Origin of the sequence: Salmonella sp. SAL4457 (assembly GCF_046548235.1) — a bacterium.
In the GTDB taxonomy this organism is placed as follows: domain Bacteria; phylum Pseudomonadota; class Gammaproteobacteria; order Enterobacterales; family Enterobacteriaceae; genus Salmonella; species Salmonella enterica.
In genome coordinates, this window is the sequence record NZ_JBGDZO010000002.1 from 639007 (window position 1) to 696353 (window position 57347).

General features: G+C 51.3%; 55 protein-coding genes, 1 other RNA gene and 2 pseudogenes (1 of these 58 running past the window's edge). 38 read left to right on the top strand and 20 right to left on the bottom strand.

The window, feature by feature from the left end; translation table 11 throughout:
• Positions 1 to 613 precede the first annotated feature (613 nt).
• The 5 genes from ACLJNW_RS10695 to ACLJNW_RS10715 are packed head-to-tail and all read right to left on the bottom strand — an operon-like array spanning position 614 to position 4317.
• Positions 614 to 2947, bottom strand: a complete 2334-nt coding sequence (locus ACLJNW_RS10695) for a primase-helicase zinc-binding domain-containing protein (protein ID WP_024154763.1) — start codon at positions 2945 to 2947, stop codon at positions 614 to 616.
• 14 nt (positions 2948 to 2961) lie between these two features.
• Entirely contained in the window at positions 2962 to 3282 is a 321-nt protein-coding gene (locus ACLJNW_RS10700; RefSeq protein ID WP_024154762.1) for a DUF5375 domain-containing protein, read from the bottom strand.
• A complete protein-coding gene (locus ACLJNW_RS10705; RefSeq protein ID WP_024154761.1) occupies positions 3279 to 3506 on the bottom strand; it encodes a hypothetical protein in 228 nt (75 codons plus the stop codon). The genes ACLJNW_RS10700 and ACLJNW_RS10705 overlap by 4 nt, the downstream gene beginning before the upstream one ends.
• Complete coding sequence (locus ACLJNW_RS10710; protein WP_038804021.1) at positions 3503 to 4054, bottom strand: host cell division inhibitor Icd-like protein; 552 nt, start codon at positions 4052 to 4054, stop codon at positions 3503 to 3505. Before ACLJNW_RS10710 ends, ACLJNW_RS10705 begins: the two co-directional genes overlap by 4 nt.
• Positions 4051 to 4317, bottom strand: coding sequence for a helix-turn-helix transcriptional regulator (locus tag ACLJNW_RS10715; RefSeq protein WP_000556587.1), 267 nt, complete (start codon positions 4315 to 4317; stop codon positions 4051 to 4053). The genes ACLJNW_RS10710 and ACLJNW_RS10715 overlap by 4 nt, the downstream gene beginning before the upstream one ends.
• Positions 4318 to 4857: 540 nt before the next feature.
• On the opposite strand from ACLJNW_RS10715, the gene ACLJNW_RS10720 reads away from it, so the two are divergent.
• From ACLJNW_RS10720 to ACLJNW_RS10740, 5 genes are all read left to right on the top strand, one after another.
• Positions 4858 to 5601 carry a hypothetical protein gene (locus ACLJNW_RS10720; RefSeq protein ID WP_024154759.1) on the top strand — a complete coding sequence of 248 codons (744 nt, stop codon included), beginning with the start codon at positions 4858 to 4860 and terminating at the stop codon, positions 5599 to 5601.
• Positions 5602 to 5604: 3 nt separating this feature from the next.
• A complete protein-coding gene (locus ACLJNW_RS10725; protein ID WP_024154758.1) occupies positions 5605 to 5844 on the top strand; it encodes a bacteriophage gene regulatory protein in 240 nt (79 codons plus the stop codon).
• Between the two features lie 13 nt (positions 5845 to 5857).
• Positions 5858 to 6412, top strand: a complete 555-nt coding sequence (locus ACLJNW_RS10730) for a phage polarity suppression protein (RefSeq protein ID WP_024154757.1) — start codon at positions 5858 to 5860, stop codon at positions 6410 to 6412.
• A gap of 272 nt (positions 6413 to 6684) precedes the next feature.
• Positions 6685 to 7629: a DUF1837 domain-containing protein gene (locus ACLJNW_RS10735; protein WP_024154755.1), complete on the top strand. Its 945-nt coding sequence runs from the start codon at positions 6685 to 6687 to the stop codon at positions 7627 to 7629.
• 1 nt (position 7630) lies between these two features.
• Positions 7631 to 10210 (top strand): DEAD/DEAH box helicase, encoded by a 2580-nt coding sequence (locus ACLJNW_RS10740; protein ID WP_024154754.1) that lies wholly within the window; start codon positions 7631 to 7633, stop codon positions 10208 to 10210.
• Positions 10211 to 10232: 22 nt separating this feature from the next.
• Here ACLJNW_RS10740 and ACLJNW_RS10745 read toward each other — a convergent pair whose 3' ends face one another.
• The 4 genes from ACLJNW_RS10745 to ACLJNW_RS10760 all read right to left on the bottom strand — a co-directional run bounded on the left by ACLJNW_RS10745 (position 10233) and on the right by ACLJNW_RS10760 (position 14380).
• On the bottom strand, positions 10233 to 11420 hold the full coding sequence (locus ACLJNW_RS10745) for an integrase domain-containing protein (protein WP_024154753.1): 1188 nt from the start codon (positions 11418 to 11420) through the stop codon (positions 10233 to 10235).
• 339 nt (positions 11421 to 11759) lie between these two features.
• Complete coding sequence (locus ACLJNW_RS10750; protein WP_024154752.1) at positions 11760 to 12794, bottom strand: hypothetical protein; 1035 nt, start codon at positions 12792 to 12794, stop codon at positions 11760 to 11762.
• A 3-nt stretch (positions 12795 to 12797) separates the two neighbouring features.
• Entirely contained in the window at positions 12798 to 13814 is a 1017-nt protein-coding gene (locus ACLJNW_RS10755; protein ID WP_024154751.1) for a tyrosine-type recombinase/integrase, read from the bottom strand.
• The gene (locus ACLJNW_RS10760) at positions 13814 to 14380 is read right to left on the bottom strand and encodes a phage repressor protein CI (RefSeq protein ID WP_038804019.1); all 567 of its coding nucleotides are present in this window, start codon (positions 14378 to 14380) and stop codon (positions 13814 to 13816) included. Before ACLJNW_RS10760 ends, ACLJNW_RS10755 begins: the two co-directional genes overlap by 1 nt.
• A gap of 154 nt (positions 14381 to 14534) precedes the next feature.
• Here ACLJNW_RS10760 and ACLJNW_RS10765 point away from each other — a divergent pair, with 154 nt between their 5' ends.
• Complete coding sequence (locus ACLJNW_RS10765) at positions 14535 to 14732, top strand: MerR family transcriptional regulator (protein WP_024154749.1); 198 nt, start codon at positions 14535 to 14537, stop codon at positions 14730 to 14732.
• A gap of 46 nt (positions 14733 to 14778) precedes the next feature.
• Positions 14779 to 15282, top strand: a complete 504-nt coding sequence (locus ACLJNW_RS10770) for a phage regulatory CII family protein (protein ID WP_024154748.1) — start codon at positions 14779 to 14781, stop codon at positions 15280 to 15282.
• Between the two features lie 48 nt (positions 15283 to 15330).
• Here ACLJNW_RS10770 and ACLJNW_RS10775 read toward each other — a convergent pair whose 3' ends face one another.
• Positions 15331 to 15792: a hypothetical protein gene (locus ACLJNW_RS10775; RefSeq protein ID WP_000070842.1), complete on the bottom strand. Its 462-nt coding sequence runs from the start codon at positions 15790 to 15792 to the stop codon at positions 15331 to 15333.
• Positions 15793 to 16031: 239 nt separating this feature from the next.
• Here ACLJNW_RS10775 and ACLJNW_RS10780 point away from each other — a divergent pair, with 239 nt between their 5' ends.
• The 7 genes from ACLJNW_RS10780 to ACLJNW_RS10810 all read left to right on the top strand — a co-directional run bounded on the left by ACLJNW_RS10780 (position 16032) and on the right by ACLJNW_RS10810 (position 20576).
• The gene (locus ACLJNW_RS10780) at positions 16032 to 16259 is read left to right on the top strand and encodes a phage filamentation protein Fil family protein (protein WP_000643375.1); all 228 of its coding nucleotides are present in this window, start codon (positions 16032 to 16034) and stop codon (positions 16257 to 16259) included.
• The gene (locus ACLJNW_RS10785; protein WP_000996837.1) at positions 16249 to 16674 is read left to right on the top strand and encodes a hypothetical protein; all 426 of its coding nucleotides are present in this window, start codon (positions 16249 to 16251) and stop codon (positions 16672 to 16674) included. Before ACLJNW_RS10780 ends, ACLJNW_RS10785 begins: the two co-directional genes overlap by 11 nt.
• Positions 16674 to 17075 carry a hypothetical protein gene (locus ACLJNW_RS10790; protein ID WP_024154747.1) on the top strand — a complete coding sequence of 134 codons (402 nt, stop codon included), beginning with the start codon at positions 16674 to 16676 and terminating at the stop codon, positions 17073 to 17075. The genes ACLJNW_RS10785 and ACLJNW_RS10790 overlap by 1 nt, the downstream gene beginning before the upstream one ends.
• A 67-nt stretch (positions 17076 to 17142) precedes the next feature.
• Positions 17143 to 17376 (top strand): DUF2732 family protein, encoded by a 234-nt coding sequence (locus tag ACLJNW_RS10795; protein WP_024154746.1) that lies wholly within the window; start codon positions 17143 to 17145, stop codon positions 17374 to 17376.
• On the top strand, positions 17367 to 18227 hold the full coding sequence (locus ACLJNW_RS10800) for a DNA adenine methylase (RefSeq protein WP_024154745.1): 861 nt from the start codon (positions 17367 to 17369) through the stop codon (positions 18225 to 18227). The genes ACLJNW_RS10795 and ACLJNW_RS10800 overlap by 10 nt, the downstream gene beginning before the upstream one ends.
• On the top strand, positions 18224 to 20245 hold the full coding sequence (locus tag ACLJNW_RS10805; RefSeq protein WP_024154744.1) for a replication endonuclease: 2022 nt from the start codon (positions 18224 to 18226) through the stop codon (positions 20243 to 20245). The genes ACLJNW_RS10800 and ACLJNW_RS10805 overlap by 4 nt, the downstream gene beginning before the upstream one ends.
• Positions 20246 to 20357: 112 nt before the next feature.
• Entirely contained in the window at positions 20358 to 20576 is a 219-nt protein-coding gene (locus ACLJNW_RS10810; protein WP_000960960.1) for a hypothetical protein, read from the top strand.
• Here ACLJNW_RS10810 and ACLJNW_RS10815 read toward each other — a convergent pair.
• Genes ACLJNW_RS10815 through ACLJNW_RS10825 form a run of 3 tightly spaced genes read right to left on the bottom strand, consistent with a single transcriptional unit; the run spans position 20550 to position 23703 of the window.
• Positions 20550 to 20873: an ogr/Delta-like zinc finger family protein gene (locus tag ACLJNW_RS10815; RefSeq protein ID WP_001552031.1), complete on the bottom strand. Its 324-nt coding sequence runs from the start codon at positions 20871 to 20873 to the stop codon at positions 20550 to 20552. The genes ACLJNW_RS10810 and ACLJNW_RS10815 overlap by 27 nt on opposite strands.
• Complete coding sequence (locus tag ACLJNW_RS10820) at positions 20870 to 21931, bottom strand: phage portal protein (RefSeq protein ID WP_024154743.1); 1062 nt, start codon at positions 21929 to 21931, stop codon at positions 20870 to 20872. The genes ACLJNW_RS10815 and ACLJNW_RS10820 overlap by 4 nt, the downstream gene beginning before the upstream one ends.
• Entirely contained in the window at positions 21928 to 23703 is a 1776-nt protein-coding gene (locus tag ACLJNW_RS10825; RefSeq protein WP_001151942.1) for a terminase large subunit domain-containing protein, read from the bottom strand. The genes ACLJNW_RS10820 and ACLJNW_RS10825 overlap by 4 nt, the downstream gene beginning before the upstream one ends.
• A 160-nt stretch (positions 23704 to 23863) precedes the next feature.
• Between ACLJNW_RS10825 and ACLJNW_RS10830 the strand changes: the two genes are divergently transcribed.
• The 24 genes and pseudogenes from ACLJNW_RS10830 to ACLJNW_RS10945 all read left to right on the top strand — a co-directional run bounded on the left by ACLJNW_RS10830 (position 23864) and on the right by ACLJNW_RS10945 (position 40900).
• A complete protein-coding gene (locus tag ACLJNW_RS10830; RefSeq protein ID WP_024154742.1) occupies positions 23864 to 24667 on the top strand; it encodes a GPO family capsid scaffolding protein in 804 nt (267 codons plus the stop codon).
• A gap of 61 nt (positions 24668 to 24728) precedes the next feature.
• Positions 24729 to 25751: a phage major capsid protein, P2 family gene (locus ACLJNW_RS10835; RefSeq protein ID WP_024154741.1), complete on the top strand. Its 1023-nt coding sequence runs from the start codon at positions 24729 to 24731 to the stop codon at positions 25749 to 25751.
• Positions 25752 to 25754: 3 nt separating this feature from the next.
• On the top strand, positions 25755 to 26456 hold the full coding sequence (gpM, locus tag ACLJNW_RS10840) for a phage terminase small subunit (RefSeq protein ID WP_024154740.1): 702 nt from the start codon (positions 25755 to 25757) through the stop codon (positions 26454 to 26456).
• A 96-nt stretch (positions 26457 to 26552) separates the two neighbouring features.
• Entirely contained in the window at positions 26553 to 27005 is a 453-nt protein-coding gene (locus ACLJNW_RS10845; RefSeq protein WP_024154739.1) for a head completion/stabilization protein, read from the top strand.
• Positions 27002 to 27508: a phage tail protein gene (locus ACLJNW_RS10850; RefSeq protein WP_000084221.1), complete on the top strand. Its 507-nt coding sequence runs from the start codon at positions 27002 to 27004 to the stop codon at positions 27506 to 27508. The genes ACLJNW_RS10845 and ACLJNW_RS10850 overlap by 4 nt, the downstream gene beginning before the upstream one ends.
• Positions 27505 to 28212 (top strand): hypothetical protein, encoded by a 708-nt coding sequence (locus ACLJNW_RS10855; protein WP_024154738.1) that lies wholly within the window; start codon positions 27505 to 27507, stop codon positions 28210 to 28212. Before ACLJNW_RS10850 ends, ACLJNW_RS10855 begins: the two co-directional genes overlap by 4 nt.
• Positions 28209 to 29336 (top strand): DUF2586 domain-containing protein, encoded by a 1128-nt coding sequence (locus tag ACLJNW_RS10860; RefSeq protein WP_000220203.1) that lies wholly within the window; start codon positions 28209 to 28211, stop codon positions 29334 to 29336. The genes ACLJNW_RS10855 and ACLJNW_RS10860 overlap by 4 nt, the downstream gene beginning before the upstream one ends.
• Positions 29333 to 29788 carry a phage protein gene (locus ACLJNW_RS10865; protein ID WP_000166743.1) on the top strand — a complete coding sequence of 152 codons (456 nt, stop codon included), beginning with the start codon at positions 29333 to 29335 and terminating at the stop codon, positions 29786 to 29788. Before ACLJNW_RS10860 ends, ACLJNW_RS10865 begins: the two co-directional genes overlap by 4 nt.
• Positions 29789 to 29797: 9 nt before the next feature.
• A complete protein-coding gene (locus ACLJNW_RS10870) occupies positions 29798 to 30091 on the top strand; it encodes a phage holin family protein (RefSeq protein WP_001154425.1) in 294 nt (97 codons plus the stop codon).
• A complete protein-coding gene (locus ACLJNW_RS10875) occupies positions 30088 to 30429 on the top strand; it encodes a M15 family metallopeptidase (RefSeq protein WP_000175560.1) in 342 nt (113 codons plus the stop codon). The genes ACLJNW_RS10870 and ACLJNW_RS10875 overlap by 4 nt, the downstream gene beginning before the upstream one ends.
• Positions 30429 to 30761 (top strand): hypothetical protein, encoded by a 333-nt coding sequence (locus tag ACLJNW_RS10880; RefSeq protein WP_024154737.1) that lies wholly within the window; start codon positions 30429 to 30431, stop codon positions 30759 to 30761. The genes ACLJNW_RS10875 and ACLJNW_RS10880 overlap by 1 nt, the downstream gene beginning before the upstream one ends.
• Positions 30733 to 30921 (top strand): hypothetical protein, encoded by a 189-nt coding sequence (locus ACLJNW_RS10885; RefSeq protein WP_001270303.1) that lies wholly within the window; start codon positions 30733 to 30735, stop codon positions 30919 to 30921. The genes ACLJNW_RS10880 and ACLJNW_RS10885 overlap by 29 nt, the downstream gene beginning before the upstream one ends.
• Positions 30908 to 31165 (top strand): putative phage tail assembly chaperone, encoded by a 258-nt coding sequence (locus ACLJNW_RS10890; RefSeq protein ID WP_024154736.1) that lies wholly within the window; start codon positions 30908 to 30910, stop codon positions 31163 to 31165. Before ACLJNW_RS10885 ends, ACLJNW_RS10890 begins: the two co-directional genes overlap by 14 nt.
• A 47-nt stretch (positions 31166 to 31212) precedes the next feature.
• Positions 31213 to 31356, top strand: a complete 144-nt coding sequence (locus ACLJNW_RS10895) for a DUF6890 family protein (RefSeq protein WP_370922079.1) — start codon at positions 31213 to 31215, stop codon at positions 31354 to 31356.
• Positions 31353 to 33323: a phage tail tape measure protein gene (locus tag ACLJNW_RS10900; protein ID WP_024154735.1), complete on the top strand. Its 1971-nt coding sequence runs from the start codon at positions 31353 to 31355 to the stop codon at positions 33321 to 33323. The genes ACLJNW_RS10895 and ACLJNW_RS10900 overlap by 4 nt, the downstream gene beginning before the upstream one ends.
• Entirely contained in the window at positions 33320 to 33649 is a 330-nt protein-coding gene (locus ACLJNW_RS10905) for a DUF2590 family protein (RefSeq protein WP_001002797.1), read from the top strand. The genes ACLJNW_RS10900 and ACLJNW_RS10905 overlap by 4 nt, the downstream gene beginning before the upstream one ends.
• Positions 33646 to 34830 (top strand): baseplate J/gp47 family protein, encoded by a 1185-nt coding sequence (locus tag ACLJNW_RS10910; RefSeq protein WP_024154734.1) that lies wholly within the window; start codon positions 33646 to 33648, stop codon positions 34828 to 34830. Before ACLJNW_RS10905 ends, ACLJNW_RS10910 begins: the two co-directional genes overlap by 4 nt.
• Positions 34823 to 35410, top strand: a complete 588-nt coding sequence (locus ACLJNW_RS10915; RefSeq protein ID WP_001001824.1) for a phage tail protein — start codon at positions 34823 to 34825, stop codon at positions 35408 to 35410. The genes ACLJNW_RS10910 and ACLJNW_RS10915 overlap by 8 nt, the downstream gene beginning before the upstream one ends.
• 9 nt (positions 35411 to 35419) lie before the next feature.
• A pseudogene (locus ACLJNW_RS10920) lies at positions 35420 to 36385 on the top strand (phage tail protein); the annotation flags it as partial.
• Between the two features lie 45 nt (positions 36386 to 36430).
• Positions 36431 to 37432 (top strand): annotated as a pseudogene (locus ACLJNW_RS10925) (phage tail protein); the annotation flags it as partial.
• Positions 37433 to 37434: 2 nt separating this feature from the next.
• On the top strand, positions 37435 to 37965 hold the full coding sequence (locus ACLJNW_RS10930) for a tail fiber assembly protein (RefSeq protein ID WP_024154438.1): 531 nt from the start codon (positions 37435 to 37437) through the stop codon (positions 37963 to 37965).
• Positions 37955 to 38680: a hypothetical protein gene (locus ACLJNW_RS10935; protein WP_024154437.1), complete on the top strand. Its 726-nt coding sequence runs from the start codon at positions 37955 to 37957 to the stop codon at positions 38678 to 38680. Before ACLJNW_RS10930 ends, ACLJNW_RS10935 begins: the two co-directional genes overlap by 11 nt.
• Positions 38652 to 39197: a hypothetical protein gene (locus tag ACLJNW_RS10940; RefSeq protein ID WP_000200789.1), complete on the top strand. Its 546-nt coding sequence runs from the start codon at positions 38652 to 38654 to the stop codon at positions 39195 to 39197. Before ACLJNW_RS10935 ends, ACLJNW_RS10940 begins: the two co-directional genes overlap by 29 nt.
• On the top strand, positions 39197 to 40900 hold the full coding sequence (locus ACLJNW_RS10945; RefSeq protein ID WP_176208169.1) for a hypothetical protein: 1704 nt from the start codon (positions 39197 to 39199) through the stop codon (positions 40898 to 40900). The genes ACLJNW_RS10940 and ACLJNW_RS10945 overlap by 1 nt, the downstream gene beginning before the upstream one ends.
• 575 nt (positions 40901 to 41475) lie before the next feature.
• Here the strand turns inward: ACLJNW_RS10945 and ACLJNW_RS10950 are convergent.
• The 7 genes from ACLJNW_RS10950 to bapA all read right to left on the bottom strand — a co-directional run.
• Entirely contained in the window at positions 41476 to 42534 is a 1059-nt protein-coding gene (locus ACLJNW_RS10950) for a hypothetical protein (protein WP_001738744.1), read from the bottom strand.
• A 153-nt stretch (positions 42535 to 42687) separates the two neighbouring features.
• Complete coding sequence (locus ACLJNW_RS10955) at positions 42688 to 43497, bottom strand: abortive infection family protein (RefSeq protein ID WP_001738745.1); 810 nt, start codon at positions 43495 to 43497, stop codon at positions 42688 to 42690.
• Between the two features lie 98 nt (positions 43498 to 43595).
• Positions 43596 to 43958, bottom strand: a transfer-messenger RNA (tmRNA) gene (gene ssrA / locus ACLJNW_RS10960).
• 71 nt (positions 43959 to 44029) lie between these two features.
• Complete coding sequence (locus tag ACLJNW_RS10965) at positions 44030 to 45193, bottom strand: HlyD family type I secretion periplasmic adaptor subunit (protein WP_072102794.1); 1164 nt, start codon at positions 45191 to 45193, stop codon at positions 44030 to 44032.
• Positions 45194 to 45200: 7 nt separating this feature from the next.
• Positions 45201 to 47381 carry a type I secretion system permease/ATPase gene (locus tag ACLJNW_RS10970; protein ID WP_024154434.1) on the bottom strand — a complete coding sequence of 727 codons (2181 nt, stop codon included), beginning with the start codon at positions 47379 to 47381 and terminating at the stop codon, positions 45201 to 45203.
• A complete protein-coding gene (locus ACLJNW_RS10975; protein ID WP_024154433.1) occupies positions 47378 to 48787 on the bottom strand; it encodes a TolC family outer membrane protein in 1410 nt (469 codons plus the stop codon). Before ACLJNW_RS10975 ends, ACLJNW_RS10970 begins: the two co-directional genes overlap by 4 nt.
• A gap of 64 nt (positions 48788 to 48851) precedes the next feature.
• Positions 48852 to 57347, bottom strand: the 3' portion of a protein-coding gene (gene bapA / locus ACLJNW_RS10980) for a biofilm-associated protein BapA (RefSeq protein WP_024154432.1). 2979 nt of this gene lie beyond the right edge of the window; only the last 8496 of its 11475 coding nucleotides appear in the window; the start codon falls outside the window, past its right edge; its stop codon occupies positions 48852 to 48854.

A 57347-nucleotide genomic window follows, 5' to 3' on the forward strand; every position in this document is an offset into this window, starting at 1 on the left:
ATCCTCACCAGGCGGCAATGGACGTAAAAAAGCCCGCAGAGCTTGTGCTATACGGGCTTAGTAGACTTTACTGAACTTCAGTACATCAATATTTGGTGGGCTGGCGGAGTCTGAATAAATTTCTTAATGTATTAAATGTAAAGGATTTTTCCGTATTCAACTTTCAGTTGTGTACCTAAACGTGTACCAATTATGAAATGTCATAGTAATACGATCCCTCTTTAGAAATGTGCCACCTTTTTCATGTGGTCTTTTTTTCTTAAACAATGAGCATTGAAAAAAAGTTTTTTTGCATTTAACTGTTCACACTGTTCACCTCGTTATTTTTCTTTTTAATATCATAGTGATAAGTGGTGAATGGTTGGTGAAGAGTGAACAGTCGACTCTTCACCTTTGTGATTTTTTCTCGCTCTGGATGCGCACGGTCAGGCGATGTGGTGGGGGGATAAAAAGTTTTTTTAGGTTTTACTGTTCACACTGTTCACCTTTTGTTTTTTTTCAATTATTTCATGGTGATAACGGGTGAATATACGGTGAAGGGTGAACAGTGGATTGTTCACCTTGCGGTAATAGTCAGAAAGAAAAAGACCGGCTTTTGCCGGTCTGAGGTTGGTTATGTCGCTGCGGGTTCGTCGCACTTCGGCAGCCAGTCGCCGTTGCTTTCATCCTTAAGCGTCAGGTTGGTCTGTGTACCCTGCTTGGTATGCCGCTTCTCATAATTCATCCCGTACTCTTTGAGCATCATCGGCAGCCCCAGCCCGAACATTTTCAGGCTGAGTACGTTCCTGTATCCGTTGGCCTCCATATAGACCAGATAGGCATGATAGAGATAGTTACGGGGCTGGCGCGGAATAATATTGGCATTCCCCATAAACATCCCGTTGGTATGCGGCAGCGCCTCCAGATAGCCACAAAAATCAAATGCCGGGTCAGCGTCGCGTTTGATGCTGAGTGCTTCGTCGGAGTTCTGCTGCGACTGGAGCAGTGCGCGGGCGCTCATTGGATCGCTGAACTTCTGCATAAGCTGACGCACAATGACGGCCAGTTCGCGCGCAATTTTATCCCTGAGCTGCGGGTCGCGTTCCTCCGGCGCAATCTGCTCCGGGAAGTGAATAATCACCCGGCGACGTGACACACCACCGCTGCGGTCGGTGAAGCGCATCGGGTTATTGTTCACGGCCAGAATCACCGCCGGAATATGCGTTGAATACGGGTTCTGATATTTCGGGTCAACCGATACCGCATCGCCGCCGGTGATGGCTTTAAGCCCGGCACCGTCGCCGCTCCATTTCTCCTGGTCAGGCAGGCGTATCAACGAGAAGCCAATCAGGGATGCACGTTTGCGGGGGTCTTCCAGCGTGTCGATGTCGGCCGACGTGGCGTTATCCTCCCCAGCGAGCAGGGTCGCAATTTCGGCGAGAATACTTTTCCCGCTGCCACCCGGCCCGGTCACTTCGAGAAAGAGCTGCCAGTCGTAACGGTTCGCCAGCACCATAAACAGGGCGGCCAGAATCACGTCGCGCTTTTCGGCATTACCGCTGGCTGCCCGGTCGAGCCAGCGCCAGAAGTTTGGCGCGTGTGTCTCCAGCGTTTCCCCCTCCACCGGTGGTGTAAAGTCGACATCGCACAGCGTACGCAACCAGTACGATTTATGGTGTGGACTGAATATGCCGGTGCTGGTATCAAGCACACCGTTACGGAAGCCAATCAGACGCCGCGCCGGTGCATCCTGCTGCGGAATAATCAGTTTCAGGGTCTCCACCACGGAGGCGATCCTCCCCGACGAGAACGGGGCACGCAGACGCTGGAACAGTCCGGCCACATCACGGGCAAAATCGGACGGCGGTATCACCTTCCAGATGCCATTTTCATAGCGGGACAGGAGCTGACCGTTCGCGTCCACAGCCAGCGCTTCGCCGTAATGATCATGCACCCGCATCGCCTTTTCGCTGGCGCTCATGGCGGTAAATTCAGCCTCGCTCATGGTATCGAACGGACTTTGCGCCGGTGGCCGGATAGCGTCATAAATGGCTTTGCGTGTCGCATCCTCGCCTTTTTGTTCAAATGCGTCATTCCAGTCACCGAACACCGGCGGCAGGGCAACCATGCCCTCACAGGCGTCTGCGGCCGCCGCGGCTTTACTCTGGCCGTCGCCGTTCAGGTCGCGGTCGGCAGCAAGGACAATCTGACAGGCTGGATGTTTTTGACGGGCAAGGCTCGCCAGAGAAAGGAGGTTCACGGACGACAGCGCCACCATGACGGTTTCGCCGGTCAGGTGATGCACGGTGAGCGCGGTAGCATAACCCTCCGCGATCCACAGGCGTTTTCCCGCCTGTTTTTGCCCTTCGATGATATGGCATGCCCCTTTGACCTGACCGCCTTTCAGGGTGCGTTTGAGACCGTCTGAATTGATAAGCTGAAGGTTAACCAGCACGCCGCTATCATCATACAGCGGGACAACCAAATCACCGGCGCGGAACGTCACACCGCCAGTTTTATGCATGGTCGTCAGCGTCAGACATTCCCGACCGGGAAAGCCCTTGCCAGTCAGATAAGCGTTGCCAGTGGTCGTGTGGGTTTTCTCCATCAGTTTTACGGTAAGCTCTGCCGCCGCTTTCCGGTCGGCCTCCGTTCCGGCTTCTGCGGCCGCAATCACCTCCGGGGCAACCGGCGACAGACTGCCGGTCACGGCGTTTACCTTCCCGGCGGCCTCAGAGGCTGATACACCGAACACCTTCTCGACCAGTTTCAGTCCGTCACCCGCGCCGCACTGGTTACAGAACCATGTGCCGCGCCCCTCTTTATCGTCAAAGCGGAAGCGGTCAGAGCCGCCGCACACCGGGCAGGACTGATGGCGGTTTTTAATGACCTTCACCCCCAGCGCCGGGAGAATGCGCGGCCAGTGGCCGCACGCCTGTTTCACGGTGTCCGTTACGTTCATTTTCATTGTGGTTGTCTCCCTCAGTGCAGTACCGGCGCGGTGATGTGACGGGCGCAAAGTTCATCCATCACGGCCAGCCCGAGAAAGGACAGCGACGGCGCGGCTTTGAGTGGACCGGCTTCCATTAAATCTTCGAGTAATGCACAGGCTATCTGGCGACCTTTTTCCTCGCCGTGCTGGCGCAGGTAGAAGCCCTCCAGCTCGTCAGCAATGGCATTTTCCAGCGCGTCGAGGGTGAGGTGCGGATAGCGGTGCTGATGGGTGCACAGGGTCAGCCAGGCACAGGCGACCGCGCGGCGGTATAGCGCAGCACGCAGAGCGGGGGATAATGCAGTTTTCATACGTTACCCTCCCCGGTCAGCCAGCGCTGGTTGCAGCGTTCGACCACACCGTCGAGCTGGGCGGTCATGAGGTAAATCACGGAGGTGAGCTGTAATTGTTGTGCGGGGTCACGGCGTACGGTGGTGCAGTCCTGCACCTGCATCAGTTCGCCGACAAGATGGCCGACGTTGCGCATATGCTCAAGGCATTCGAGGTCACGGGCGGTAATGGTGGTGTGTTTCATGCGTGCACCTCCAGAACCGGCAAACGGTCAGCGAACGAGAGGACGTAATCGCGAACGAGGGAAAGGCGTGCGGCGTGCTCATCACCGGCAACGGTGCGGAGCATGCAAATACGGGGTTTACGGTCTGCGCGACGAACGGCGGCAAACACAAAGACAAACTGCGGGTGTGACGGGGTGAGGGTCGTAGCCATAGTGGCAACCTCCAATGTTTGCATGTGACTGCTACCACTGGAAACGCCAATTTCACTGGTGGTAGCCCAGACGGGGTTGGCGTAACCGGCAACATTGGAAACCGGCGCTTCGTGAGAAGCCCCCGCCTGAGCCACCATTACACAAAGGATCCATAGACAGATAAATCTCTGGATCAAAAATGGATGCGCTGAGGCATAGACACAAAAAAAGACGCAAGGCGCGTCCGGTGTCGCCAATGTTGTAAACGGGACGCCAATCCCGGCTGCCGATTTTGCGACAGCGGGAAAACTATACCTGGAAACGGCGAACGGAAGCAAGCCAGAAAAAGGGGCTGTTTGCTGAACGGTCATCATCATGCGTCATAGCCCCGGTTACGTTCGGCAATGCGATCTGCCATCCATGCGGTGATTTCAGACTGCGCCCACGCCACATTTTTTCCGCCGAGGGAGATTTGTTTCGGGAAGGCTTCCCGGCTGATGAGGTCGTAAATGGTCGAGCGGGACAGGCCGCACAGATGCATCACTTCGGGCAGGCGAATAAAGCGCTCGTGAACGGTATCAGAAACCGGCATCAGCGGCGCGGCAGGGGCAGAAGACGGGGAAGAAAAAGCGGTGTGCATCGGGCTACCTCACAAAGTCCATACAGTGCCGGTCGTGTCCGTCCGGCTTCGGGTAGCTCTCTATTTTGTGAATATTTTCCCTCAGGGCAACAAGTCATTTTGTAGTACTCCACCACACAACAGAGCGATTTTTATACAGTGGCAAACGTTGGCCGTTTTTTGGCAAACGTTGGCAAACCGGTGGCCCATTGCTGATTACTTTTATTTATATACTTCTGTTTTTTAATCGCTAAAAAGTCTAATGGGCTGACTGGCTGAACAAAGTGAAGGGTGAACAGTGGTGAACAGACGGTGAACAGTCAGACCTTCAACTGTTCACCCTTTAACTTACTGTATTACTTATCTTTTTATTTAAGGTGAACAGTGGTGAATAGTTATAAGTAAAAAAACAAACGGTGAGTAAGGTTTTCCTGCGACCTTTCTCTGGCCAGCCTGATTTTAAGGTCTGTTTGTGCCAGCACTCTGACAACGGCAATGAATCGTGTTGTTGTGCAGGAGGCGTCAGAATCATTTCAGGTTGAACACACGGAGAGCCTGAACATGAAACCCGAACTCATTATCAAAGCCATGCAGACCGTTATCAGTAAACAGGATGAAGGCGCGGAACAACGTATTGCCGGTGCGCTGGCCGCACTTAATGAAGCAAAAGACGCACACACGGCCAGCATGGGTAAACTCAGCGACATTGAAGCTTCCATTCAGCGTTGTGAGCAGGAACGACAGACTGCCCTCAGTGAAAGCGCACAGGCCGAACAGGACTGGCGCAGCCGCTTTCGAACCCTGCGCGGCAACCTCACTCCTGAACTGAAAGCTGAACACAGTAAACGTATCGCCAGCCGAGAACTGGCTGATGAGTTCACCGGTCTGATTACCGAGCTGGAGAAAGACAAAGGCCTCGCCATGCTTGGAGCATGCTCCTCCGGTACGGCTTATATCAGCGCCCACGAAAAAGCATTCACCACTTACGCCAACAGCGAATGGAAGAAAGTGCTGGCCGGTATCAGCCCTGCACTGTTACGTGCCTTCCTGTTGCGTATACGGTCGCTGGAAATGAGCGGAGAAACCTCGCCGCGTGCGACCGTGACCCGCGAGCTGGGCGATGCCTTGAATCTGCAGTCAGCCCTGTATCATTTCGATATGGAGCAGGAGCCGGTTCTGTCCGTAACGGGCATGAATCGCCCGGTCATAACCGGGGTTGATATGGCGCTGTTAAGAAGCCCGGCCAGACGGATGAAGCTTGCCGCTGAACTGGCCGCAAAAGACCACGAACAGGCAGAGGGCTGAATTATGTTTCACTGTCCGTTCTGCAAAAAGACCGCGCACGTCCGTACCAGCCGTTATCTGTCGGAAAACGTCAAACAGCGTTATCACCAGTGTACCAATATCGAATGCTCGGCCACTTTCCGCACCATCGAGTCGGTTGACGGTGTGATACGTGCCGCACCGGAAAAAACCGACCCCGCACCGGTGACGCCACCGCCGCCGCGTAAAGTACAGGGCTGTTACAGATCGCCGTTCCGGCATTAATCAGGAGAGACTCGTGACCACTGTGACCATACAGCAGGCCTTTGAGGCCTGTCAGACGAACAAAAACACCTGGCTGAAACGTAAAGCCGAACTGGCTGACCTTGAACTTGAATACCGTGAACAGCTCCTTGCCGGTGACGAACAAATCCCGCGCAGAATGCAGGATTTACGCGACAATATCGACGTGAAAAAGTGGGAGATTAATCAGGCCGCCGGTCGCTATATCCGCTCACATGAGGAGGTGCAGCACATCAGCATCCGCAACCGGCTCCATGACTTTATGCAGCAGCACGGCGCGGAGCTGGCACCTGAGCTGATGGGGTATAACGAACAGCTTCCCGCAGTAAAACAGAGCGCCATGCAGCACTCGGTTGATTATCTGCGTGAAGCCCTGTCGGTGTGGCTGGCCGCAGGTGAAAAAATTAATTATTCCGTGCAGGACAGCGATATTTTAACGGCCATCGGATTCAGGCCTGATGCGGCCTCGCGGGATGATAATCGCCAGAAATTCACCCCGGCACAGAACCTGATTTACACCCGCCGACGCGCAGAACTGGCCGCACAGTAGCACGCGAAAAAATCCCCGAAAATTCCGCTATTTTTCCCGCAAAAAGCCATGCATCCATAAGGTGCATGGTTTTGCATGCAAATCCCCGTATTTTTTATCCCACGCAACACCAGTACCGGCGCGGCCTGAGTCGGTTTATGCACCTGCATTAAAAGCGCCCCGGGAAGCGGGCAGGCGTGGCGGGGAGAGCATTGCGCGCCATCTATTTCATTAAAAATCAATAAGAGTTATCTTTTAAGTCACGATTGGGGGGCTACAGCATAGGATGTGTTATGGATGCTTTACAGACTGCGTTAGAGAAGTTGTTGAGGGATGATGGCGATACGATTTATAGCTACTTTCATGAAATTAAATCAGATTATTTGATTGAGGGAACTTCTGCATCCTGCCACTTTCATTGTATCAATTTAGATGGAAATGGACGCCCCAAAATCAATGCACTTATTCAATTTCTAGTTGGGAAAGTGATCGACTACTCAATTCCTCGTAAAAAGATAAATGAGGCGATGCAATATCAGCGTGATACAGGATCAACCCTTAAAATTACTAAATTATTTATGCAGGCTATGGGATTGTTTACCAGCCTTTCAAATAGTGGTGAGGGTGGGGAGTTAATACTGTTCTTATTTGCGGAGAAATTCCTAAAACTCCCACAAATAATTTGCAAAATGAACCTTAAAACTAATCCAGAAATGCATTACCACGGTGCAGACGGCGTACATATAGGCGTTGACAATCAGAGCCAGAAATTGTGTTTGTATTGGGGGGAGTCAAAGTTATATTCTGATTTAACTCAGGCGATTTATAAATGCATGAAGAGCATATCTCCTTTGATTACTAGTTCATTTGGTAGTGGTAGTGCGGAGGAAAGAGATATTCAACTACTCAGCGACTTTATGAATGTTGATGATCCTAAACTAGAAATTGCCTTAAAAAAATTCTTGGATCCTGATGAGCCTGAATTTAATAAATTAGAATATCGAGGGATTTGTTTGGTAGGTTTTGATATTGATGATTATCCATCTGAACCCAATAAGTTGAATATTAATGGATTGGCTGATTCGTTTAGCAGCAAGATTGATACTTGGAGAGATAGCATAAAAAAAAGAATAGTTGAGGAAAATATTCATGGGATATCATTACATGTGTTTTTAATTCCGTTTCCATCAGTAGATAGTTTTAGAAAGGCATTGGTTGCCTCTCTGGTAGGAGAGTGACATGAGTATGAAAGATCTACCTAATTGGTTAGTTCGTAATAAAGGTTTTATCAAGAAATTAGAGAAACTAACTATCGCATCAGTAGTTGGACAATTCCCTTCTGTTAGGGCATCTCATGAAAATGATATTTCTGATTTGGATATCAGCTATCTATTGACCTGCGGAAGTATTTTATCACAATCAAATGATGAACTCTGCCAAGATTCGGCCTTGAGGATTTCTCAATATTGTTTAATTAACTCTGTTAATGTGCAGAGAAAAGATAGTGCCGCATTGATTTTAGATACTTTGGCAAATAATGCTACAGTAGAGCTAGCAGTAGAAAAAGGATTTCTGAGCGAGGGGTTTGAGAAAAGGCTACCTATAGCTGGTCAGCTTGAAGCCATGAAGCGAAAAATTGAACATACAATAGAGATTGGAAATGATAAGTTTATTTATGCAAACAAATTTCAATCTGAATTTTGGGATAGTGCTCAACAAAACGAATGGATAAGTGTCTCTGCTCCAACATCAGTTGGTAAATCCTTCATTTTAGAATCATGGGTGGAGGACTATATTTTCAAAAGAGATAAAAGTTTAATTGTTTATCTGGTACCTACGAGAGCATTAATTAGTGAGGTGTTTGAGTCTATCGTAACACGACTTGACCCATATAGAACCGGAGTGATTAATATACAAACCTTGCCTCTTAGAACTGCTTATGACAACTCTAAGACAAATGTTTTTATATTCACTCAAGAAAGGCTTAATATATTTTATAACTCTCTGAATGAAAAGCCGATAGTAGATCTTTTAATAATAGATGAAGCTCATAAAATTGGTGATTCTCTCCGAGGTATATTCTTGCAGTATGTATTGGAAATGACATGTGCAAGGAATAGACATATTAAAGTTATTTTCGCTAGCCCTTTTACTTCCAACCCTGAACTATTGTTATCAGATGCACCATATAAAGGAAAAACAAGCGTTATAAAAAGTAGCTATGTTACTGTTAACCAAAATTTAATTTGGGTGGAACAACGCCAAAATACGCCTAAAAAATGGCGGATGTACTTTTTTTTCAGAGGCGAACGGCAATTTATAGGGGATTTTGATTTAGAAAATACGCCGTCTTCGGACAGTAAAAGATTGTCCTTTGTCGCACTTACGCTGGGAAGACATGCTTCAGGTAATGTAGTTTATGTAAACGGCGCTGCTGATGCTGAAAAAACGGCTAAACAAATTGCAGATGGTTTGAATTATGATACTGAGGATGAAGATGTTTTAAACTTGATTGAGTTAAGCGAGAAAGTTATTCATGAACGATTTGCGCTTAATGTTACTTTGAGGAAAGGGGTTGCATTTCATTATGGGAATATGCCATTAATAATAAAGACTGAGGTCGAGAGGTTATTTAGTAAAGGGAAAATAAAATATTTAATTTGTACTTCCACTCTAGTAGAAGGTGTAAATTTGGCCTGTAAAAATATTTTTATTCGCGGGCCTAAAAAAGGTAGTGGAAAACCTATGCAAGAGGATGACTTTTGGAATTTGGCCGGTAGGGCTGGACGATGGGGGAAAGAATTTCAAGGAAATGTGATTTGTGTTGACACTAATAATGAAAGAATATGGAATGGTACTCCTCCAATTAGTAAGAAAAATATTAAAATAATTCGTGCGACAGACTCACTGCATGACGAGGTTAATTCTATTTACGAATACATTGACTCACCTCATCATTATGGAATGACACGAGCAAACCCAAAATTGCAGGGGTTACTTAGTTATTTATGTATTTCACATTATCTTCATGATGGGCTGGTTTTTAATCCTTACATTGAAAAGTATAATTTAGAAAACTTAGACGAATTGGATGCTAAAATTACTGAAGTATTGGATTTATTGAGTTTCCCTCTTGAGGTGGTAACTCGTAATCCAGGCATTAGCCCAATATTAATGCAAAGTTTGTGGAATAGGTTTTGTGACTGTGATAAAGATAATTTAGAAAACCTACTCTTAGCTGACCCGTCAAGCGATGATGCTTTATCCTCATATGTCGCAGCATTTACACGTATATCTGACACGATGAGCATCGAGTTAGGATATAATTCTAAAGGTGCATTTGTTCTTGCCCTACTGGTCATTAAATGGATGAGGGGATATCCGCTAGCAAGATTGATATCTGAAAGAATAGATTATTTTAAAAAGAAAAAGAAAGAATACAAAGAACCTTCTGTAATAAGAAACGTTATGGAGGATGTAGAGCGAGTTGCTAGGTATCAAGCCCCGAAATTACTTTCTTGCTATAATGATCTATTAAGGTATTTTTATATTTCTGAAGGTCGGGCAGACCTTGTCGAATACATTGATGATGTAGGGGTTTTTTTAGAACTTGGAGTAAGTATAAAGACGCAAATATCTCTGATTAGCTTAGGTTTCTCACGAACGTCAGCCGTTATGATATCTGAGTATATTACAAGTGATAATTTAGATGAGCTATCTTGTATGCAATGGATTAATGAAAATAGCAGTTTACTTGATGACTTACCTGCATTAGTAAAAATGGAAATTTACTCAATCGTTAATGGGATTGAATTATAAATAATGGAGGGGGAACCCTCCATTATTGTTTTACAAATAAACCCCACCAATGTATTAGATCTCTTCTTTGCACCAGATATGTTGAGCGATTATAAGCTCTTCGTACTTCATTTTTATCAGTATGAGCTAAAGCTGCTTCAATTACATCAGGATTGAAATTAGCTTCATTCATAGCAGTACTAGCAATTGATCTCAGGCCATGAGCTACTAATCTGCCACCATATCCAATACGTTTCAAAGCGGCATTGGCTGTTTGGCTATTCATTGCTTTTTTTGGATCATTTCTACTGGGAAAAACATGTTCACGATGAGCACTGATAGGCTTCATAACTTCCAAAATATCTAAAGCCTGAGGTGATAAAGGAACTATGTGTTCCCGCTTAGCCTTCATCCGTTCGGCTGGAATCGTCCAGAGTTTGGCATCGAGATCGATCTCTACCCAGCGAGCACCAGAAGCCTCAGAAGGACGCACTAGGGTCAGAAGCTGCCACTCAATAAGACAGCGAGTCGAAACAGATAGATTTGACATGACCAGAGAACGCATCAGCTTGGGTAATTCTTCTGGTCGTAGCGTGGGCATGTTTTGCTTTTTGGGTTTCTCAAATGCCATTCCAACACCTGACGCCGGATTTGCATCAATCAGACCTGTATTAACCGCGTAAATCATTATCTCGTTAATACGCTGGACTAGGCGACGAACCGTCTCTAATGCGCCACGTGCTTTTATTGGCTCCAATGCTTCAACAATCGTTCTGGCCTTAATCTCCTGAACTGGTATCGCACCGATTGCCGGGAACACGTCTTTATCCAAAGAACGCCAAATATCCTTTGCATAATCCTCTGTGACACCTCTGCTTTTAATCTGGAACCAGTTAGCAGCTACTGTTGAGAAAATGCTGTCTAACTCAATCTGGCGTTGTTCTGACGCCTGCTCCTGTTGCTGTTGTGGATCCATGCCTTGCGCAAGCGTGATTAAGTGCTGGTCGCGTATCTGACGTGCTGCTGCGAGTGTAAGGGCAGGGTATGAGCCGAGACTCAAATTTGTGCGGCTGCTGCTTCCCGGTCGTTGATAACGGAAGCGCCAGAGTTTTTTACCAGTGGTTTTGACGAGCAAGAACAAGCCATCACCATCATGAAGGGTGAAGTCTTTTTCACGGGGTTTGGCTTTAAGGATTTCATTGTTAGTGAGGGGGCGTGTGATACGCGCCATATCTGGATCCCTTCCATAATTGGTACACGTTTAATGGACCACAGTATAGCGTGTACCTAAACGTGTACCAATTTTCTCTGGATTTAGCCGGATGTTCTCGGACAACGACAGACACAAAAAAGCCCGCAGGGCTTGTGCCGTGCGGGCTTTCTGTACTTCACCGGACGTATCCGGATCATGATTTGGTGGAGCTGGCGGGAGTTGAACCCGCGTCCGAAATTCCTACATTCTTACAATTACTATGTTAAATCAATAGATTCTCAATTTTATCAATCACATGGTTGTTAGTAGTTCATAGTGATGAGTAGTGGTTTGGCTATCGGGTGGACAAAATGTGGATCATGATGCTCTTCTAATGAAACTGCTGATACGAGATGATGATTTTTTAACAGTCCAAGAGTTCCACTCTGGAAATATATATTCGCTCATATATGAATATTGTACTACAGCATCGGGGACAATATATCCGTAGGCTTTCAGATCTATAGTGTCAAGAATATCCTGTGTTAACAAAAAGTACGCTTTTAATACACGTTTTAAATTTTCTTCATTTTCAAAACGTGAACAGAAATAGAATGAATTAGTATCTATTATGAATGAATACTTGGTGATTATTGGACTTAATTGTAAGTTTGAAGATATACTTGTCATTGCAGATTCTATTTTGTATATAATTTCGAAACAGTCCGGTTCATGAACCGTGTATCTCAACTCATCAATCAAAGCATCAATGCCCCTCCATAAAGACTTTAATGAATTAATTAGAGTGGTGGAAATGGAAAAATCATTGTCGTATGTGGATGCTTTATTGAAAATTTTCTTGTAAAGTTTAAATGGAGCAATGATTTTTATTTCAATCTCACTTTCAACTACTTTTTTTGTGACAATTGAGTGTGGGCTCTCCATTGTTTCAATTATGTATACATTTTTTTTTATAGATGTATTGAAATATTCAATGTAATTTTTTTGATGAGAATAAAACAAGTCTGTTCTATTCTTTAATTTTGTCTGTTGAATTTGCTCATCCGTTTGAATTGTCCTGTGTATGTTGTTAACGATTGCAACAAAAGGTATGCATAACGACAACAAACCTAAGGGGAGTTTACTTATACTGATGAAGTTATTAAATCCTTCTTGGTTAAATTGGAATTTATAATTTGCCCAAGAAAATAATCCAAAATAGATAAAGCTAATAAACGGGATTCTTATAGATGACCAGAATAAAGCTTGCTTTGTTAATGGTTCTGAGTTCATAGAAAAAGCATTTCTTGCACTAATGTAGATTAATTCAAATGCAAGGTAGAAAAAGAAAAACAACAAAGCGACCAAAGAATAAAAAGAATCTTGACTAATCTTATTGATAAAAATATCCATGACTTAGTCCGTTAAGTTTGAAAGAGGGTTTTTTGTTACTGCATCTTCTAAATGTGTTGGCGCAAAGTGTGCATATATCATAGTCATTTTTATATCAGAATGTCCTAATATTTCCTTTAGAACTAAAATATTTCCACCATTCATCATAAAGTGACTAGCGAAAGTATGACGTAGTATATGTGTACACTGCCCATCTGGCAACTCAATACCTGATTTATTAACAATTCGCTCGAAAGTTTTGCGACAGGGGGTGAACAGTCGCCCTCTCAATTTAGGTATCTGATCATAAAGCTCCTTGGCGATAGGAATAGAACGAACCTTTTTATTTTTTGTATTTCTATATGTGATTCTATAAGGCGTAACTTGGGCACCTTCAAGGTTTTCAGCCTCACTCCATCTGGCGCCAGTTGCTAAGCAGATTTTCGATATAATAGATACACTGGGATTATTTGATTCATCAAGATGTTTCAGCAGTATTTTGATTTCATTTGGGTAGAGAAAAGACACCATCTTCTCATCTATTTTAAACGTCGGAATTCCAGCTAAAGGATTAGCTAGGGGCCAATGGCCTAACTTTTTTAGTGTACCAAAAACAGCGGAAAGATTACGCTGTTCATGATTAACAGTTTGAGGTCGTATTGGCATACAGCGTCCGTTTATGTCTGGTATCTCTCCTTTTAATCTGCCTTCGCGATATTTGCTAAAGTCAGCCGCAGTAATATTTGCTGCGATAGGATTACCCATGCCAGCACAGATTGCTTTAAGTTTAGACATCATGCGACCAGAATCTGCAAGGGTTCTTCCATAGAGCGAATACCATTGTTCAATGATTTCTGATAGGCGTCTATTATCCTGCTTCTCAGCTATCCAAGGCTTATCTTCAATCTCGCTAGCGATGTACTTTTCATAAGCTAACGCCTCGCCTTTAGTTACAAATTTTTTACGAATGCGCTTTCCCTTAATACCGTTTGGTCGAAGATCGCAAAGCCATTCTCCAGTATCTAGCTTTCTTACAGTCATTATGCGTTTATAACCATTGTCATAATTACTTTACCAATAACTTTTACGTCTTCTGAATCACAATCTAGAGGATATTTACCCCAGTCAATACGCAGTTTATTCCCTGGTAAAAGAGTTAGTTCTTTAATACTTTGAGTGTCAGAGTACTCTATTAAAAACTTCCCGTCTCCGACAGCATAATCGGCCTTATCAATGAGGTACTTTATCTGTCCATCAATAATAAATTCTACATCTCCCTGATGGTTCGGAATGATTGTCTTATCAAAAATAAGAGATGAAATTTTAATCAAATTAGAACCATCAATTCTATAAGCAGGAATACGGATTGTGTCGCTTGAAAGGTGATCGAACATTGCACCTTCACCAGTGACCAGCCAGTGCAGGGACGCCCCAGTTTCCAGAGCGCAACGTATTGCTATATCAGCAGGGTAATTGTCTCGCATGATTCTGTTTCCGAGAGAGCTATTAGTTATACCCAGATGTTTGGCTAACTGGTTACGGGATGTGAACCCGTAAACCTCACAAATGCGTTCGATAGCCTGTCGTGCACCCGTTTCTAAATTCATAATGAACACCAAAGGTTGTCTTTATCTCTTGACAAATCATTTTGTCGTCCATAGGATGGCCATGAACACCAAAACCTGTCATTTGCTGTTAACTACTATCAACTGCTGTTAACTACTCGCAATAGTTAATAACTTAAAGGAGTGAGTTTGCCTCATGAGCCAGACTGTTTCAACACATAGCGAAAACCGTTGGGTGCCATTGAAAGCCTTTTGCGAACGCACTGGCATAAAAGAAAGCACAGCTCGTTACTACCTCAAAAATGGAAAGTTACCAATAAAACCAAAAGATAAGGCTAAAGGCCGAGTGTATGTCGATTGGTTTTCTTGGAACGCAGGAACAATAGTTCACTGATCGTGCATGTGCCATCGCACTTTGAATGATTTCGGAGATGGTTACTATGTTTGATTATCAAACCTCCAAACATGCTCACTTTGATGCGGCTTGCCGAGCATTTGCGATTGAGCACAATCTGGAAGATGTGGCTGCTGCTGTTGGTATGAGGCCGCAGATCCTGCGCAACAAATTGAATCCAGCACAGCCGCACCGTTTAACCTGTGATGAGCTTTTGGCCATTACGGATTACACCGAAGATGCGCGTTTACTGGATGGGATGCTGGGGCAGATTAACTGTCTTCCATCCGTGCCGGTGAACAATGCTACAGAAGCCAACATGCAACTGTGTGCTCTTAGCGCCACCGCCAGTGTGGGCGCAATTGCTGGGGAAGCCGTATCAACTGGTCACATGACCGCCGCCCGCCGTACACAAATTCTTGAGCGCGCTCGCGATGCTATCCGTAGCCTTTCCGTGTTGGCTTACACCGTTGAAAGCCGTATCCATTCTGCGCCGGTTTTAGCCGCAGCGGTGGATCTGGTCACGACGAATGCCACCGGTTTGATGTGAACAAGGCGCTATAACAGCGCCATGACCATAGAAGAAATTGTTATGCAATTACTTAGGAATACCACCCGCCAGCAAGGCCATGAGTTTTTCAAACTTCGTCAGCGGTTCAATGTCGCGGCGAAGCTCGATAGATGCTCTGTTTCTTGCGGGGTTGTAGAGGGAAGTCGGGGCGTTACTGTCGAATTCTTCGAGTTCATCCAGACGTCTGGCGATTTCAGCATCACTTGCTGCATGGATATCACTAAGCAACCGGGAGTATCGCTTTTTTTGGGCATCTGCGCAGGCTGCTTTATCGGCGGGTTTATATGCCACCCGGTAGGCAGAAAAAATGACAGCGAGAATACCGCACAGCCAGCCGAACTGAACGCCGACGCTAGTAAGTCCTCCAGTAAGGATAAGCAAAAAATTCATCAGGTTATCAGTGCGCCGGTTGAATGTTTCGGTCATCACTTCGAGGTAATAGCAGTAGGTGGCCTGAAATATCAGGTCAGTTGCTGGCTGGTTACTCATAGTCGTTTATTCCTGTTTTTTCTCACCTTTCTCACTCTGATCCTTCAGTGGGGCAGGTGCGGGTTTATGAAGTCGATGAAATTTGTTGTCGTCATCGTCGGCCATGTTTGTAGCTCCTGTGTGTGGTTGAATTTTAAACCGGGATGTCTTGGCAGATCCTCCGGTACTCGATCGCATACCCATGTGCCGGGCATGGCTAAATACCCCGGCAATCATACTGTTACGCAGTGAGGGAAACAATGAAAGCGTTTGTGACTTACCTGAAAAAAGAATCACCGGCTATGCAGTTACCCAGTGGTTCAACCGGTTGGATAGAACTGCCGAACGGCCAGCGCTGGAATCCTGGTCACACCTATAAATTCAATGCACATGAGTCTGTCCAGATGAAGGGCGGTTCTGTTCTGCGTTTCCTGACGACTAAAACCCGCCGCCTGCTGGGAATGGTTGGGGGGCGTTATGGCAATTAACCAGGAACAGCAAAAGCGTGGGCTGGATCATCTTAAAAAGATTCGGCGCAAATATTTCAGTACTAGCAGTGAAGCCGCTGAATGGTGGGACAACCTGACACCAGAATGGCGCGGGGTGGTTCTTCATGCTGCTGCAATCAATTCCAGATCCGGCGTTTTTAAACGCAGCTTAAGTAATTGTTGCTGGCGAGAACTTTTTGAGCGGTTGGAGTATCGGGACATGATACAGCTGCGCCAGGGAATTTCCCGTGCTCGTTTAACTTTTAGCGGATTCGGGAGTTTACGGGACAGTGATTTCTCCAGACGAACCGCTGAACGTCCAGTAAAAATCGTCCATCCCATTAATACCAGGAACAAAGTGCAGATGATTATCGCACCTCATATTGTCCATAAATTGCAGCAGGGGAATCACTGATGAGCATTATTTCTGTAGAGGGTAAATCGTTGGGGGCTGAACTGGCTGTGTGGGGAGTCCCGCATAACTACGCGGTAGCGTTTGCAGAGAAAAGCACCAGTAAAAATGGTCGTATTGCGTTGCATCCATTCTTCTTTAATGACACTGAGCACATGACTAATCCGCGTCACTGGCTGGCAATCAATGCCGCTTTCTGGTGCTGCGTGTACCGCGAGGCCGAAAGCAAAGAGGAACAGATTGAAGCACTGGCGGGGATTCGCGCAATTTTCTATACAGCCGGGGCGCTGGGTGTTGGCGAGATAAAGGCGCTAATCCAGGAGTGGTGGCGGACAACCTATGAGCTGCACCTGATTCCGGCACCGAACTACTCCGCCGCCACAGTACACCCCACTTTTCACTAATTAACTACCTGAATTTTTTGGCCACGGTTCAAGTGGTCGGGGATTCTTTTGCCCTAAGGAAACAAAAATGCATATGACACGTCAGGATTTACCCGCAACGAAATCAGATACTGACCTGCTGACCATGCTCACCAAAGCTACACAGGAAGGTAAAGCCGCTGCTGCTGATTTGTGTTCTATCCGTCTGGATAAGCTGGCCACCCATGCAGCTAATGAAGGTTTAAGCGCAACGGAAATTGTTGAGTTAATCCGTGAAGAGGCCGCAGCGATTTGTAGTAAAGGCGGTGCCGCATGGCAGTAAAAACTCCACTTAAGTGGGTGGGCAGCAAAGCCCGCCTTATGCCGCAATTACGTCCCCATTTGCCGGAAGGAAAGCGCCTGGTTGAACCGTTCGCAGGTTCCTGCGCCGTCATGATGAATACGGATTATGACGAGTATCTGATTGCAGATGTGAATCCTGATCTGGTTAATCTTTATAAAGCGATGGCATATCACACAGATGCGTTGCTTAATGAGCTGGAGAGTCTGTTTACTGCCGGTTCGTTAGGTGACGAAGAAAGCCGAGCGGTTTTCTATTATGCGGTGCGTGATGCTTTCAACCAGTCAGGTAAATCCTTTGGTTCGGAATCCGTAGAAGCTGCTGCGCATTTCCTGTACCTGAACCGGCACTGCTTTAATGGCCTGTGCCGGTACAATCGCCGCGGTCAGTTCAATGTTCCGTTCGGTAAGTACAAAAAGCCTTATTTCCCTGCTGATGAAATCTGCGCCTTTGCTGAAAAAGCAAAGCGCGCAACATTCATTACTGCCCACTATTCAGAAACGCTTGATTTGGTTCGGGACGGGAATGACGTTGTTTACTGCGATCCGCCTTATCTGACTGATAGCGATAATTTCACCGCTTACCATGAGCGTGGTTTTTCGCATATGGATCAGGGGCGGCTGGCGCGTAAGCTGCGGCGCCTGGCTGAACGTGGAATTCAGGTAGTCGCGTCAAACAGCGATCTGGAAATGGTGCATTACATTTACGCAGGTTTTAACTCGGTAAGGGTTAATGCGCCGCGTAGTGTTGGTGCGGCAGCTGCAAGCCCGAAAATGGCGGCAGAACTGATTCTTAAATGGCCTTTACCGGCGACTCCTGAGGCCAGCGCATGACGCTGGCAATAAACGAAGATTGTTACGCCGTTGATGCCTGGCGGCGTGAAACCTTCGCGCCAGGTACACCGGCAGACGTGACAATCACGGAGCGCCGCCTGTGGGCTGTAAACCCGCAGGATCATAAATGGCGTGCTCAATACCTGCATGAAATACCCGACTGGTTAGCCGGGTATTTTGGTCGTCGTTACGAAAAGCTTTTTACTGGCCCTGACGGGCGTCGCCGTGCCAATACATTCCTGCGTCAGACTATTGGAGGGAATGTATTGCCACGTCTGCGCAAAGTGGCTGCTCATTATAAGCTGGCCGCTGATGCAATAGACCTTCCTTTTGGCAAGTCGCTGGAACGCCTGCCGTCACTTGACCGCCCGGAACTTAAAAAACTGGCTGGCCAGATATCTGGCTGGATCTCCCAGTCGCTGTATGACTTCACCGAACGGTTTGATTCCGGCACTGACGACCCTAAAGAGCTGCACCGCCGAACGATGGAGTCTTATCGCTATCTTTGTGCGTGCAGTCTGATGCTGAATAATCAGCCGCCATACTGGGCAGAACATGAAGCCAATGCCGGGCAACTGGAAACACGTAAGGCTGAATCCGGCATTCTTCGCATGATGGCACCTGAATGGTGGTATCTGCGCCTGAAGCGAGCGCGTGACGTACAGCGTGAGCATATGGCCATAGCCGTGGGGCAGGTGCAGAAAGCGGCCAGCGCTTATGTATCCCGTAAAACTCTGGGGGAATGGATAGAACAGAAAAAGCGAAATCTGGAGTTCTTTAAAAAGTTTGATCTGCTGAATGATGAAGGGCTGCGCATTGCACTGGACAGCATGGTACACCGCAGTGTTGCAAATCCGGCGATCCGTCGCTGTGAGCTAATGGTAAGAATGCGAGGATTTGAAGATATGGCCAATGAAGAAGGGCTGGCCGGTGAGTTTTACACTATCACCGCGCCATCTCGTTTCCATGCGGTACACAGCAAAGGGGGCTTTGTATCGCAATGGGATGGAAGTACGCCGCAGGATACCCAGCGCTATTTATGTGGCGTATGGGCAAAAGCCCGCGCCGCGATCTCGCGTGCGGGTATCCATGTATTTGGGTTCAGGGTTGTCGAACCTCACCATGACGGGACACCGCACTGGCATATGTTGCTGTTCATGCGCCCGCAGGACGTGGACACGGTGCGAGATATTCTTTGTTATCACGCCAGAATTACCGATTCCGAAGAACTGCAAACGCCAAATGCGCTAAAGGCACGTTTCCATGTTGAAGCCATCGATCCCGCTAAAGGGTCAGCGACGGGCTACATCGCCAAATACATTTCCAAAAACATTGATGGATTCGCGCTGGATGGCGAGCAGGACGAAGAAACCGGCGAAAACCTGCGGGATATGGCTAAATCTGTTTCTGCATGGGCTTCACGCTGGCGCATTCGCCAGTTTCAGCAGATTGGCGGTGCGCCGGTGACAGTCTGGCGTGAGCTTCGTCGGTTGCGGGATCAGGTGCTGACCGATCGCAGAATGGATGCGGTTCTGGCTGCTGCTGATGTCGGGGACTGGGCTGCATATACCCAGGCGCAGGGCGGTGCACTGGTTGCCCGCCGTGATCTGGTTGTTCGTCTGGCCTATGAAATTACGGAACAGGGTAACGAATATGCGGAAGACGTGCAGCGCGTACAGGGTGTTTATTCTCCTTTGGTTCCAGATTCAGAGGTCTGCACCCGTCTGGTTAAGTGGCAGAAGGTTGCGAAGTTGACCGAAGCGTCAGCGGAGGCGGGTTTTTCTGGCGGCAACGCCGCCCCTTGGAGTTCTGTCAATAACTGTACGGAGGGTGGAACCCGCAGACGGTTAAAACTGGAATTAAGAAGCCGGGGATTCGATGGTTCTGATGAAGAAATCGACATTCTGAAACGAGGAGGTGGGCTTCGTTTCGGCCAGTCAGCACTTATTTACCGGAACGGAAGATTGCAGGAGAAGCAAAACGAGCCAATGCAGGAGCTGTGGCCGGGATGGTTTTAGTTTTAAGTCTGTGAAAGGTAAACGCTTATCACTAAATAGCAGGAAAAATCCCTTTTACATTTTGTGCTTGAATGTATACTGTAATTATATACAGTTGTTCTGTTTTGGGAGGATGCTTGTGCAGGATTTGTTTTTGGAAACCATCGCATTGCAGCGGATTGCTTTGTTTACCCGGTTGATTGCAAACAGTAAGTGCACTGGCTGTGAAAAAGATATAGCACTGGCCTGGCTGAGCGAATTGACTGCGGATCTGGAAAGTAAACTTGATGAATATGAAGGCAAAAGCCCCCAAAAAGGGGGATTGTCATGCGGCGGGAGTCGCTTTCAGTAAGTCTAATGCCATCTGACGCTGATCGGGTGAAAGGGCATTCAGTATTTTTTGTACCATAGCATCACCTGTTTTAGCGCTTGGGCTGAGAGTGTGGGAGAACGTCAGATTCATGACAAACGTGTGACCACACTCGACATCTGAACAGGCGCAGTAAATATCGGCAATCTGCCGGTGTTTCCGGTTCGTTTTACGAATAACAGCTTTTGAGCCGCATTCCGGGCATTCGATTTTCAGAACTCGCATATTCCATGCTCCAGCTGTTAAATGATGCCTGGATTTTAGCCTTTTTTGCCTCATACCGCACCCTTATCCGTTGATTCTGTGTAACTTAAATCAAAGTTCAGGTGCAGGTTTTCCGGTATTTCTGGATCATTGTTTACGGCCATCATAAACCGGCGCTGAACAGGGGCGACTTCGCTTTTTTTATAAATCCGTTCGGCCTTTTCTACGTCACCCAGTCCGGCAGTATTTTGCGGGACAATGCCGGCAAGCCCGGCAGGAAAACGGTGCGCGTTCAGAATGTCCTGGGCGCTGATATTCTTGATGTTGGCAAATTCATCCTTAGCGGAAATATCCCCCATTTCAATGAATTTGATGGCGTCACCGTCTCCGCCGGGAATGTTTACCAGGATGGTGGAGAAGTTGCCGATTCCTTTACTGTCACGCAGCTGCTGTTCAATTTCTTCTTCCATTTCATCCGTCATGCTGGGGTCGCGGGTATAAAGAATACCGCCCGTGTGTGCGCCATTGTGGTAATAGCGGCGACGGAAAATGACCGCTTCACTGTTGAGCAATGCAGAATGTACGCCACCGATATAGTCGGGGAGCCCGTAAATATGCTGCTGCGGGTCGTACATCTTGATAAAAATGATATCTTCCTGCGACCATATCTGCGGTTCGCCTTCCTGTAGCACCACGTAATCACCAGGTTGATCAGTTGCGTTGTTCCTGTCTTTCCTGCGTCGGATATAGAGGCCGGGTAAGGGTTCCAGTCCGATCACGTCTCCCCATCCGTTACGAATTTTTCCAAGCGCAATATCCCCAAATGTGATGTAGTCAAAAGCTGCGGCTTCCAGCTGGTCGTAAGTCAGGCCGCCAGACAGATAATCAGACACAATCATGTTTTTACGGGCATGGATGATGCCGCCATGTTGACCGTTAAGGTTAATCAGTTGTGCCAGTGCCAGCCGGTCAATTGGCTGGGTAAAATGATCGGCGGCATTGTCGTACCAGATATCCCGGTAGTCGGTGCCGGTGGTCAGAACAGGTTCCGGTTTGCCGAACGTAATAATGCTCATTTTTTTTGACTTATCGCCGCGCTGGTCGCGCTTAACGAAGTGTTTCTTTTTACTCATGCTGCCTTGTTCCTTAAATTCCAGCGTGATTTAGGTTTATTTTCATAGTTCAGAGGTTCGTTATGCAGGGCGTGGGTTATCGCCCAGAACGCTTCGGCGTGTCCTGTGTCCTGGCTGCGGTCTGCAACAAAGGTCATGGCATTGCCGCTTTGTGTGGTTGTGCGGCGTACGGACATAAAGCTGGCCGGGATCTCTTTCAGGTTTTTGTCCCATTCAATTCGCTGACTTTCGACCACGTCAGCCGCCTTCAGTACCAGCTGATTTTTCGTGTTCAGGTCGTAACGAATGGCGACGGCCACACGCATGGCAAAATGCTGAATGTTGTCAAAAACGCCCTGGCCAATACCGGTAACGTCCACGCCCAGATAGGTGAAGTTGTATTTTTTAAACAGCTGCTCGATCTGCTTTGCCTGGTACCGGAAGTTCATTCCTTTCCAGTAAATCACCTTCAGAACGCGGAATTTCTCCACGGCGAACATCGGCGGTGCCACAATCACAAAACAGGACAAATCACCGCTGCGAGCCGGGTCAAAGCCGCCCCATACTGGCCTGTCACCAAATGGCCGGGCGGCGTCCGGGTTATGATCCTGCCAGGTATCCACTTCCACGCCGCAGGCTTCCAGGTCGGAAAAGCTGAAAACGGAATCTTTACTGTCCACAAACACGCACATATAGAGCATGTTGAAAGTGGCTGTGTTGTAGCGGTTGCGCAGCTTCTCGATGTTGGCCAGATTGAAGCCGCCCGCAATGGCATCCTCCATCGTAATGACGTAGCGCCACTGGCCATCCGGACAAACCCGCCCGCCGTCGCGCAATTCATCAAAGGTCGGAAACTTAATGGCAGTACGTTTTTTACTGCCCTGTTTCCATTCATCGCCTGTCCAGAACGGGTACGCCTGGTGAGTTTTAGCTGACGGTGTTGAAAAGTAGGTGGTACGCCACTTGTCATGTGTGGCCATTGCACTGGCCACTTCATTAAGTTTTGTGAAATTTGGAACCCAGAAATATTCATCACAGTACAGGTGGCCGCTGTAGGACTGGGCGGTGTTCTTGTTGGTGGACAGGAAGCGCAGCTCCGCGCCGTTGGACAAGCGGATGGGGTTGCCGGTCAGCGTGATCCCGAAATACTGTTCAGCAATATTTACGATGTAAGACCGGAACACTTCCGCCTGCGCTTTTGATGCCGACAGAAAGATTTGTGGATCACCGGTCATGACTGCGTTTTCAAACGCCTCAAACGCAAAATACCAGGTCGCACCAATCTGGCGGCTTTTGAGGATGTTTCTGACCAGCTGGCCAATGTTCCGGCGCAGGTGTTTCTGGTATTCAAACAGGTGCTCATCAGCCCAGGCGTCAAAATCCTCCTGCGTCAGCGAGGAAATATCGTTTTTCTTGTATTTCCGTTTGCGGCGGGGTTCGTCGTCATTGCTGTCCCGCGCATCTGCCTGCCCGGAATTCTGACCGCTGGCCATCTTTTCTTTATGCTTATTGCTTTGCGCACGTAGTTTTGTGGCGTGAGCAATGAGCATGTCCATTTCTTTCAGGTCGAGATCGGTTTTGTTATCCCGGCTGGCCAGTAGCTGGTAGCGGCGTTCGATAGCCTCTTCAGTGCTTTCAAAACTGAGCAAATCAGCCCAGCTGTATTTTTCAGCCCAGTAGTAAACGATCCGCGCATTCGGCAGATTTAATTCAGATGCAATTTCTTTTGGCGTATAGCGGCGCAGATAAAGTGCGCGGACAACGCCTTTTAATTCTTCAGAGTATTTAGCCATGCGGTAATTATGCCGTGGCTGTAATAAAAAAACGGTGGTGATAATTCGTCTGCATTCGGTAAAGCGTTATATCCGAACTGTTCAGAATAAAACGTAATGCAGCAATGGTTTTATTTGGCAATAATTGATTTGCAGCGTCAGGGAGTGGAACAGGGGGGATATGTCACATTTAAAAACTGACTGGCTGTGTGTTGCTACTGAAGGGGATACCGTTGACGGCAGGATAATTAAACGCCAGTGGATTATCGATATGGGGGAAACCTATGACTATAACCACTGGGTCGCTTTAATCTGGCCAGAGCATGAGGACGATTACGGTAATTTTGGCGAAGTTCTGGAGGCCACCTGGAATGATGGTGAAGATGGACTGGCGCGGTTGTATGTCAGTTTATGCCCGAATATACGTCTGATCTTCGCCAATCATGAAGATCAGCTTTTGTTCTTCTCCATTGAGCCGGAAGAAAACTGGCGTGGTAGCGGACGGACTTACCTGAAAGGACTGGCAGTAACAGACACGCCAGCCAGTGTTGGCACCACACGGCTGCGTTTTAGCAGTCGGCGCAAAAAATTATCTAAGCAGGGTTATTACGGCTGTGTAATTTCCCGTGATGGAAAAATAAAACAGGAAGAAAGAATGAAGAACTGGCAAAAAATGTTTGGTATTAAACCGAAGTTTGAAGATGAAACGCCGCCAGATGATAGCACGCAGGGTGATGATAAGTTACAGGCACTGGCAAACGCGGTAAACGAACTGGAAGGCCGTGTGGCCAAAATTGAAAATCAACTGAATGATGTTCAGGGTGATGTGGATACTATTGCGGAAGTGGTGGATACAGAAGAATTTGCCGCCATTCGTGATAATGCAAAAGATATCGTTAAGCGTTTTAACGATTTGGGAAATAAATCAGTCCGTACACCAGGCCGCAAAATTTCAGAGAAAGCCGGAAAGTTTAATTTCCTGTAATTCACTTTAGCGCTGATTAGTTTCAAATATTTTTATTATCGCTTAATCGCGAGGGAGTTTTATGCACCTTAATAACCGTGCGCGGGAATTACTGGACGGATATTCGGCGGGCATGGCGCAGCAGTTTGGGGCGCGTGATGCCAGTCGTTATTTTTCCCTGAGTAACCCGCAGGAAAATGCGCTGCGTCTTGCGCTGCTGGAGTCCGTCGAATTCCTGGACATGCTTACCTGTCTGGATGTTGATCAGCTGAGTGGCCAGGTGATTTCCGTTGGTTCTTCCGTATTACACACAGGACGTAGTGAAAGTGGCCGTTTTATTCGCCAGGTTGGTGTGGACGGAAACGACTATTCACTGGTTGAAACAGACAGCTGCGCCGCGTTGCGCTGGGATCTGCTTTCGGTCTGGGCAAACGCCGGTAAGGATGAAAACGAGTTTTACAACCTTGTCCAGGCATTCACCACGCAGTCTTTTGCACTGGATATGTTGCGTATCGGCTTTAACGGTAAGAGCCGCGCAAAAACCACTGATCCCGAAGCTAACCCGAACGGTGAAGATGTGAATATCGGCTGGCATGAGCGCATGAAAACGCTGCTGGGCGGCAATCAGATTATGACCGATTCGGTGGTGCTGGATGCAGCCGGGGATTACAAATCACTGGATGCAATGGCGTCAGACCTGATTAACGCCAAAATTCCGGCGCAGTTCCGCAATGACCCGCGTCTGGTGGTTCTGGTGGGGGCTGATCTGGTTGCTGCTGAACAGTATCGCCTGTATCAGGCCGCAGACCGTCCGACTGAAAAAATCGCGGCGCAGTTGCTGGGGAATACCATTGCTGGCCGTCCGGCCATTATCCCGCCTTTTATGCCGGGAAAACGCATGGTGGTGACGCCGCTGAAAAATCTGCACATCTATACCCAGCGCAATACCCGTATGCGTAAGGCGGAGTTTGTGGAAGACCGTAAGCAGTTCGAAAACAAATACCTGCGCAATGAAGGATATGCGGTGGAAGTGCCGGAACTGTATGCGGCCATTGATGAATCCGCCGTAACTATCGGCAAGGTTTCCGAACCAGCGGAGGGCTGATAAATGGCACTTTCTCCCGCGCAGCGTCACAGCCAGCGCATTGCGATGGAACAAAAGCTGAAGCGAAGCCAGGCACTGGAAACCACGGAAAGTATGCACCTTCTGGTCAAAGCGCTGGAAACGGATGTGGGGCACGTACGCAGCCTGCCGACAATCGCGGATCGCATTGAGTTTAAAAGGGATGTGTTGCTGCCGCGCTGGGTACCGACTGTTGAAGCGTATCTGGAAAGCAAGCAGGTGTACGCCAATCCGGTATTTGCCTGGTGTGTTATCTGGCTGTTTGACGTGGGCGAGCTGGATCAGGCGCTGGAATGGGCTGATATCGCAATCAGTCAGCAACAGGCCACACCGGATCAGTTACGCAGCAATTTTCCCACGTTTGTGGCCGATACGATGCTGGCATGGGCGCAGGAAAGCGCCGGGCGCGGAGAAAGTATTGAGCCGTATTTCTCCCGTACGTTTGAACGTGTGGCAGGGGTATGGCGACTGCATGAGCATGTAACAGCCAAGTGGTACAAATTTGCGGGGCTGGAGCTGCTGCGTAATGAGGATGGCCAGCAAACTGCTGCGGGTGTGGATGATATTGAAACGCTGGAAAAAGCCGATCATTTGCTGGCCATCGCAGAAAAACACTACTCAAAAATTGGCGTCAGAACAGCGCGGCAGACCATTGCCGCCCGTGTCCGAAAACTGACGCAGGGGTAAAGACTACCGTACGCCAGGCGGACGCGGTGGAGGGCAAAACACCTTGTGTGTCATTGCGCCGTGGAAACCGGTCAGTCCGCCTTTTTCGGGGGATTTATGTTTAGTGGAAAACCGCTGGATTATCAGGACGAGCCGCTGGCCAATAACGGTTTCTGGCCGGATCTGAACCTGAAGGATTTTCAGGCGCAGCGGTCACTACCGCCAGATATTGACGCTGACACCATCAGCCAGGCGCTGCTTGCCGCTGTCGCGGAGGTGAATGCCGAGCTGGAAAACGTGGAGGCCAGCTGGAAAGCGAAAGGCCATACGCTGGCGGCAGATGTGCCGGGTGTAAAGATGGGCGGACTTAACAGCCTGTGCGCCCAGTACATGAAAGCCGTTTTTGCCAGGGCAAAAGCGGATCTGTTGGGTGAGTTCGCCACTATCGGACGGCGTGATAGCCATCCGGGGCAGGAAAGCCAGGAGACACGGGCCGGGTTACTGGCTGAGGCGTCCGTGGTGATCCGTCGCATGAAGGGGCTTAAACGGGCAACGGTGAAAAAAGTATGAGCCAGACGCAGATCCAAAGCCTGACCGCTTTTTTTCAGGAGAACGTTCCGCCGCGGGCGATGCAGTCATTTGACAGCGTACTGGATGAAATGAAGTTCATCCCCGCCGCGAAGGATTACGGACTGGGGCAATATCGCCAGGCGGTTATTCGGTATGACGCAGTTCTGAGCTGGGCGCGTTTTCCCTATCGCCTGTGTCCGCCGCAGTTACTTATGTCCTTACTGGCGGCGTGGCTGGACGATGCAGACAGAGACCTGCTGGATGAAGTCGGGCTGAGTGAAGCCGAACCTGACTGGGATGTGTCGGTGGAAGATGAGGAAACCGCCACTGTGGTGCTGACCGTTCCGATGGTGGAAGAACTGGTGATCAGGCAGGACGAAAACGGGGCTATTCCGTGGCGTGGTGAGCGCTGGTCACTGGCAGAGCCTGAAATCTGGACGGCGTTAACTGCCAGCATTTTTAGTGTGGATGAAACCGGGGCGCCGGTGAGCGGGGAAATATGATAGCCGGTGGCGAGCTGAATAAAAAACAGCTGACTGAATTACGTAAGGCACTGGTCAGTATGGAGTTGCCACCGCAAAAGCGCCAGCGGCTGATCTGGCGTCTGGCCAAATATGGCGTGATTGCTGCGGCAAAACGGCATGTGCGTAATCAGGAATCCCCGGATGGTCAGAAATGGCCGGGACGTAAGACAAAACGCAAAGGGAAGATGCTGCGTAACCTGCCAAAGCTGCTTCATATCCGCGAAATGCCTGAAATTCAGGCTGTACGGATCTATTTGCAGGGCGGCGGGTACCGGAACGGGGAAACGCCGGTTCCGGCTGGAACCGTAGGTTATGCGCAACAAAACGGAATGCGGGTAAAGGTCAGCCGCAGCAGTCAGCCACGTAAGGCGGACGCCGGAAAAATGGCGACACCTGCCCAGGCTAAAAAACTGCGTGCGCTGGGGTATCGGGTGAGAACCGGAAAACGCTGGAAAAAGCCCACGCTGGGCGATATCACGCGGACGATACCATACAGCCAGGCCGGATTACTGATTCGAAAGCTGAGTGGTAAAGCAGTGAAAACCAGCTGGACAGTGGATCTTCCTGCCCGCGTATTTCTGGGCATGAATGACGATGAATTTGATAAAGCGCTGGCGCGTCAGCTTCAGGCTATAGGCTTTGGCTGGAATGTAAAGGCGCAGGATATTAAGGGGAAAACATGACCTGGCCAACCGTGACCGTTAACCAGGTAAACCAGCTACTGGGTGAAACCAATGAGGTGGAGCGCACGTTGCTGTTTATCGGTACGGGTACCAAAAATGTGGGTAAAACGCTGGCTGTTAACGCACAGAGTGACTTTAACGCGCTACTGGGTGAGGGGAACAGCCCGTTAAAAAGTGATGTACTGGCGGCAATGGCGAACGCCGGCCAGAACTGGTGGGGATTTGTTCATGTACTGGCCGCAGACAGTGAGCCGGGCGCGTGGGTGGATGCCGTCAAAGCTGCACAGGTTTCCTGCTCGGTGGAAGGCGTGGTGCTGTCGGATGATGTGGCGGCAAAAGAACAGATTAACCAGGCGGCAACGCTGCGATCTGAACTGATTGCGCAATACGGGCGCTGGGTGTGGTTCATCCTGGCGGTTCAGGGAATGCAGGAGGATGAAGCCCAGGCGGATTATCTGAAACGTCTGTCCACCCTTCAGCAGGGTATTGCAGAGAAAGCGGTTCAGCTGGTTCCGCGTCTGTGGGGGAATGAACCGGGTGTGCTGGCCGGTCGCCTGTGTAACCGGGCGGTGACGGTGGCTGACAGCCCGGCGAGGGTGAAAACCGGGGCGCTACTTAATCTGGGCAGCGATGAACTACCGGAAGATGGCACCGGGAAAACACTGGAGCTGGCCACCCTTAAAGCGCTGGAAGCGCAGCGCTACAGCGTGCCGATGTGGTATCCGGATTATGACGGTTTTTACTGGGCTGACGGACGTACGCTGGATGTGGAAGGGGGGGATTATCAGTCCATTGAGACGCTACGTATTGTGGACAAGGCCGCCCGTCGTGTCCGTCTGCTGGCTATCGGTAAAATTGCCGATCGTTCGCTGAACAGTACGCCGGGCAGCATCGCGGCACACCAGACGTTGTTTGCCCGCCCACTGCGCGAAATGTCCACGGCGGCCAACATTAACGGTGTGTCGTTTCCGGGAGAGGTGAAGCCGCCGCAGGATGGAGATGTCTCTATTGTCTGGAAGAGCAAAAAGGCGGTGGATATTTACATTGTGGTACGCACGTATGAAGTGCCACTGCAAATTACTATCAGCCTGTTACTGGATGCCAGTCTGGAGGCCGCAGCATGACCAAACGTATTTCAGGTATGTCATTTGATGCCTACATCGATGGTGAACTGATCCATATAGAAAAAATTTCGCTGGATATCACGGATAACAGCGCCGCCGCCCAGACCCGTGGTGTGCCGGACGGCCATGTTGATGGCGATGTGGCCGCAGAAGGAGAAATTGAAGTCAGTTCTAAAGTGCTTCAGGTACTGACAGCCAAAGCCCGCGCCGCAGGTTCGTGGCGAGGTATTGAACCGCTGGATTTTCTTTTCTACGCCAAAGCAGGCAGTGAAGAAGTGAAGGTCGAGACGTTCGGCAATAAATTGCAGTTAAGCAATCTGCTGGATATTGATCCAAAAGGCGGCAGCGTATCCACGCACAAAATTAAATACTTCGTGACCAGTCCGAAGTTCGTCAACATCAACGGTGTTCCGTATCTGGAAGCGGAAGCTACGGAAAATCTGATCGGGTAAGGAAAAGGGATGCAGGACTACGAAAAAGGGTTTATTGCGCTGGCAATTATGGGGGCGCTGATTGCCCTGGGCAAGATGCTGAACAGTGACGAGCCGATCACGGCCCGTCTGGTGCTGGGGCGTGTCATTGTGGGCAGCGCGTTATCAGTAGCGGCAGGGGTGGCGCTTTACTTCGTACCGGATATCCATCCGCTTGCGCTTGCCGGCATTGGTTCAGCGTTGGGGATTCTTGGCCTTAATGGTGTTGAAGCCTGGCTACGTAAGAAAGGGATCGGTTTTCTGGGGAAAGGGGCTGATAAATGACACTGAGTGAAAAACAGCAGCTGTTTACCGTTATGGTGGCAAATCTGATCCACTGGGCAGAAGAACACGGCTACCGGCTGACGTTCGGGGAGGCTTACCGTACGCCGGAACAGGCGGCGCTGAACGCGAAAAAGGGCAGCGGTATTACCAACAGTCTGCATACACGGCGTCTGGCAGTGGATTTTAACCTGTTTGTTAACGGCCAGTACCAGACCCGCACAGAGGATTACCTGCCGCTGGGCGAATACTGGGAGTCACTGGGCGGCAGCTGGGGCGGGCGCTTCAAATCCAGGCCGGATGGTAATCATTTCAGTCTGGAACATGACGGGGTTCGCTGATGGATCGTGTGGTGGCGGGCTGGCTTATGACGGTTGTTCTGGCCTTCTGGGCAGGCTGGAAGGCGGCTAACTGGCAGCGTGACAGTATCGATCTGGCCATCAGTCGGTCAGCCAGCGCTACCGGGGAAACGCTGGCGAGCATGGCCAGTGAATCCGGGCGAAAACTGGAAGAACAACTGGAGGCTTTGAAAAATGCACCGCCGCGTGAAATTCGTACGGAGGTGGTTAAACCGGTGTTTACTAACGTGTGCCTGTCTGACGACTTTGTCCGCATGTACAACGACGCCACCGCCAGTACCGAACGTGCGTTATCAGGAAAACCTGAAAACTAAATGCGTCACGCAGCTGCCACGCCTGAAAGGGACTACGGGTAAAGATGCTGCGGAACTGTTGAATGCGTATCTTGAAATTTATGGTCAGTGTGCAGCACGCCATAATCAGTTAATAGATGAAATTAATCGTAGAGAGAGTCTTTTATATGGAAAAAATTAAACTGTGTGTCTGTGGGGCTGATATTATTTTTGAACCAAATCAGACCGCCTATAATAAGTTTATTAATGAAATGGCAATGGACAATAAAGTGGCACCTGCGCATAACTACCTGATGCGTATTGTTGCAACGGAAAGCAAGGAAGCTTTAGCTGAAATATTAAAACGTCCGGGCGCTGCGCTTCAGCTTGTCAGTAAGGTTAATGATATTTACGCTCCTGAACTGGAAATTGAAGTAAAAAACTGACAAAGCGAGTCCGGGCAATTGAACAGAACGGACTCGAACAATATTTAATACTTCGCCGTCATTATTTACCACATGGTCAGGATTCCGTTGACGATATTGCTGCGGCTATCTGGCTGGATAACCGTCACTGGGAATATACAGGAATTGCTGTGGCCAATGGTGTGGCTAAAGCATTTAAAGGCACAGAATGAAACAGTTAGATTTTACATTAAGCCTGATTGATAAGCTGTCCCGCCCGTTAAAACAGGCACAGAGCAGCGTCACCGGCTTTGCTGAAAAATCAAAAGCGGCCTTTATGCAGATTGGCTGTGGTGTGCTGGCTTTAGCGGGCACAGGAATGGCCATACGGGGTGCGTTATCACCGGCAATTGAAATGTATGATGCGCTGAATGATGCAGCATCAAAAGGGATTGATGATCAGGCATTGAAAGCCGTACAGCGGGATGCGCTGCGCTTCAGTACAACTTATGGCGCCAGTGCGGTGGAATTTGTTCAGTCCACTGAAAGTATTAATTCCGCCATTGCCGGGCTGACCGGTAATGAACTGCCGAAAGTGACAAAAGTTGCTAATACCCTGGCGTTTGCCCTGAAATCCACCGCCGCAGAAACGGCGGAATTTATGGGGCAGATGTTTGGTAATTTTTCCGCCGATGCGGAGCGTCTGGGCAAGGTTCAGTTCGCTGAACAGCTGGCCGGAAAAATGGTGTATATGCGTAAAACGTTCGGTACTGAAATGGCGACGATTAAGGATTTGATGGAAGGTGCGCGCGGTGTGGGGACTAACTACGGTGTCGGACTGGATGAACAGCTGGCGGTACTGGGGCAACTGAACCGCACGCTGGGAACGGAAGCCAGCAGCGCCTATGAAGGCTTTATGACGGGGGCAGTTGAGGGGGCGAAAAAACTGGGGCTGTCCTTCACTGACGCTACCGGAAAAATGCTGTCCATGCCTGAGATGCTGATTAAATTGCAGGGCAAATACGGCAAGAGCCTGGAAGGGAATCTGAAAGCCCAGGCGGAACTGGATGCGGCATTCGGTGACAGCTCGGCTGTGGTCAAACACCTTTACGGTAATGTGGCGCTTCTCCAGAGGAATATCACCGAACTGGGCGGATCTGACGGTCTGAAACGTACGCAGGAGATGGCCAGTAAACTGGTGAAACCGTGGGATCGGTTTGTACAAATCCTGAAAGCTATTCAGACCGTAATAGGGCTGACACTAATCCCGGTATTGTATCCGGTACTGAATCGTCTGGCGGATATGGGACAGACATTTGCCAGATGGATGCAGCTATTTCCCAACATTGCCCGTGTTATCGGCTACGCCGCTATGGCGTTGCTGGGGTTTGCGGCAGTGGGCGCGGTTGCCAATATTGTGATGGGCGCTTCTAAGTTTATCATGGCAGGTTTACGCGGGATCTGGGTTGCCATGACCGCCGTCACGAAAGCATATACGGCAATGGTATGGCTGGCACAAATTGCTGTTATCGCCTGGAATGCGACGCTTAAATTTTTGCGCGGAGCGTTGCTGGCCGTTCGTATGGCGGCAATCATGGCCGGAATCGGTATTAATCTTATGAGCTGGCCGGTCTTGCTTGTGATCGGGGCGATAGCGTTGCTTGCGGCGGGTTGCTGGTTGCTGATTAAACACTGGGATACGGTGAAAGCAGCTGTTATGGAAACATCCGCGTTTCAGGCGTGTGCCAGGGTGGTGGCGTGGCTGGCCGGGGTGTTTTCCACAGCGTGGCAATTTATCAGTGAAGGCTGGAACAGTTTTATTGCGCTATTAACAGGGTTTTCACCCTCACAAGCATTAAGTGGACTGGCGTCGGGTATTGTATCCATGTTTGATAATGTCTGGCAGTCCGTTAAAGGTGGTTTTCTGAAATCGTGGAACTGGATTGTTGAGAAGCTGAATAAAATACCCGGCGTTGATATCTCAATGGTTAATGAAACCTCTTTGCCACCATTAACAGTAAATAATTTATCTACAGGTGGCGAGCTAAAAGGAATTGATAAAGGTGGTATCAGTAAATCTGTCAGTAATAACTCAAGGTCTGTGACGGATAACAGCCGGAAAATTAATACTGTCAATATCTATCCAAAAGAAATGATAACGCCGGGGCAGTTAATGGAGTTTCAGGAGCTGGGCGTATGAATGAAATCCTGTATGTTGATTTATTAATTCAGGGAAATGACTTTGTCCTGAATACCGGTAATGAACCTGAATTATGTAATAACCGTAAAAGTATCGGGCAGGACATTATTCATTCCATTATTGAAAGCGGTCTGGCGACGGAATTAATTGCCGAGAGAAGCCCGACCATGCGGGCAGATATTTTTACCCGTATGGAATTACTGATTGAGGATGATGAACGTATCGTTCCGGGAACAGTGGAAATCGGTGAAGAAAGCCGGACACGGTTGTGGATCACGGCCAGTACTTATGACTTCGGCGGAATATCGGTACAGGTGGATTTATGACGGAAAAGCCACAGGTTGACTTTGAAGAGGTGGTGAAAGCCAGCGGTATGCCGGTGACGGAAGAAGAGATTCGCGATCGCTTTAATGCCATTGCGACGGAGGAGGGAATTATCACGAATACCTCCCGTATGTCTCCGTTCTGGCGACTGGTCACGGCCATTGTAACCGCGCCGGTGATGTGGCTGAAGGAGGTTCTGATCTCCACCGTACTGGCCAATATGTTTGTGGCCACGGCCAGTGGAAACATGTTACGGCTGCTGGCATGGGCGGTGAATATCACGCCGAAGCCCGCCAGCGCTGCACAGGGCGTTATCCGTTTTTACAAGGAAGACGCCAGCGCCGTGGTGACGGTGAAGGCCGGAACGGTGATACAGACAGAACGTATTAACGGCAGGGTGTATGAACTGGCCACCACGGAAGATGTGGTGATCGCCTCCGGTACCGCCAGCGTACTGCTGCCGGTAAAAGCAACGGGAACGGGCGGTGCATATAACCTGGCACCGGGATATTACCGCATTCTGCCGGTGGCCGTGGACGGCATCAGCCATGTGGCCAGTGAAGAAAACTGGCTGACCATACCGGGCGCGGATGAGGAAAGCGATGATGAACTGCGTGAGCGTTGCCGTAACCAGTTTAACCTGGTGGGCAACTACCACACGGACGCGGTGTACCGGTCGATGATTGCCGGTGTTGCCGGACTGAGCATTGACCGGATTTTCTTTGAGCACGAAGCACCGAGGGGGCCGGGGACGGCCAACGCCTATTTATTGCTGGACAGCGGTGTGGCTTCTGCGCCGTTTGTGGATGCCGTGAATGACTATATCAACACGCAGGGGCATCACGGCCACGGGGATGATATGCAGTGTTATGCCATGCCGGAGACCCTGCACGATCTGGCGGTCACTGTCTGGGTCAGGAACCTGAACAACATCAGTGATGATGAACAGAAGCGCCTGAAGGATGGTATTGAAAACCTGATCCGGTGCGCCTTCCGGGAAAATACGGACTATGACGTCAGAAGGACGTGGCCGTATTCGCGGTTCTCCTTCTCGCAGCTGGGGCGCGAAATCCATAAAAATTTTCCGGTAACGGAATCGCTGAATTTTTCGCTGGATGACATTGCCAGTGAGCTGAATGTGCCGCGCCTGAAATCGCTTGTGGTGAGTATTGAGAATGAATGAGTTCATGAAAAAACTGGCCGGAATGGTACTTCCCTCCTGGATGGACAGGGGAGAACCGCGAAAACTACTGCAAACGGCGCGTCGGTTCTGGGCGGAAGTGTACGGCTGGGTGACGTGGCCACTGAACCAGTTTGATCCGCTGACCTGTACACCGGCGTTACTTAACCTGCTGGCGTATGACCGGGACATTTCCCGCTTTGACGGGGAGCCGCTGGAACTGTTCCGCAGGCGTGTGGCGTATGCCTTCGTGAATGCGCGTGACGCCGGTTCTGTTGAGGGATTTATCAGTATCTTTGAGCGACTGGGGATCGGGTACGTTGAACTGATGGAGCGCCAGCCGGGAATTGACTGGGATGTGATTCAGGTTCGCGTCACGGACAGCCAGATTGCGACTAACACGCAGCTGATGATCCAGATTATCCGGCAGTACGGGCGGACATGCCGCCGTTACCAGTTTGAAGTGATCACGTCCGAACGGCTGACTATCCGGGCGGGATGGGATCAGGGGGAATATGTGGTTTATCCGGCAGCACTGAGCGGTACGGAAACCAGCAGCGCGACGTACAGCGCAGGGTTATAAGGGGATTATATGTCACAGACAACAATTACACTGGCATTTGAGCAGTGGAAAGCGCAGCAGGGTGCCACGGGGGAGTCTGTCCTGCTGGATGAATTTGTATTCGCTAATGTGCCGGAACTTGACCCGGATCAGCCGGTTGACCGCAATGAAACCCTGCCACCGGCTGAACAGATTGTTCACCGGCAGGCCGTCAGCCGTAAGGGCGTGGTGAATGACAACGCTGTGGTGCATTCCGTCGTACTGGGGGCGGATGTGGGGGATTTTTCCTTTAACTGGATTGGTCTGATTAATAAGGCCAGCGGTACGCTGGCAATGATTGTTCATGCGCCATTACAGCAAAAACTTAAAACAGCTGAAGGGCAACAGGGGAACGTGCTTACGCGCTCGTTTCTGATGGAATATAACGGCGCACAGGCTGAAACCGGAATTAATACGCCTGCCGAGACCTGGCAGATTGACTTTACCGCACGTATGGCCGGAATGGACGAGCGCCAGCGCCTGGAAAATATCGACATCTTCGGGGCGGCGGCGTTTTTTGGTGACGGCTATCTGGTCGGGAAAAGCGGGAATCAGTTTTATGTGACCAAAGGTACCGGCTATGTGGCAGGGCTGCGCACAACGCTTGCAGAAAACCGGAATATTACCGTGACAACCAGGACGGTCAAAGTCTGGCTGGATGTATGCTGGACAGGAACGCTTACCAGCGTGTGGGGTGTGCAGTCCCGTATTACGGTTGCTGACAACCTGGCGGATTATGTGCAGAACGGCGTACAGCATTATGTGTTTGCTGTGGCGGATATTGATGAAAACGGCAATATTACGGATTTACGCCCGAAAGGGACACTGAATGAGCAGCAGGCCAGCGATGCGCTGAGAAAACATGAGCAATCCCGTAATCATCCGGACGCCACTACCAGCGCGAAGGGGTTCACCCAGTTAAGCAGCGCGACAGACAGCACCAGTGAAGAACAGGCCGCTACGCCGAAAGCAGTCAAGATTGCTATGGATAATGCCGCAGCACGACTAGCGAAAGACAGGAACGGATCGGATATTCCTGATAAACCTCTGTTTGTTCAAAATATTGGACTGGGAAATGTGCTTTTCAAAGGTGATGGCAGGTTCCTCGCGGGAACATTTGTCAGTGACGCAATTGACCGAACATCAATTGGTGCCAGGGCGGCTACAGGCTGTCAGTTTATGCGCGCACATCAGGCACCTGATGCGCCAGACCAGGTAAGTTTCTGGCAAATTATTACCCTTAGCGAGGTGGTAAGTCCGACCACTGTTGTGGATGTTCTTGCAGTCAGTGGCAATAACGTATTGTTTGGTCACGGTACAGGAGCAGGTATTACCTCATGGCGTCATGTGGCGATGCTGGAGGGGGGCGCCTTTACGGGGGGTATTTCTGCTCCAAATATGCGTGGCGATACCCTGGTTACGGTTGGGGATGGCACTGGTGGGATGGCTAAAGGTGACGTTGATGGTGCAGGTTTTAATGGTAACAATCTGAACATTAAGTCATGGAATGGTATCGGATTTCAGAACTCAGAAGACCTGGCTATCCGGGCATATATCAGCACCCGACTCGGTGTTATCGCAGCTGCTGAAAATTTGCAGGCCGGAAATGCGATATTCAACAAAAACGGCGATGTTTACGGCGATATATGGGGCACAGGCAGCGGGCCTGGCTGGTTGAGTGCGTATATTGCAGGCAGACCGTTACGACAATACATCACCATGGTCGGTGTGTACCAGAACGACAAAACAAAGCCATTTATGCTTCATGATGATGGTTCTGGTGTATTCCTTGCTACAACTGACATGCTAAGTGGGTATGTTCAGTCAATTCGATTCGGTGCCGTTGAGCATGGAAACTTATATCGTTCGCCCGGATTTGCAGACCAGTTAGGTTACGTCATTACAGGTGTTGAGAATGGAGACTCGAACGATACACCAGACCGGATCCAACGACGCTTGTTACAGCTTAAAGTGAATGGTCAGTGGTATACGGTAGGGACATAAAAATGAGACATTTTAAAAAATTCACTAAAACAACTGAATTAACCCCTGTTCAGCAGGAGTTATCAGAGAACTGCAGCGTTCAGTTTATCCACGATGAATCAGGTGTTGACTGGTATGTGCTACAGAAACTATTTCAGCCAGACACACTGAAAATACAGTATGACAAAACAGGGCTGATTATTACTGCGGATAAAGATGCAACAAAGTTATTTCCGCTGAATTGCTCTGTTGTGGAATTTGCTGATACTGATATTCCTGATGGTTTCCAGGCTGGTAATTTTACCTATAGCAACGGCGTTATCGCACCTGTTCAGGTTGATTATGTTGCTTTAGCGACAGCAGAACGCGACCGGCGCATGGCGTCGGTCACGTCAAAAATCAATCAGCTTATGGAAGCGCAGGATGATAGTGATATTACTGATGCCGAGCTGGTCGAACTTTCCGATTTACGTGAAGTGCGTACAAAATTGCGCCGTCTGGATCTGACTGGTGCGCCAGATATTGACTGGCCGGAGGTACCGGATGTGGCGTGAAGCGCGTCTGGCTTTTACGGATTCTCTGGCTGCGCTGGATTGTTCCGTCGTTCCGGCGCATCCGTGGATTCACGGTCTGGGGCAGCAGACTGATAACGGGGCATACCTGAGTCCGGTCAATGCAATCCATTATCTGGCGGAAAGGCTGGCCGGAACGGGAGGCAATACCGATGTGGTGATCATGATGGTAACGGGACAGACCCATGAAAACTTCATGAAGGGGCTTAACAGCCTGGTGGATGTTTTCCCCGCGCCCGCATTCACCCAGGTTAGACGTCTGGCTGAGTCTGCGGCGACACTGGCTACTGAGAAAATGCAGATCCCCGCGAAAGCCGGGGCAGGACTGCCGGTTGCCATTCCGCTGTCCGTTCCGACCAACAGGGCAGCGTTATCCGCTGCCGCTATCAGTGAGGCGCAGAAAGCGGCTGGCGCCGGATTCAGCCTGGACGGGATGAAACAACAGCTGGGGGAGTTTACGCAACTGCGTGACAGCCTGATTAACGATGTGGCCAGCGGCCTCTCTGATTTACAGGGGAAAAGCGCCAGGGCATGGGTATTTACGGCCAGTGGCGACACCGCCGCCACCCTGCTGGCGCTGGTACAGGACATTCCGCAGCCTTCAGCCGTTTATACTGCGGCAATCATGCTGGCCGGAAAAAATCTTGATGGAATAAGGGGCATGATTCATGACGTCGATCCCGACACTGGCGCTTAATGGTGAGGCCATTCTGCTGAAAAACATGCGCGTGACTGTTTCCCAGCAGTTTCAGGATAAAGACCAGTCCGGCCAGACCAGCGCGACCACCAAATCAGAGCAGGGGGCAAAGGGCAAAGAGCTGCGTATCAGCGGCGAAATACCCTTTAAAAACCCGGAGATCCTGAAGCGTATTTTTGAACTGGCCAGCGCCACCGATGCAGACGGGAAACGCATGAAATACCGCGTTGCGCATGAGGTGGCCAGAGCGGTGAATTTTCGTGAGGCCACCTTCAGCGGAATGCTGGATGCACCGCCGCAGGACGGGAAAATGGCCTGGCTGGTCACGTTCACCCTGGCGGAACATGTCAGCGTACAGGAGAAGCGGGAAGCCAGGGCAACCGGTAAAACAACGGCAAAAAAACAGACGGCCAGCAGTACGGGACAATCCGGTGGCCAGAGTGCCGGAGAGGATGAAGAAAAACTGACGTGGTTTGAACGCAGGGTGCTGAAGCCCGTCAATGATGCTTTAGGTTAATGATGAAACCAGTAAAACGCCTTTACCTTTCAACGGATGAAATACACCTGGCTGACGCCAGTCTGGTGCTGGAGCTGAACAGCTGTGGACGTGGCTTTATTACGGCACAGACGACCACAGACTACACCGGCAAACTGGTACGGCTGGATGTGGGGTATTCCGGTTTACTTCTGCGCTGGTTTACCGGCTATGTGGAGCGCTCACAGCCTGCCGAAAACGGTTATCAGCGTCTGTTCGTCCGCGAGCTGGCTGGCGTATTTGAGCGGATGTGGCCATGCTCATTCCAGCATCCAACACTGCGCGATGTGGCCGGATGGCTGGAGGAAAACAGCGGGATCAGCATTGCGGTACCGGATGTGCCGTACAGTGATAAACCGATCCCCCATTTCACCCATAACGGGACGGGATACCAGCTGCTGAATAATCTGGGCAGGGCATTCAGTATCACGGATTACATCTGGTATCCATTGCCGGACGGTTCGCTGTATGTCGGCGGCGCAGAAAAGGCGCTGTTTGCCGGACGTCCGGTAGAAATCCCGGCAGAGTTCAGCCAGGGAACGGCGGGTGGTAATTCCATGACATTGCCGGTGATCCAGAGTCTTCGTCCGGGCGTGGACGTGAACGGGGAACGCGTGACTAAAGTTCATCTGACGAATGACACAATGACCATCACGTGGACACCACGGAACCGCGCCACAGGTCAGCCATTGCAGAAAACACCGGCGCATCGTCAGATAGAAAGCCATTACCCGGAGCTGGCTTCAGGTCTTCACCTGCCCAAACTGGCCAGGGTGGTGGCACCCAGCGAGGCCGTAAAAAGCGGTAATTTTGCCGACCCGTTCCGGCCACGGTACGCCGTTGATGTGCAGCTGCTTGACGCGGACGGCAACCCGGACAACCAGACGCCGGTATATTCCGCCGTACCGCTGCCGGTGCCAATGGCCGGTAACGATTCGGGAATGTTCCAGTTTCCACCGGAAGGAACGCTGGTAGAAGTGGCGTTTACGGGCGGCAGGCCGGACAAGCCCTTTATCAGGCAGACGCTGCCGGATGGCACCAGTCTGCCGGACATTAAGCCCGGCGAACAGCTGCAACAGCAGCGCGCGGAAGTTTCGCAACGCGTGACACAGGCAGGAGACTGGGTACGCCAGACAGATCAGACCATCAGTGAAACATCAATGGCGCGGACGGTGAAAGCCGACACGGAACGACGAGAACTGGTCAGCCGTGAAACCACGGTGAAAGCCACGGATAAAATCACAGTACTGGGTACCGCCACGCTGATGGCCGGAGCCATACAGCAGGTCAGTGCTGGCGACTTCAGCCAGGCGGTAAAAGGAAACCGGCTGGCCAGTATTACAGGAAATGAAGAAACCGAAATCGCCGGGCAGCTGTCCACGAAAGTGGCCGGCGCCATGAATGTTGATGTGGGGGGAACCCTGACAGAAAAGATTGCTGCATTACGTAAATCTGTGGCGGCGGGCGGTCAGCAGATTATGGGGCCAACCGTGCATATCGGTAGCGAGGGCGTAAATACGCTAACCATGATGCTGGACACCATTGATTTACTGGCAGAGCTGGCGCAGCAGTGCGCGAGCCATTCACACCCCAGTGTTGGTACGCCGACCAATGCCGGAGCATTCAACCAGACGGCAGTAAAGGCCGGGCAGACCCGGAGCAAGTACCAGAACATCATCGCCTGATTCTCTCTTTTCAGCCCGCATAATGCGGGTTTTTTTACACCCTTCATCAGGCGTCACCAGACGCATTTTAAGCGCCTCAAGTAGTCACCATATCCCCGTTTCCCATGTAAAAGGATCTGTGCCGCCATGACGTGCTGACGTTGCCTCACACAGACGAAAAAAAACTGTCGCAGACAAAAACGGCGCTACACCGCACCCGCCTGCGGTTTCTGGATCGTAAAAATTTTTCAGTTTTCTTTTTCTACAAAACACCAGCTCGGGCAGCGCCAGTACTGGTGGCTTCACGAAGAAAGCAAAGTGAAAAGATTGAAAATAATTACAGCGCTTTTCAGTTTTAAGGATGCACAGAGGATCTAATGTGAAACAAAATATCGTTGATTTATATGGATAATATTCATTTTATGTGAGTTTGGATGGATCGTTTAGGCGGCAACAGAAAGCTGCTAATGGGGAGTTACGGGCAGTGCTGGCGCAGGTTGTAGAGTAATTGAGGAAAACACAAAAGCTGAAAAATGTGCGCCGTTCTTCTTTTCGCAGAAGTGAAAAAGGCCAAAGCTGAATCAGCAACAAACTGATTAATCATCTTTGCTCATCTTGTACGTACAGTAGCCGCAATAACCATCATTATCCTGATCATCTTGATTAAGATGGGCGTCACAAAGTTTGCACTGTGAATAGTCAAGTTCCCCCCCGCACCAACGGCATGCTTGTTCGCTTATTACAAATGTGTGATGGTCGCAGCTGTAGCAAAGTTCATAAGTTGGATCTTCACCATCAGGCGGCCAATAAAAAAAAGCAGATTCGAAGGAATCGATTAATCGTGGTGCAAAACAATCTACGAACCCACACGCGACACAAACATATTCGAATTGATCTTCATCATTTTCAACAGTAAAACCATCTTCAATACTTAATGTTGAAGCCTTCAACAACTTGGAACCGCATTGAGCACATGTGCAATCTGGGACGAACTCAACCATTCCCTCTGGAACTCCTGCATCCAGCCAGCTTTGCTCGCATTCGGCCAATTGCTTAAGGTAGAACGTTCTGTGCTCTAGCATCGTGTCCCAAGCAGACCCTAGAACATCTTGTGGAAATTTATTCAACTCTTTTTCGATAAAGTCTGCCAAAACAGGGAATAAATTAGCAACAAAATCGGCTAGTTCTCCTAAGGTGTTTCTAGGGTGCAGATGTTCTAAATGATTGCGACAGTTATGTAATTCATCGACGACTTCCCAATCAACATGAATGTTAAAAGTACGAAAGCGAGCCTTTATGTGATGGACATCTATTGTTTTATTTTTTTGAAACTGTCCGTCTGGCTCCCATGTCATGCCTCCTATGCCATCTGGGTTCGGCAAAATATCTTTTGGTGGGATATGGATAAGCTGGTAAGCGTCTTCAGGACTTTTAACCGAATTGGCCAGTTTAAATTTAAAAAGAAGCATAACCCCAGCGAAGAGATTGCGAACGGAAGATAGAGAACGTGCGGGGTTACCGCCTTTATCAACAGATTTCTGGGAAAGCTCAAAATCTTCAATGCCCAGTTGAATAGAAAGCACCGCATTTTCGTAAAGTTTGTCAGCATCAAGAGTTAGGGGCTGGGCAGTATTAGGTTTTGTACTTATTGCCATAGCTGTTGCCTATGTATGAAGTGGAGTTACATCTGCCGCCATTTTATCGCCAATTGCGCGCTAAACATGATGTAACTTATTTATTTTAGAGGGATAAGATAGCAGATAACAAAAAAACCATCATCTTTAGAACATGATGGGTTTATAACTTGCTTATTCTTTTTTTTCATCCCACGATTCAAGAATAAACATAGTTAGTGTATGTGCAGCATTGATGGCTAATCGTGCGTGTCGGGGCTTGAGATTGTAAATTTTTCGTCCTGCGCCATGAGCTGAACTAGCATGAGTTCTTAGCGAGCCGATACCATCGGTGAGAGAATATAAGCCGCTCAAAATGCGTTTTAAGTCCTCATCTTCTACCGCTTTAGTGTCAAGACCTAAATGTTCACGAACGGTCTTCCACAAGCCCTGCAAATCCTGCTTCGCAGGAATCGGTAGGTTTTCATCTGCGATAAAAATTTTAAATGTTGATTCTAATATATTACAGGCTGCTGATACTGCTTCTCTTGGGTCAGTATGCAAGTTTTCTAAAGCCCTTGCGAATTCCATTTCTACTGCTGGAGTATTACGTTTCTGGATAGCTTCTTTCAAGGAAAGGGATGCTAGTGATGCTCCATCAGTAACGTAACCGCCAGTCACATAGCTCAGCCCATAACGACCAAGTAGTTCCGGCATTTTTTTTACAAACTCAACTTTCTTTTTTTCCCACTCATAGTATGGATTGGCGGGTAACTCTGACTCCATATAGTTTTCGATTAATCGACCAAGTAAAACTAATGGTTCATCAGATTCTTTATTAATACGCCTTAACCATTCGAGGGCTTTAACGTGCTTAGATCCTTCGGGTGGCTCCCCTGGCGCATCAGCATAGGCAAACAAACTATCCAAACTAGCATGGGTTTCAGTGCTAGCAGCGAAGTCAGCTACAACAGATATTACAGGTTGAGGTATTGGCCGTCCCATATCTACTCCATCAGCGGGTCAGTTTTGAACTTAGTGGACGCAAAGTGGACATTGCATAAAAAAAGGGACTACGCTTTCACGTAACCCCTTGTTTTAATTGGTGGAGCTGGCGGGAGTTGAACCCGCGTCCGAAATTCCTACATCCTCGGTACTACATGCTTAGTCAGTCTTTACATTCGCCTGGCACCTGCGGACGGACACGCCACTACCAGACTAGCCTGATTCGTTTTAACGCTTCAACCCCAGGCAGGGCATCCGCGCGATCTCTTTTGGGTTTGACCTCTCTTGATCCCCGTCCTAAGAGCGGAGGCTAGGGAGAGAGGGCTCTAAGCAGGTTATTAAGCTGCTAAAGCGTAGGTTTCGTCGTTTGCGACTATTTTTTTGCGGCTTTTTACGAGGCCAACCGCCCCTCGGCATGCACCTTGGGTTTCGCAAATCCCGTCGAATCCAGAATCAGCCCCAATGTGTAAGGTAAGTATAACAGACTTGTGACACGCGTGACCAGCCCCCGTATCTTCTTATCTTCAACGATTTACCGCTCGCGCAGCGCTTCTTTCGCGCGATTAAACGGTTTGATTAAATAGTCGACAATGGTTTTTTCACCGGTTTTGATATCCACCGTGGCGATCATGCCTGGAACAATCGAAAAACGGCGTCCTGATTTATTTTGTAGATAGTCCTGGTGGGTGCGGATAAATACGCGATAGTAAAAAATTTCCGGTTTCACTTTATCCTGAATGGTGTCCGGTGAAATGGTCTCCACCACGCCGTCAAGCCCGCCGTAAATGGCGTAATCGTAAGCAGTAATTTTAACCAATGCGCGTTGGCCGGGATGAATAAAGGCGATATCACGCGGCGAAAGGCGGGTTTCAATCAGCAGACGATCGTCTACCGGCACTATCTCCATCATCTCGCCGTTAGGCGGGATCACGCCGCCAATCGTCGTGACCTGGATATTTTTAACAATGCCGCGTACCGGCGAACGCACGGTGAGGCGGGTGACGGAATCCTCGCGTCCTTTTAAAATGGCGGAGAGCATATCGACTTCAGCGTTCGCTTTCGATAACGCTTCGCGTGCCTGCACATAATATTGTGAGCGCAGATCGGTAATTTTTAAGCCTAAATCGCTTTTTTGTCGTTGCAGGCGTAGCACTTCAACATGACTGGCCGCGCCGCTTTTCTCCAGACGCTGGGTAATGGCCAGCTCTTTATTAACCGACGCCAGCGCATCCCGTAGCTCGGCTTCGGTATCGGACAGCTGCGCGCGGCGGCTTTTATAGAGACGCGTCTCTGCGGCAATCAGATCCGGCCAGCCGTTCAGCTCAGCGGGGAAGGCGAGAGGTAAGTCGTTGACTTCCGCGGTTAACCGTGCGCTGGAGGCGAGTGAAGCGCGATATTTTGCCGCACTTTCACCAACATTGGACGCCAGACGCGTCGGATCAAGCCGGGCGACAATCTGGTTAGCCTGAACTCTGTCGCCTTCCCGCACCGTCAACTGCGCCAGAATGCCGCCATCCAGCGACTGCAGAACCTGTTCGCGTGAACTGGGGATCACTTTCCCGTTGCCGGTGGAAACCTCATCCAGTCGGCCAAACCACGCCCAGATGCCGAGAATGAGAAATAACAGTGAGCAGATCAGAACAATACGACCCGCGCCGGAAAACGCCCGTTCACGCTGAATATCGGGATCGTCCATCGCGGCATCATGCTGATTGATTTTCATTTTTCCACTCCCGACGGTGACTTTGCATCCGATCCGCGTTAAGCGCCTGCGCTTTTGGCGCATCCATCACCAGTTGTCCTTCTTTCAGGACAACGACACGCTCAACCAGCTCCAGTATTGGTACCCGGTGCGTCGCGACGATCAGGGTACGGTTGCCAAGCCACTGATGTAACCGCTGAATAAACTCTTGCTCCGTATGCTCGTCCAGCGAGGCGCTGGGTTCGTCAAGTAACACAATATTGGGGGAGCGCAGCAGCATTCTCGCCAGCAACAGGGACTGACGCTGCCCGCCGGACAGGCCGTTACCGCCCTCCATAATGGGATGATCCAACCCTTTTGCCAGCCGCCTGACGAAGACGGCGCCGCCACTGACTTCGAGCGCGTCAAAAATCTGTTCATCGTTGGCGTGCGGCGCGCCGAGCGTCAGGTTCTCTCGTAGGGTGCCGAAGAAAAGCCGCGCGTTCTGGCTAAGAAAGCCGATGTTGCGGCGTAAATCCGCCATATCGATGTGCGACAAGCTGAGATTATCAAGCCGGGCATCTCCCTGAATCATCTCCAGGCCGCCCGCCATCGCCTGTAAAAGTGTGGATTTACCCGCGCCGTTACGCCCCAGTATCGCAATCCGCTCGCCTGGCATGATCTCCAGACGCACGAGGCGCAGCGGTATGCGTTGATCGTCGTTATGGTAACGAAACTGAGCGTTTTCAAAGAGGTAATGCCCGTGGAGGATGTCGCGGTGTATCAGGCTATCGTCATGCTGTGTCTCGGTGGGCAGTTGCATAATGTTGTCGAGACCCATCTTCGCCGCTTTCACCTGCTGCCAGCGCGCCAGCACGCCGCACAGGTTAGCCATTGGCGCGATCATCCGCGAGCCGAGCATCGACGCGGCGACCACGGCGCCGGTAGTCATACTGCCTTCAATGACCATCGGCGCGCCGAACATAATCACTGCGGCATACACCAGACTTTGTACCGACATCCCCCAACTGATAAGCCCTTGCGTGAGTTTGCGGGTGCGTAGACCCGACTCGCCGGTAATACGGATATAGCTATTCCACTGCTGAAGAAAGCGGTTCTCCGCCTGCATCAGTTTAATATCCTCCAGCCCCTGAACGCTTTCGACCAAGACTGCATTGCGTAGCGTCGCTTCGTGGGCGGCCTGGTTGGCGAGGACAGCCAGTTTTTTTTGCAGTGCGACGCCCGGCAGGATCATCAGCAGAGCCGCCACGGGCGCTATCCATGCCAGCGGTGGGGCAATAATCGCCAAGACTATCATAAACAGGAAAAAGAAAGGCAGATCGACAATGGTCGCCAGCGTTGAAGAGGTAATCATCTCGCGGATCTGCTCTAGTTCGCGTAACTGCGAGATAAAACTGCCGGTGGAACGGGGAATAGCGCTGTTGCGCAGCCTTAACGCGTGACCGAATACCCGATCGGAAATGCGCATATCGGCGCGTTTACCGAGCACGTCCATAATGTGCGTACGCGCTTCACGCAGCAGAAAACCGAACAGCACCGCTACCAGCACGCCGAAGGAGAGCACGTACAGGGTAGGATATGACTGAGCGGGGATCACCCGATCGTAAACCTGCATAGAGAACACAATCCCGGCCAGCGACAGCACGTTAATCAGAAAGGCGGCGACCATTACCGGTAAATAAGGGCGAATATCCTGCAGAACCAGCTCGCGCATCCAGTCGGGTTTAAAGCGGGAGATATAGCGGTCGACGCGGCTATCCTTGAGCGCCGATAGCGGGCGTAGCGCGGCAACATAGAGGAGCTCCGGCAATAACTCGCTGAGCGTCAGGCGGTTACGCTGACCCTCTTCTTCAATCACAAAAACGTCTACCGCCTCTTCGCCATTAACATGTTCGATGACCAATAACTGCCCGTCCCGGAGCTCGACAACCAACGGCAATCGCCACTGACTAAATGCCGTTTTGTCTATGTCCGGCGCATGAAAGGATAAACCCGCCTGCCGCGCGAGCTGCGTTAAGGCGGTCGTTCTGCTTTTACCCCTAAGCCACGGGGCGTTGGCCTGAATTGAACCGGGAGAACAGGCAACGCGATAATGACCGGCGACATAGCTGATGGCCTGCGCCCATTGGCTTAGCGCGCGCTCACTGAGTACCTCTTCTACATCGGGGGCGGCGCGGGTCATGGCTGGATCTCCACGGATTGAATGCTGCGATGATTTAACGCGAACGCCTGACGAAGCGCGCCGGTGTTATACAGACAGTTCAGTTGCAACTGATGCAACTGGCTTTCCGTTTGCAGTTCGGCAAAACGCGCCTGGTAAACTTCCTGCTCCGCATTAAGCACGTCGAGCAGCGGGCGGGAACCGAGGTCAAGGTATTGCTGCTGATACAGTTCGCGCGTGCGTTCGCTAAGCTGCTGTTGCCGACGAAGGATTTGTAACGCGCTGGCAAGACTCATTGCCTGGCTGCGCGCCTCCATCAGTTTCTGGCGGACATCAAGCCGGGTGCGCTGAATGGTCGACTGAGCCGCGTCTACCGCATGGCTGGCGGTGTTGCGTCGGGCAGTCAGCCCTCCGCCCTGATAAAGCGGCATCTCAACTTTTACCCAGGTGGAATACTGGGTTTTATCCAGCACTTCATGACTGGGATATTTATCATTAAGATAATGTTGTACAGAAGGTTCGAGCGAAATCGTCGGCGTCATTTGCGCGCTGGCATAGTCCAGATTCGCCCGCGCAACGTTGGCCTGCGCCCAGGCGGCCAGTACCGCGGGCACCAGTCGATCGTCGGGAGTCGCCGTCTCACAGCTGCGAGCGAGTTTCGCCGGGAAGTCATTATTGATGCCGTTAAGCGAATTCCAGCCCAGCCAGCTCATCAGTGAGGCTTTCGCACTGTCGAGATTGGCCTGATACTGCGCCAGTTGCGAGCGGGCGGATTCGATTCTGGCTTCGGTTTGCACTACGTCAGAGAGCGACGTAGCGCCTTCATCGCTGCGCTGCCGGATAAGTTTACCGATGCTGTCCAGCGCGACGAGCTGTTCTTCCGCCGCTTCTACCATTTGCTGCCAGCTCTGCGTTTGTACAATGGCGTTGGCGGTTTCGTGCGCGACGGTATCAATACTGAGCAACACATTGGCCTGTTGCTGCGCTGCGCCTGCGGTTTCGGCACGAACCTGACTTGCCACTTTGCCGAAGTCATAAAGCATTTGCGATACCGACAGCACCAGCGAGGGGCTATACCCGTGATCGGTGTAGGTATTGCTGTACCCATTGTTCACGCCAGCGCTGACTTGCGGATAATATTTCGATTTGGCGACCTCTATTTGTTCATTCTGTGCGAGCAGTTTGCCGATGGCTTCGCGAATAGAAGGATGCCAGTTAACGGCGCGATTGACCGCGTCATTGAGCGTCAGGTTGCCCGGCGCGGCGGCGCTGAGCGGCAACTCAGCGGCGGAGCCATCCAGCGAAGGAAGCATCTGGTCCGTTGCTAATCCTTCGGATGTAATCATTGGCGGCGCTTCTGCGCCCCGGGGCTGGTGATGAAACAAAGCAAATGCCAGTACGATGGCGACAGGCGCGACTCTTCCCATAGTTTATCCCTTTTAAATATCACCGCTTGTTGCCCCGAACGTCGTGGCGTTCGGGGCTTTTTTATCAACCGCCGGTTATCAGGTGGTTGTTCTGCAACAGATCATTTAGCGTGAGCTGCACATTCTCCAGAGTGACAAGGTCGGTTGATTTAAACGCGCTGCCGGCGCCGTCGCGATCGACGGATATCACCGTATTGGCGCCGCTGGTATGAACCTGAACAAAGTTACCCAGCGTCGCCGCCTGGTGATCCCATCCCGTCAGCAGTTCGTGGATATCGATCTTGTCGCCCTGCGCGGTAGAGAAGTTTTGCCAGCGATCGACGCCGTTGCCGCCGGTCGCGTCCGCGCCGTTTAACAGGTGGTAAATCAGCGTATCGCCATAGGCGGAGCCGATGAGAACATCGTTTTGGTTGGTACTGACGATTTGCGGCGCCATATCAATGGTCAATGTGGCGCTATCCGTATGACCCATCTTGTCATCCAGTTGATAGGTAAAGACCTCTTTACTGGTGATGGACGACATCGCGACGCCATTATTCAGGGTGTAGGTGTAAGCGCCATCAAGGTTAATTTGCAATGTGCCGTAATGTCCCTGAATCGTGGCGCTGGTGGTATTCGCCGCGGCGTCCAGCGTGGCGGCGCTGCCGTTATACCCGCTAATGCTCAGGCGGGTATTCACCGTATTAAGCTGATCCATCGCCCCCGCCGCGTCGCTGCCGTCAAAAATATTGCCGGGAACGGTATGCGTTCCGGACGTTTCAAAATTATCCAGATCGACGGTGGTGCCGATGACGCGTGGCGTGATCGTCGCCGCCCCGGCCAGGGTATTGGTACCGGTAAAGTTAAGCGTGTACGTTCCGGCATCCAGCTCCAGGCCGCTCAGGTTGACGGTCACCGTCGCGCTGCCCAGCGTGATATTCGCCACCGGAACGGTTCCGTTGCGTATGACGGTCCCGTTCTCCTGAATGGCCCAGCTAATATTCAGATTACCCAGCGTAATGAGCGTGGAGACATCAAAGACCAGTGACGCGCCTTTAAGTACGGTGCCCGTTGCAACGTCAAAGGTGCCGCTCCCGCTGCCCGATTTGCCGAGTAGCCCCCAACTGGCGCTGCCGACGCTGGAGTCCAGCCAGGCAGCGGTATCCTGAAGCGTGGCGACGCTAAGGGTATCGCTGACATCATTAATCGCATCCAGCGCCCTGGCGGTTGGCGTGATATTGAGCGAGGCCGTATCGGTATCGCCGTTTGGCGCTTTGACCGTATAGATAAAGCTGTCCGGCGTTTTAATGCTGTCGGCGCCGACGCCGTTCTTCAGCGTGTAGGTATAGTTGCCTCTTGCGTCAATGATGAGCGAGCCATACAGCCCGTTTACCTCCGTCGTGCCGGTCGCCGCAATCGCCACGCCGTTTACTTCAGTGAGGAGGGCGCCCGTAGGGGCGACATCATTGGTCAGTACGTTGCCGGTGGTGTTGGCGGTGATACTGTCAACGGCATAGGTGTGGTCCTGGGAAATCGCCAACGTATAGCCAGTGAGGACGCTAATGCCGCTGGCGGTATTCAGCACGAACAGGTATTCGCCGCCAGGCAACGTCAGGGTCAGCGGCTGGGACTGTCCGGCTAACAACAGGGTGTTAATCCAGCTTTTTTCCACCCGGAACTGCTCATATTGCTGAATGGCATCGTTGAAGCGATAAACGTACAGATCGAACGTGGAAACCAGTGAGACGCCGCCGACGGTTCCCTGTAACGTCATGGTTCGCGTAGCGCCTTCTTCAACGTTAAAGATGATCGGATTAGTCATATCATCAAGCAGATTCGCGTTCAGTACATTACCAAGTCCGACGCTTAATACCGTGACGCCGCTTTGTGTCGAGGGACCGTTGTTGACGTAGCTAACATGAGTATCAAAGACCAGAGAGGCGTTATTGTCTGTCGCTATCACACTGCCCGGTACAGGCGCGGGACCCAAATTAATAACCAGTTGCGCGGCGCTGCTACCGACGCCATTCTGGGTGATGGTGTAGGTGAAGCTCTCTTTATGTCCGTATCCCGCCGTGGGCTTAGTCAGCGTGTAGGTGTAACTGCCATCCTGATTAATGTGCAGCGTGCCGTATTGTCCCTGGATATCCACGCCACCCGCGCCGACCGGCGTACTGACGCCGTTGGCGTTGGTGATGGCGGTGACCGTGGTGCCCGTCGGCGCGGTATCATCAGCCATGACGTTGCCGGTACTGATGGTTGGCCCGCTAATAATACCTGCGCTGGTCTGGTGTACATCGACATCCAGGCTGGTATATGACCCGGTGGCGAGCAGACTGGTGTTATAAGTGAGTACCCGGTACTGGCCTTCGCCCAGTCCGCTCAGGTTCAGGGTAACGCCGCTCCCGGTCAGGGTAAGCAAATTCGCGAAGTCGCCAACGGCGGTGTTGACGATCGTCGTCCAGGCGCCGAGGCTGGTGTCGTAGCGCTGTACCACAATCTCCTGAGTGCTGAGCAGCGAAAGCACGATTCCCGTTGCGGCGGCATCGATGGTGACGTCGCCCGTACCACCTTCAGCAATGGTGAACTCAACCTGAGCGGTATCGTTACCCAAAACCGAGGCGACATCGCCAAGCGCGCCAACCAGCAGCAGGCCGTAATCCGAATAGTTTTGCGTGCTGGTGACGGCGGTCGAGGTCAGATCAAGACTGGTGATGTTATCCCTTGCCGCCAGCGGCAGAACCGGTGCGGTAATGCCTAACGTGCCGGAGGCGTTACCCGCAGCGTCAGTGGCCGTCACGTTAATGAGTTGGCCTTCAATTTGTTTTGTCGGCAAGGTGAGAGACCATGCGCCGTTGCTGCCGGCGGTGGTGGTGAGCGTCACGCCGCCCGCCAGCGTGACGGTTACGGTGCTGTTTGCCTCTGCCTGCCCGGAAAGTGAACCGCCATCGGCGCTGAGCGTACCTGACGGCGTACCGGGCGCCAGCGTATCGACAATCACCGTCGCGGCGGTGGAGACGCTGCCTGTTCCGTTGGCGTTAGTCGCGGTGGCGGTGAAGGCGTGGCTGCCTTCGGTCAAATTGCCTGTCGGGGTAAAGCTCCAGTTTCCGCTGGCGTTCGCCGTGGTGGTGCCGAGCAGCGCCCCGTTGTTATAAATGCTCACCGTGGCGCCCGCCTGAGCGGTACCATTCAATGTGGGTTGGGCGTCATTAGTGACCTGACCGTTGGCGATAGCGCCGGTATAAATACCCACATCATCCACTACGTTGGTGATGATCGGCGCTTCCGGCACGCGCGTATCGGGCGCGGTAAATCCGGCGGCAATGCCAGTGTTGCCTGCTTTATCCTGGGCAAATGCCAGTAGCGGCTGACCATTGGTCTGCGCGGGCGTGAGTGTGGCGGTGAAGCTGCCTGTACCGTCGGCGGTGGCGGTTCCCAGTACCACACCAGTATCAGAGGTAATCGTCACTGTACTGCCTGCTTCCGCGGTGCCCGTCACCCGATTACCGGTAGCATTGATGACCAGGTTGCCGGGCGCGCCGGGCGCAATGGTATCCACGATAATCGTTATCGATGGCGAAGCGGCGCTAACGTTACCAGCTGCATCGGCGGCGCTAACGCTATAGGCGTGACTTCCCTGGCCGAGCGCGGCGGTTGGCGTCCAGCTCCAGTTGCCGCTGGCATTGGCGTTCACGGTCGCGACCAGCGCACCATTATCGAAGATGCTTACCGCGCTGTTGGCTTCCGCGGTACCGTTGAGCGTCGGCTGTGTGTCGTTGGTCGATTGTCCATTGCCAATGGCGCCGGTGTTGTTCGGGACATCATCAACGATGCTGGTTATAAGCGGAACCGTTGGCGCAAGGGTATCGACCACGATAGTAAAACCGCTGGTGGCCGGGCTAACGTTGCCTGCCGGGTCGGTGGCGGTCACTGTTAATATGCGCGTGCCGTCGTTTAACCCTGTCGTCGGCGTGAAGCTCCACGCGCCGCCCGCGTTAGCCGAGGTGACGCCAAGCAGAGTGTTGCCATCATAGATACTGACCACGCTGCCCGCTTCGGCAGTGCCGTTCAGCGTGGGGCGGTTATCATTGGTTATCTGACCATTAGCGAGATTTCCTGTGACCCCGCCCGCGACGTCATCCACCACGGACGTCAGGATTGGCGTTTGCGGCGCGGTGGTATCGACCGTCAGGGTGAAAGCTGTACTGTTCGGGCTGCTGTTTCCTGCGGCATCGGTGGCGACGGCGGTGATGACGTGCGTTCCGCTTGCCAGCGTTGAGGTGGCGACGCTCCACGCGCCGTCAGGCTGAGCCGTTGTCGTGCTAATGACCGTACCATTTTCATAGAGCGTAATCGTGGCGCCGGCTTCTGCGGTGCCGCTGAAGGTTGGCGTAGGATCGTTGGTATTTTGGCCGTTCGCGATCGTGCCGAGGCCTGGCGCCTGATCGTCACTGACTGATGTGATTACCGGCGTCAGCGGCGGCGTGGTATCGACGACGAAATTAACGCTGTCCGAAACGGGACTGGCGTTGCCTGCGGCATCAACGGCAATGACGGTAATTACATGGTTGCCCGTCGCCAGAGAGGCATCGGGCGTGTAGCGCCAGCTACTGCTATTGTCGGCGGGAATTTCAGCCAGCAGTGTGCCGTTATCGTAGAGACGAATAGTTGTGTTGGCTTCACGGGTGCCGCTAATGACAGGGCGCGCCTCGTCTGTGATCTGTCCTGAACTCAGATTGCCGGTAATGGGGCCCGTACCGTCGTAGACCGTATCAATAACAGGCGCGGCGGGAGCCGTGGTATCAATAGTAAACGAGCGTATTTCGGACGCGGCGCTGGTATTGCCTGCCGCATCGGTTGCTGTCGCCGTCAGGTTCCAGACGCCCGCGCCCAGCGAGGTAGACGGCGTAAAGCTCCAGCTACCGTTGGCCTGAACTTGCGCCGTGCCGACCAGCGCGCTGCCATTATAAATCGAGATGGTTGTACCCGCCTCACCGGTACCCGAGAGTGTTGGTCGGGTTTCGTTCGTCGAGCCGCCGTTGGGGACGATGCCCGTCACCGGCGCCGTATTGTCTGCCACGCTGGCGATAACCGGCGCGGCGGGTGGTGTGGCGTCAATCGTCAGCACAAATCCGCTGGACACCGCGCTGCTATTACCCGCCGGATCGGTGGCGCTAAGGGTGAACGTGTGGCTACCGTTTGCAAGCGGCGTCTGCGGCGTGAAACTCCATGTGCCGTCGCTATTCACCGTCGTGGTACCGATGGACGCGGGATTACCGTCAAGATAGACATTAATCGTCGCGCCTGCCTCTCCGCGCCCGTTCAGGGTGGGCGTCGCATCGTTCGTTAGCTGCCCGCTAACCAGGTTGCCGGTAATACCGGGCTGGTCATCCACGACGGAGGTGAGAACCGGGATCGCCGGAGGCGTAATATCGACTATGATCGTCCACGGCGCGGAGACCGCGCTGGTATTGCCCGCCGGATCGGTAGCGCTAACCGTCAGATTATGGCTTCCCTCTGACAAATTGCGGGGCACCGGGAATGTCCAGCTACCGTTTTCGCCTACCTGAGCCGTGCCAAGCGGCGTACCGTTATCAAAAATGGTGATTGTCGCGCCAGGTTCGCCAGTTCCGTTCAGTATTGGCTGCCGATCGTCGGTGGATTGCCCCGGTAACACCGGAACGGTCGGTTGATTGTTATCGTCAATCACGGACGTGATAACCGGCACATCTGGCGCCTGCGCGTCAATGTTCAGCGTAAAGCCGTCCGAAGGCTGGCCGCTATTGCCGGCGGGATCGGTCGCTACGGCGGTAAAGATGTGTGCGATGCTCTCCAGCGGCGCGTTCGGGGTGAAGCGCCAGTTGCCGCTTTGATCTACCGTGGCGGAACCGATTTCTACGCCGTTATCCAGAATGCGGATGGTGGCGCCTGCTTCTCCCGTTCCGTTGAGCGTCGGGCGTGAATCATTGGTGAGCGCGCCGTTATCCAGCGTACCGGTCATGCCGGGGACATCATCCGTTGCGCTGGTAATAACCGGTTGCGCCGGCGCGCTAAGATCGACAGTGATCCCGACCGGTGCGGACAGGCCGCCCGGGCCATTCGCATTGGTTGCCTGGACGGTGAAGTAATGTGTGCTTTCGCTTAATGGCGTCGTGATCTCAAAGATCCAGTTCCCGCTGGCGTCAACGGTGGCAAAGCCTGCCGAATCGCCATTAATGAAAACTTCAACGGTAGAGCCGATATCCGTAGTGCCGCGCAGCGTCGGCGTGGTGTCGTCCGTGGCGCCGCCCGCCGCAATATTCCCCTGTACGCTCCCGACATCATCTTCAATCGCCGTGATGGCCGGGACGGCGGGCAGACCGCTGTCGGAAGCGGGAAAATTCGTAGCCGGGCCGTTATTCCCCGCGCGATCGATAGCAATTGCCGTCAGCGTACCGCCATCGGTTTGCGCCGGACTGAGCGTAACGACGAACTCACCGGTGCCATTAGCGACAGCGCTGCCGACCAGGGTGCCATCGGCATGATGAATTTCAACGGTAGCGTAAGGATCGGCAAGTCCGGCCACGCGCGTGCCATCGTCGTCCACCGTCTGGACTGTTGGCGCGGGCGGGGCGGTGATATCCACGGTAATGGTGATCGGCTGGGTTTGCGCCGTGGTATTTCCAGCATTGTCAGTCGCGCTGAAGGTTAGCGCATGGCTGGCTTCTGACAATTCGGGCGTATTGAATGTCCAGGTCCCGTCGGTGACGAGCGCCGTCCCGATTGCCACGCCATTGTCGTAAATCGTGACGGTGCTGCCGTTTTCGCCGCTGCCGTTGATAGTCAGCGTCCGATCGTTAGTAAAGGCGCCATCGGCTAATGGCCCGGTCACTGGTGCAACATCGTCAAGGATCTCATTGACGACGGGCGGCTGCAACGGAACGGTGTCGACGGTGAAGGTAAAGCTGTTCGATACGCCGCTGCTGTTTCCGGCGGCATCGGCGGCAATGGCGGTCAGGGTGTAGACGCCATCCGGCAACGCGCTGGTCACCGGCAGCGTCCAGGTGCCGGTCTCATCGACGGTGACTACGCCTAAAACGCTGCTGCCGTTATAGAGCGTAATAATGCTGCCGATGTCGCCAGTGCCGTGAATGACCGGTGTATTGTCGTCAGTGGTTGCGCCGCTGACAATAGTATCCTGGACTTCGCCGACGTTATCTTCGGCAAAAGTGATAACCGGATTGGCGGGCGCAGTGGTGTCTAGCGTAAAAGTGACTGAGGCGGAAGGTGGACTGATATTGCCCGCTATATCGGTTTCCGTGACGGTAATGGTATAGGTTTCTGGCGTCAGTGCCGCAGGCGTAAAGTTCCAGCTACCGTTATCGCCTACCGTTGTGCGACCAATTTCACTGTCATTATTGTAGAGAATTATCGTGCTGCCGATCTCTCCCGTGCCGCTGAAGGTCGGCGTGGTATCGTTCGTTGCGCCATTATTGCCGATGTTGCCAATAACCGGCGCGACGTTATCGCTGATTAGCGGCGCGTCAGGCTGCGCTGGAGGCTGGGTATCAAGGGTAACGGAGAAAACGCCGGAGGTCGGGCTACTATTGCCTGCGGCATCCGTGGCGGTGGCCGTCAGGATGTTTAACCCTTCGCTCAGATTACGGGTTAGCGGATAGGTCCAGCTACCCTGTGGATTGACCTGGACGGTAGCCAGTTCTACGCCGTTATTGTACAGGGTGATGATGGTGCCGGGTTCGCCGGTGCCGCTGAGGGTCGGCATACGCTGATTGGTAATACTGCCGTTTGCCAGTAGCACCTCGCCTTCTCCGCCGGTGATGGCGGCTGACACGATCTGCGGCGCATCCGGCGCCTGGGTATCGATGCGTAGGGTAAAGCTGATGGATTCGGGACTTTCGTTCCCCGCCGGATCGTTGGCGCGAGCGGTCAGAAGGTGGTCGCCGTCGCCCAGCGCGGCAGGCGGCGTAAACTGCCAGCGCCCGTCCGTACCGACCAGCGCCTGACCTATGGCATTGCCGTTATCGTAAAGGATGATTGTATCGCCTGCGGTGCCGCTACCGCTCAACCGGGGCTGGGATTCCTGGGTAATCTGATTGGTATCAATCGTATTTCCGTCGCCGTCAGCTACGCCGATAACGCCGGGAGCGGCAGGGGCCTGGGTATCAATGGTAATCGTAAAATCGGTCGAAAAAGGCGTGGTGTTGCCGTTACTGTCGCTGGCCGTCACGGTAAAGGTGTAGGTGTCGTCCGCCAGTGGCGAGGCCGTGGTGTAGGCGTAGCTCCAGACGCCGGAATTACCGACGATAATATCCGCTATCCGGGCGCCATTCTGATACAGGTGTACTGTGGAACCCGGTTCACCTGTACCGTTAATCGTTGGCGTGCTGTCGTTAGTGAGCCCCAGATGCGCGACGCTACCGAGAATACCCGGCGCATCATCTGTAATGAAGGTGATTACCGGTTGCTGCGGCGATTGCGTATCGACCACCAGGTCGAATGACGCGGCCGGACTGGCATTGCCTTTAGCGTCGGTTGCGATTACGGTCAGTCGATGCGCGCCTTCACCTAAATTTTGCGACGG

Coding starts and splice junctions, on each gene's coding strand:
- ACLJNW_RS10735 (WP_024154755.1), top strand. CDS start 6,685: ATGGATGCTTTACAGACTGCGTTAGAGAAGTTGTTGAGGGATGATGGC.
- ACLJNW_RS10740 (WP_024154754.1), top strand. CDS start 7,631: ATGAGTATGAAAGATCTACCTAATTGGTTAGTTCGTAATAAAGGTTTT.
- ACLJNW_RS10780 (WP_000643375.1), top strand. CDS start 16,032: ATGAAAGCGTTTGTGACTTACCTGAAAAAAGAATCACCGGCTATGCAG.
- ACLJNW_RS10950 (WP_001738744.1), bottom strand. CDS start 42,534: ATGGCAATAAGTACAAAACCTAATACTGCCCAGCCCCTAACTCTTGAT.
- ACLJNW_RS10800 (WP_024154745.1), top strand. CDS start 17,367: ATGGCAGTAAAAACTCCACTTAAGTGGGTGGGCAGCAAAGCCCGCCTT.
- ACLJNW_RS10890 (WP_024154736.1), top strand. CDS start 30,908: ATGGAAAAAATTAAACTGTGTGTCTGTGGGGCTGATATTATTTTTGAA.
- ACLJNW_RS10815 (WP_001552031.1), bottom strand. CDS start 20,873: ATGAGGCAAAAAAGGCTAAAATCCAGGCATCATTTAACAGCTGGAGCA.
- ACLJNW_RS10945 (WP_176208169.1), top strand. CDS start 39,197: ATGATGAAACCAGTAAAACGCCTTTACCTTTCAACGGATGAAATACAC.
- ACLJNW_RS10870 (WP_001154425.1), top strand. CDS start 29,798: ATGCAGGACTACGAAAAAGGGTTTATTGCGCTGGCAATTATGGGGGCG.
- ACLJNW_RS10865 (WP_000166743.1), top strand. CDS start 29,333: ATGACCAAACGTATTTCAGGTATGTCATTTGATGCCTACATCGATGGT.
- ACLJNW_RS10715 (WP_000556587.1), bottom strand. CDS start 4,317: ATGCACACCGCTTTTTCTTCCCCGTCTTCTGCCCCTGCCGCGCCGCTG.
- ACLJNW_RS10915 (WP_001001824.1), top strand. CDS start 34,823: ATGAATGAGTTCATGAAAAAACTGGCCGGAATGGTACTTCCCTCCTGG.
- ACLJNW_RS10775 (WP_000070842.1), bottom strand. CDS start 15,792: ATGAGTAACCAGCCAGCAACTGACCTGATATTTCAGGCCACCTACTGC.
- ACLJNW_RS10930 (WP_024154438.1), top strand. CDS start 37,435: ATGAGACATTTTAAAAAATTCACTAAAACAACTGAATTAACCCCTGTT.
- ACLJNW_RS10805 (WP_024154744.1), top strand. CDS start 18,224: ATGACGCTGGCAATAAACGAAGATTGTTACGCCGTTGATGCCTGGCGG.
- ACLJNW_RS10935 (WP_024154437.1), top strand. CDS start 37,955: ATGTGGCGTGAAGCGCGTCTGGCTTTTACGGATTCTCTGGCTGCGCTG.
- ACLJNW_RS10970 (WP_024154434.1), bottom strand. CDS start 47,381: ATGACCCGCGCCGCCCCCGATGTAGAAGAGGTACTCAGTGAGCGCGCG.
- ACLJNW_RS10765 (WP_024154749.1), top strand. CDS start 14,535: ATGAGCCAGACTGTTTCAACACATAGCGAAAACCGTTGGGTGCCATTG.
- ACLJNW_RS10905 (WP_001002797.1), top strand. CDS start 33,320: ATGAATGAAATCCTGTATGTTGATTTATTAATTCAGGGAAATGACTTT.
- ACLJNW_RS10830 (WP_024154742.1), top strand. CDS start 23,864: ATGTCACATTTAAAAACTGACTGGCTGTGTGTTGCTACTGAAGGGGAT.
- ACLJNW_RS10710 (WP_038804021.1), bottom strand. CDS start 4,054: ATGATGATGACCGTTCAGCAAACAGCCCCTTTTTCTGGCTTGCTTCCG.
- ACLJNW_RS10975 (WP_024154433.1), bottom strand. CDS start 48,787: ATGGGAAGAGTCGCGCCTGTCGCCATCGTACTGGCATTTGCTTTGTTT.
- ACLJNW_RS10965 (WP_072102794.1), bottom strand. CDS start 45,193: ATGGACGATCCCGATATTCAGCGTGAACGGGCGTTTTCCGGCGCGGGT.
- ACLJNW_RS10845 (WP_024154739.1), top strand. CDS start 26,553: ATGTTTAGTGGAAAACCGCTGGATTATCAGGACGAGCCGCTGGCCAAT.
- ACLJNW_RS10880 (WP_024154737.1), top strand. CDS start 30,429: ATGGATCGTGTGGTGGCGGGCTGGCTTATGACGGTTGTTCTGGCCTTC.
- ACLJNW_RS10790 (WP_024154747.1), top strand. CDS start 16,674: ATGAGCATTATTTCTGTAGAGGGTAAATCGTTGGGGGCTGAACTGGCT.
- ACLJNW_RS10955 (WP_001738745.1), bottom strand. CDS start 43,497: ATGGGACGGCCAATACCTCAACCTGTAATATCTGTTGTAGCTGACTTC.
- ACLJNW_RS10835 (WP_024154741.1), top strand. CDS start 24,729: ATGCACCTTAATAACCGTGCGCGGGAATTACTGGACGGATATTCGGCG.
- ACLJNW_RS10940 (WP_000200789.1), top strand. CDS start 38,652: ATGACGTCGATCCCGACACTGGCGCTTAATGGTGAGGCCATTCTGCTG.
- ACLJNW_RS10850 (WP_000084221.1), top strand. CDS start 27,002: ATGAGCCAGACGCAGATCCAAAGCCTGACCGCTTTTTTTCAGGAGAAC.
- ACLJNW_RS10860 (WP_000220203.1), top strand. CDS start 28,209: ATGACCTGGCCAACCGTGACCGTTAACCAGGTAAACCAGCTACTGGGT.
- ACLJNW_RS10720 (WP_024154759.1), top strand. CDS start 4,858: ATGAAACCCGAACTCATTATCAAAGCCATGCAGACCGTTATCAGTAAA.
- ACLJNW_RS10810 (WP_000960960.1), top strand. CDS start 20,358: ATGCTTGTGCAGGATTTGTTTTTGGAAACCATCGCATTGCAGCGGATT.
- ACLJNW_RS10825 (WP_001151942.1), bottom strand. CDS start 23,703: ATGGCTAAATACTCTGAAGAATTAAAAGGCGTTGTCCGCGCACTTTAT.
- ACLJNW_RS10770 (WP_024154748.1), top strand. CDS start 14,779: ATGTTTGATTATCAAACCTCCAAACATGCTCACTTTGATGCGGCTTGC.
- ACLJNW_RS10760 (WP_038804019.1), bottom strand. CDS start 14,380: ATGAATTTAGAAACGGGTGCACGACAGGCTATCGAACGCATTTGTGAG.
- ACLJNW_RS10795 (WP_024154746.1), top strand. CDS start 17,143: ATGCATATGACACGTCAGGATTTACCCGCAACGAAATCAGATACTGAC.
- gpM (WP_024154740.1), top strand. CDS start 25,755: ATGGCACTTTCTCCCGCGCAGCGTCACAGCCAGCGCATTGCGATGGAA.
- ACLJNW_RS10785 (WP_000996837.1), top strand. CDS start 16,249: ATGGCAATTAACCAGGAACAGCAAAAGCGTGGGCTGGATCATCTTAAA.
- ACLJNW_RS10900 (WP_024154735.1), top strand. CDS start 31,353: ATGAAACAGTTAGATTTTACATTAAGCCTGATTGATAAGCTGTCCCGC.
- ACLJNW_RS10695 (WP_024154763.1), bottom strand. CDS start 2,947: ATGAAAATGAACGTAACGGACACCGTGAAACAGGCGTGCGGCCACTGG.
- ACLJNW_RS10755 (WP_024154751.1), bottom strand. CDS start 13,814: ATGACTGTAAGAAAGCTAGATACTGGAGAATGGCTTTGCGATCTTCGA.
- ACLJNW_RS10855 (WP_024154738.1), top strand. CDS start 27,505: ATGATAGCCGGTGGCGAGCTGAATAAAAAACAGCTGACTGAATTACGT.
- ACLJNW_RS10745 (WP_024154753.1), bottom strand. CDS start 11,420: ATGGCGCGTATCACACGCCCCCTCACTAACAATGAAATCCTTAAAGCC.
- ACLJNW_RS10700 (WP_024154762.1), bottom strand. CDS start 3,282: ATGAAAACTGCATTATCCCCCGCTCTGCGTGCTGCGCTATACCGCCGC.
- ACLJNW_RS10875 (WP_000175560.1), top strand. CDS start 30,088: ATGACACTGAGTGAAAAACAGCAGCTGTTTACCGTTATGGTGGCAAAT.
- ACLJNW_RS10705 (WP_024154761.1), bottom strand. CDS start 3,506: ATGAAACACACCACCATTACCGCCCGTGACCTCGAATGCCTTGAGCAT.
- ACLJNW_RS10750 (WP_024154752.1), bottom strand. CDS start 12,794: ATGGATATTTTTATCAATAAGATTAGTCAAGATTCTTTTTATTCTTTG.
- ACLJNW_RS10820 (WP_024154743.1), bottom strand. CDS start 21,931: ATGAGTAAAAAGAAACACTTCGTTAAGCGCGACCAGCGCGGCGATAAG.
- ACLJNW_RS10725 (WP_024154758.1), top strand. CDS start 5,605: ATGTTTCACTGTCCGTTCTGCAAAAAGACCGCGCACGTCCGTACCAGC.
- ACLJNW_RS10910 (WP_024154734.1), top strand. CDS start 33,646: ATGACGGAAAAGCCACAGGTTGACTTTGAAGAGGTGGTGAAAGCCAGC.